Genomic DNA, 55,873 nt, shown 5'->3' with positions numbered 1-55,873 from the left:
ACGTCGTGACCGGCCTCCTGCAGGAGGACGCTCAGCACCGGCTTCGCGATCTCGCTGCGCAGGGCCAGGATGCGACGAGGCTCGGTCTCGAGAGCGATGAGCTGCTCGGCCATGCCCGCTGCCGAATTGTCGTCGTCCGGCACCATCGCGACCTCGTACCCGACCGCCTGCAGAGCGGCTGCGGTCGTCTCGCCGACGGCCGCGATCTTGGTGCGGCGCGGAACGACGGCGCGATGCGCGAACATCACATCGACGGTCGTCGCGCTCGTCACGGTCAGCCAGTCGTACTCCCCGTCGGCAAGCCGAGTGAGGGCCACGTCGAGGGCCGCCTGGTCGGTGGTGGCCGCGAAGTTGATCAGCGGCGCGACGACGGGCACCGCGCCGCGGGAACGCAGACTGGCGGCGACACCGTCGCCCCACGGGCCTCCGCGGGGTACGAGGATGCGCCAGCCGTCCAGCGGTCGGTCCTGCTTCGAATTGGTCATGATGAGGAATGCTCTCGGGAGACGAGGTCGGCCGCCCCTTGCTCGAGCAGCCGATGGGCGACAGACAACCCGAGCTCGCGCGCCGCGTGCATCGGGTCTGCACCACCGGCAGCATCCGCTCCATTGCCGCTGCCGTTCCGACGAATATACTCCCCGTTCAGAGCTTCGGTGACGTCCAGCCCGATCCGACGCCCGCCGTCGGTGGCGTAGACGACGGTCCTGACGCGGATCTCGTCGCCGTCGACGACCGCGTGCGCGGCCATCGGCGCCTGGCATCCGGCGTCGAGCCCCTCGAGAACGGCACGCTCGACCGTGACGGCCAGGCGGGTGTCGAGGTCGTCGAGTTCGGCGAGCGCGTCGAGCAGCTCCGTCGGCGCGTCGGCGCGGGTCTCCACGGCGAGCGAGCCCTGACCCGGCGCGGTCGGCCATTCCGACAGGCCCAGCTCCTCGCGGCGCAGCGGGGAGTCGGTGCCGAGGCGCGACAGGCCGGCTGCAGCCAGGATGACGGCATCCAGTTCTCCCGATGCCACGCGCTGCAGTCGCGAATCGACGTTGCCTCGGATGTCGACGACCTCAGCGTGCGGCGCCCGACGGTGCACCTGGGCGATTCGCCGAGGTGACCCCGTGCCGACCTTGCTGCCGGAACGGAGCTGGTGCAGAGGCGTGCCGCCCCGGGTGATCACGACGTCACGAGCGTCCTCGCGTGCCGGCGTGGCCGCGATGACGAGACCGTCGGGGATCGCCGTGGGAAGGTCCTTCAGCGAATGCACGAGGAAGTCGCACTCCCCCGCGAGCAGCGCCTCGCGCAGACGCGTGGCGAAGATGCCCTGTCCGCCGATCTCCGAGAGTGACGCGCGATTCGTGTCGCCCTCGCTGGTGATCGGCACGAGCTCGACGGGGCGCCCCGAGATCTTCTCGAGCGCGGCGGCGACATGGCCGGACTGCGCCTGGGCGAGCGCGCTGCGGCGAGTGCCCAGTCGGATCGGGGAGGCGGTCTGACTCTGAGTGTTCATCGCAGGCCTACTGCAGCACGTCCGCGATCTCGTCGAACCGGAGGCGTCGGCCCGTGTAGAACGGAACCTCCTCCTTCACGTAGAGCCGCGCGTCGGTGTAGCGCAGGTCGCGCATGAGATCGACCAGCTCGGTGACCTCGTCGGCCTCGAGCGGCAGGATCCACTCGTAGTCGCCCAGGGCGAAGGCAGCGACGGTGTTCGCGATGACCCCGGTGAACGCGGCGCCCTTGCGACCGTGGTCGGCGAGCATCTTGCGGCGCTCCTCTTCGGGAGCCAGGTACCACTCCGGGGTGCGGACGAACGGGTAGAGGCACAGCCAGTCCTTCGGCTCGACCCCGCGGAGGAACCCCGGGACGTGGGCACGGTTGAACTCGGCATCGCGGTGCACGCCCATCACGTTCCAGACGGGCAGCAGGGTGCGCAGCAGCTCGGTGCGTCGCAGGCGGCGGAGGGCCTTCTGGAGGTCTTCCGCCGTGTCGCCGTGCAGCCACACCAGCAGGTCTGCGTCGGCCTTCAGACCCGAGACATCGTAGAAACCGCGGACCGTGACACCGGAGTCCTCGATGTACGAGACGATCGTCTCGAGCTCCGTCGAGTCGGACTCGGTGACGGCCACATCGGGGTTTCGTCGCCAGACTGCCCAGAGGGTGAAGCCGGACGGGTTCTCTTCGCGCACATCGGACATGGATCCAGTCTGCCCCCTTTGTGAAGCACTCGCGAACGCGAGTCAGGATGCGAGGAAGCGGCCTGCCGTCAGCGCGAGAGGGCGCGGGCGATCGCCCAGACGGCTCCGCCGACGATCACCGCAGCGCCCACGGCTCCGGCGATCGCCGCTGCCGGGTTGCGGTCGGCGAAGACCCGCGCCCTCGCCGCGGCCCGCTTGGACGCCTTGTCGATGCGCCGAGGGAAGTTGCCCTTCACCTCGATCGCGGCCAGGGCGGCCTTCAGCTCGGCACGAGCGGACTGCACCGGGTCGACGATCCCTGCGGGCACCGCGGTCTTGGGCAGCGGCCTCGTGATCTCAGAGTTCGTCATAGCCGGCTTCCTTCACGAGTCGGATGTCCTCGCCCACCGCCTGAGCGGGATTCTTGCGAGCGAGCACCTTGCGGAACTTCAGGATGCCGAGCAGTGCGAACAGCAGCACGGCGAGGATCAGGATTCCCAGCACCGCCAGCGCGGAGAGCCACACCGGCCACCACGACGACAGCCCGGAGATCGCGAACACGAGGATCACCGGCACGGCCCAGAACAGGAAGAAGAGCGCCACGAGGAACCAGACCGAGCCGATGCCCGCGTCCTTCGCCGTCTTCGAGATCCAGGTCTTGGCCGCGTTGATCTCGGCTTTGACGAGGCTGCTGATGAGTTCGGGGAGATCGCCGATCAGGGACAGCAGGCTGTCCTCGGCACGATCGCGGTATCCGCGGGGCATGTCAGCTGCCAGACTTCGCGGCGGTGGAGCCCGGGGATGCCGGCTTCTTGGCCGCGGGCTTCTTCGCGTCGTCCTTCTTCGCGGCGTCCTTGACCTCTTCGACGGCGTCTTCGGTCGCATCGACGATGTCGTCCGCTGCCTTGCGCCCGGCGGCCACAGCGGAGTCGAGTCGCTGGCCCGCGGTCTTGTCGCTGCCGCTCGCCGACTTGACGACCTTCTGCACGCCGGTCCAGATCGCACCGGGCACGGCCGCAGCCTTGTCGCCGACGTAGCCCTTGACCTTGTCGACCTGCTCCTGCACGGGGTCCAGGTTCCAGACCTTCAGCCACTGGGCCTTGATCTGCTCGTAGCGCTCCTGCCCCGCGCGGGCTCCGAGCACGTATCCCACGCCGATTCCTACGACGAGTCCGATCTTCCCCTTCATGGGGTCTCCTCACGTTGTTCCGGTGTGAACGCCTGGGGCGAACCGACGACTCGGAGCCGCCTGCCAGGTGTCCAGCGTAGCCCCGTATGCCGATTTCGGCATCTGTCACGCAGAGGGTTGACAGCAGCGCGACTTTCGGCTTCTCGTCGTGCGTTCAGTCCCAGAGCAGCGCCCGACGAAGCCGGTCCGCTTCCTCCCGCGCGTCGGGGATCACCTGGGCGAGCCCCGTGCCGGCGAGCCACGCGCCGACAGCGGCGAGCCCGTGGACGCCGTGCACGGCCGATCTCGCCGCCTCCCGGCGTGCACCGGAACCGATGATCGATGCGGGTTGCGACTGCACATACCTGGCGCGGTGGGAGGCCACGAGGTCGTCCTCCGCGAGCGGCACTCCGAGAAGAGCGGATGCTTCACGCAGCGCCAGCCGCGCCGCGGCGTCGTCGTCGAGCGCGGCGGTGACCGCCGGTTCGCCCTGGGCGCCGAACGAGACCCGCACGACATGCCTGTCTCCGGCCGCCGCACGCACCCAGTCCCACTTCGCGCTCGAATGGGTGAGCGCCTTGGCGGTGTGGCTGCCGGGCACGGTCAGCACGCCGGTGCCCCGAGGAGCGCCCTGCAGTGCGGACGGCCGGAGCAGCAGCGTGACGATCTCGATCTCCGGCGCATCAGCCGGGTGCGTCTCGGCCAGGGCGGGCACGACCCCCTCGAGCAGCCGTCGTGCGGCGGTCTCCGAGGTCGCGACGACGAGGCCATCCGCGGTGAGCTCGACATCCTCCTGCTGCTCCTCGCCGAGTACCGCGTCCGTCTCGACGCGGGTGTCTCCGCGGGCCTTCACCGTCCACGTCTCCGCGGAGCGCGAGAGCTCGGTCACGCGCATGCCGGTGCGCACGACCCCGCCGAGCTTCTCGATGTCCGCCACCAGCGCCTCGATCAGCACCGTCATCCCGCCGTCGAGGCCCTCGACCGCGGCCCCGGGTGCCAGCGCGGGACCTGCGGCACCCACGGCTCCGCGGGCCTTCGCCGCTCTGGCCGCGCTCTCCTGCCGCATCGCCTGCACCGCGCCCGAGAGCGATCCGACCCGGGTGAGGGCGGCATTGAGGCCCGGGGCGGCGATGTCGACGTCGACGTCGTCGGGCGACGCCGAGTACACACCCGTCGTGACCGGCGCCACGAGGCGATCGCGCACTTTGGCGCCCATGCGCGACGACACCAGCCGGCCGAGGCTGTGACTGTGGCCGATCGTCAGCGGCGGGCGGACGCGATCGAGATACGCCCGCCACGCGCCGGACCATCCGATGATGCGGCGGACATCCTCCTGGAACGGGTTGCCGGGGATCCCCAGGATCCCGCCGACGGGCAGCGGCGCTGCGCCCACGCCGGGGATCCCCGCAAGCCAGGCACTGCCTGCGACCGGTGCGACGATGCGGTCGGCGAGGCCGAGCTCCTCGATCAGCGCGCGAACGCGGCCGCCCCTCGTCGCATAGCTCTCGGCGCCGGCATCGACCACGACGCCATCGAGCTCGGCTCGGCGGATCGCTCCCCCGACGACGTCCGCCTCCAGCAGTGTGACCCGCATGCCGACCTTGACGCACTCGCGCGCGGCGATCAGGCCGCCGATGCCACCGCCGATCACGACGATGTGCTGTTCCGCCGCCCTCGCGGCGAGGTCGGTGGGCTCCGCTCGGGGCGTCTCACTGTCGGCTGGCTTCGACGTCATGCGTCAATCCTTCCACCCGCCGCACGTCTCGCGTCCGGAGCACGGCCGGACAAACCCGTCACGCCCCGATGCGGTCGCCATCGCGGCGCTCAGATCGAGTGCACCAGCTCGACGATGCGGGTGAGCTGATCGGGGTCGGCCTCGGGCGGCACACCGTGCCCGAGGTTGACGATGTGGCCCCTGGCGGCGCGACCGCGCGCGACCACGTCACGCACGTGCGCCTCGAGCACCGGCCACGGAGCCGACAGCAGAGCCGGATCGATGTTGCCCTGCACCGAGACGTCGGGACCGAGGATCGCGGCGGCCTCGTCGAGCGGCATCCGCCAGTCGACGCCCACACCGTCTGCGATCCCGTCCAGGCGCATGTCGCCGAGGAAGGGCCCCGTGCCCACACCGAAATGGATGCTCGGCACGCCGATCGCGTCAAGAGCCACGCGCGAGTGCGGCGCGACGAACGTGCGATAGTCGGCGGTGCTCAGCGAACCGGCCCACGAGTCGAACAGCTGCACGACGGATGCTCCGGCATCCCGCTGGATCTCGAGGAACCGGCGCGAGACCTGCGCGAGCCAGCCGGCGAGGCGGTGCCACGACTCCGGGTCGGCGTGCATCATGGCGCGCGCCCGCAGGTGCTCCTTCGACGGCCCACCCTCGACGAGGTACGCGGCGAGGGTGAACGGAGCGCCCGCGAATCCGATCAGGGGGGTGTCGCCCAGTTCAGCGGTGACGATGCCGACAGCTTCGGCGATCGCGGTGCCGTCGAGCGAGAGCGGATCGATCGCCGTGATGCGGTCGACATCGGCGGCCGAGCGCACGGGGTTCGCGAACACGGGGCCGCGACCGGGCTCGATCTCGACGTCCACTCCGGCGAGACGCAGCGGGATGACGATGTCGCTGAAGAACACGGCGGCGTCCACACCGTGACGGCGCACGGGCTGCAGCGTGATCTCCGCCGCGAGATCGGGCGTGAGGCAGGCGTCCAGCATGCGGGTGCCGACACGCAGTTCGCGATACTCGGGGAGCGACCTGCCCGCCTGGCGCATGAACCACACGGGAGCGTGCTCGGGGCGGGGGCCGGTGAGGGCGCGCAGCAGCGGAGCGTCGGAGAGGGGCATGCCTCCATCTTCCCATCCGCCTCCGGGCCGACCTGCATGAAGCCTCAGGTAGAATCATCTTGTGCTGCTGGTTGTCACGGCGAGTCACAAGACCGCCTCCTTCGAATTGCTCGAACGCCTGAGCCGCACCCCCGATGACGTCGCCTCCACGGTCGTGGACATGGCGTCCTGCGTGCAGGGTGCGGTCGTTCTTGCTACCTGCAACCGCTTCGAGGCCTACGTCGAGATGGACGAGCCCGTCACGGCAGCGGGCGCGATCGGCGTCGAGGCGGTGCTCGAGGCCGTCGAAGCGTCGACCGGCATACGCGCCTCCGAACTCGACGGCGCCTACGAAGTGCACTCCGGTCGTCGCGTGGCCGAGCACCTCTTCTCCGTCGCATCCGGACTCGAGTCCGTCGTCTCCGGCGAAGGCGAGATCGCCGGTCAGGTGCGTCGCGCTCTGAAGTCCGCTCGCAAGGAGGGCACGACCTCTCCCGAGCTCGAGCGTCTCTTCCAGCGCGCAAGCCAGGCGCAGCGCAAGGTCAAGAACGTCACAGCCCTCGGCCGTGCGGGACGATCGCTCGTGCGTCTCGCCCTCGAACTCGCCGACAGCCGCATCGCCGACTGGTCGGCCGAGCGCGTGCTGCTCGTCGGAACCGGCGCCTACGCCGCCGTCACGCTTGCGACGTTGCGTGAACGGGGAGCCGTCAACATCTCGGTCTACTCACCCTCGGGTCGTGCAGAGAAGTTCGCCGCGAAGCACGGCATCCGTCCGGTCGCCGCAGAGGACTACGCCCGCATCGCCTCGCGGTCGAGCCTGCTGATCACCTGCACGACGGCGACCGCTCCCGTGCTGACGCCTGACCACCTGCAAGCGCCGACGGGCATCGCCCCCGAGGGCTGCCCCGTGGCCTCGCACAACCAGATGGTCGTCGACCTCGGCATGCCGCGCAACGTCGACCCCGCCGTCGCCGCGCTCGAGGGTGTCGCGCTGCTCGACCTCGAGACCATCAGCCTGCACGCACCGCTCGAAGAGCTGCAGGCGACCGATGCGGCCCGCACCGTCGTGCGTGAAGCCGCCGACACGTTCCACGTCGTCGGCAGCCGCCAGAGCGTCACGCCGTCGGTCGTCGCGTTGCGGTCGCACATGTTCTCCCTGCTCGAGTCCGAGATCGCCCGCGCGCGCGCCCGCGGCGACGAGGACGGCAGGGTCGAGCAGGCACTCCGTCACCTCACCGGCGTGCTCCTGCACGCACCGACCACGCGCGCTCACGAGCTCGCCGCGACCGGCCGCGCAGACGAGTTCGCTGCGGCCCTGTCGACGCTGTATGGCCTCGAGCCGATCGAGCCGGCGCAGTCCTCGGACGCCGAGGGCGCAGCGACCGCCTGAGCAACACTCTCACTGCACGGGAGTGTGCGGTGCGCACTTCTCCCCAGCGTTCGGCATCCATCCGGATCCTCAACCGGCGATGTTCCCGTGCTTCATATCGTCGAACCCATGACAGCGACGATCACTCGACGCAGACTGGGAGGATGCTCGTGGACCCGAACCTGATCGGCATCATCATCGCCCTCTTCGGCGTCACCGCCACCATGCTCGGCGGCGTCTCGCGGATGCTCGCACGGCAGGCCAGCGGGCTGGACATCCGGTTCGCTCGGATCGATGCGCGGTTCGACAAGGTCGATGAGCGGTTCGACGGGGTGGATCAGCGGTTCGCGAAGGTCGGAGGCGACATCGCCGACCTCCGCACCGAACTGACAGGCGACATCGCCGAACTCCGAGCCGAACTGAAGCAGGACGTCTATGAGGTCAAGACCGAGCTCAAGGCCGATATCGCCGATGTCCGCGTCTCGGTCGCACGCATAGAAGGCCCTCTTCCGAAGCTGCACCGCATCTGACTCCGCGGGTCGCCGCGGGGGTGTCAGACTGGAGGCATGGCCCTTCACATCACCGGCGACCCCGCCGCTGACGCCCTGCTCACCGACAACCCGCTCGCGCTGCTGGTCGGGATGCTGCTCGATCAGCAGGTGCCGATGGAGACGGCGTTCGCCGGTCCGCTGAAGATCGAGCAGCGCACCGGCGCGAACGACGCCGCCACGATCGCCGGGATGGACCCGGACGAGTTCCTCGAGGCCTTCAAGACCAGTCCGGCCGTGCACCGGTTCCCCGGGTCGATGGCCGCGCGCGTGCAGACCCTGTGTCAGGACATCGTCGACAACTGGGCGGGCGACGCCTCTGCCATCTGGACCGAGGGCGACCCCTCGGGCGCCGAAGTGCTGAAGCGACTCAAGGCGCTCCCCGGATTCGGCGAGCAGAAGGCCAAGATCTTCCTCGCCCTTCTGGGCAAGCAGTACGGGTTCACCGGCTCCGGCTGGCGCGAGGCCGCGGGCGACTACGGCGACGAGGGCTCGTACCGGAGCGTCGCCGACATCGTCTCGCCCGAGTCGCTGACCAAGGTGCGAGAGCACAAGAAGGCGATGAAGGCCGCGGCGAAAGCCGCGACATGAAGCCCACGGGTGACGACGTGCTCGGCCTCATCGCGCGGTGCCGCTCCGCGGTGCGCCGACGGGATGCCGAGAACCTGACCTCGCTCATGCAGCAGCTGACCGGGCGGACACCCCAGACCTGGGGCACGATCATCGGCTTCGGATCGTGCTCGTACCGCTATCCGACCGGCACGACGGGGGACTGCCCGATCCTGAGCTTCGCGCCGCGGGCGTCCGCCACGACCATCTACCTGCTGGACGGAGTGGAGGCCCACACCGCGGCACTCTCCCGACTGGGCGAGCACAGCACCGGCGTCGGCTGCGTCTACATCCCCGACCTCGACCGGATCGACCTGGATGTGCTCCGTGGCATCCTCACGCGCTCGCTGGCCTGGGCCGAGTCGGGCGGCGACGAGCGGATCCAGCTCGCCGTCACCGGCTGAGCGGGCGATCAGGCGGCGCCCACGACCGCCCTGCGCCCGCGCCTGCGCTTGTCCGCCACGGCGGGAATCGCGACCGCGAGCACGATGGCGAGGACGATCGCCCGCACGATCCACAGCCCGGGCTCCCACACCACCTCGTACGTCCCGGGGAGACCGAAGAACGCGGCGATGAGCTGCGCCTCCGCGCGGCGTCCGATCTCGCCGCTCGACACCGACAGGCCGCCCACCACGCTGACCACACCGAGAGACAGGAAGATCAGCGGCATGATCATGGCGGTGGGGGCCGCTTCGCCGCGCCTGATCATCGGCACCAGCCGGATCAGTCCTGCGATCGGGAACACGAAGAAGAACCACACGAGCGCGCCCAGCAGGACACCGACGCAGATGAAGATCGGAACCCACACGAGCATCCACGGAGACTCGTCGCCGATGAAGTAGTCGGGTTCACGCAGGATGGCGACGACGAATCCGAGCAGCGTGCCGAGCGGCAGCACGGCGAGCATCAGCCACAGCACCGGAGCGGGCACGTTCTTGCGCTCGCCCAGTCTGGTCATGATGATCTGGATGACGAGCGCAGAGGCGAGCGCCGGCACCCCGAACATCGCGATGATCGGCGCGGCTCCGTCGTTGTCCTCGAGGTCGAGCACCGCGAGCAGCATCCAGTTGACCGCGAGTGCCACCACGACGATCGCCGCGACGAGCCGGACGGCCGCGCGGCGATCCTCCTGAACCGTTCCCCCCGGAGCAGTCATCGCGTCAGGCGCCCTTGAGGCGCTCCGCGAGGTACTGGTGCAGCTCGTCGATCGAGACGCGCTCCTGCGCCATGGTGTCGCGGTCGCGCACGGTGACGGCACGGTCGTCGAGCGAATCGAAATCGATCGTGACGCAGAACGGCGTGCCGATCTCGTCCTGACGACGGTACCGACGGCCGATGGCGCCGGCGTCGTCGAAGTCGACGGCCCATGAGCTGCGCAGCGTATCGGCGACCTCGCGTGCCAGCGGCGACAGGCGCTCGTTGCGGCTCAGCGGCAGCACGGCGACCTTGACCGGAGCAAGGCGCGGATCGAGCTTGAGCACGGTGCGCACGTCGGTGCCGCCCTTGGCGTTCGGCACCTCCTCTTCGCGATATGCGTCGACGAGGAACGCCATCATGGCGCGAGTGAGTCCGAACGAGGGCTCGATCACGTACGGGGTGTAGCGGTCGCCGGTGGCCTGGTCGAAGTACGTCAGGCTCTGGCCCGAGGCTTCGCTGTGGCTCGACAGGTCGTAGTCGGTGCGGTTCGCGACGCCCATGAGCTCGCCCCACTCCTTGCCCGTGAAGCCGAAGCGGTACTCGACGTCGATCGTGCCGGCCGAGTAGTGAGCCCGGTCGTCTTCGGGAACGTCGAACTGCCGCATGTTCGCGGGGTCGATGCCGAGATCGATGAACCAGTTCCAGCACGCCTCGACCCAGTGCTCGAACCACTCCTGGGCATCCGCGGGCGGCGTGAAGAACTCGATCTCCATCTGCTCGAACTCACGGGTGCGGAAGATGAAGTTGCCGGGGGTGATCTCGTTGCGGAACGCCTTGCCGACCTGGCCGATGCCGAACGGCGGCTTCTTGCGGCTGGCGGTGAGCACGTTCGAGAAGTTCACGAAGATGCCCTGCGCCGTCTCGGGACGCAGGAAGTAGAGTCCCGACTCGTCGTCGACGACGCCGAGGTAGGTCTTCACCAGGCCGGAGAACGCCTTCGGCTCGGTGTACTGACCCTTCGTGCCGCAGTTCGGGCAGGGCACGTCCGCGAGGCCGTTCTCGGCCTTGCGTCCCTTGCGCGCCTCGAAGTCCTCGATGAGGTTGTCGGCACGGAAGCGCTTGTGGCAGCTCAGGCACTCGACCAGCGGGTCGGTGAAGGTGGCGACGTGACCGGACGCCTCCCACACGCGCTTGGGCAGGATGATGCTGGAGTCGAGCCCCACCATGTCGCCGCGACCGCGCACGAACGTCTGCCACCACTGCCGGCGGATGTTCTCCTTTAGCTCCGTGCCGAGGGGCCCGTAGTCCCACGCGGACCGCGAACCGCCGTAGATCTCACCCGCCTGGAAGACGAACCCGCGGTGGCGGGCAAGGGCGATGACCTTGTCTAGACGGGACTGTTCGGCCACGGTGGCTCCAATGGTCGGATGCGGGGAAAGCCCGTGATCACGGGCACATCAATCTTATCCGCGACCGCTTCGCGTCAGGACCCCAACGAGGTCGGGTGGGCGGCGCTCAGGCCGTGAACAGGTAGCCCTTCTCGACATCGAACCCCGCAAGCGTGAGGCCGCTGCCGAGCAGACCCTCCATCTGGGCACGCAGTCGCGTGCGCCACTCATGCGCCGCTTCGGGCTCCGCGATGCGCATGGTCTCGATGTCCGAGGGGATCTCCAGCGTCTCCACCACGGCATCGGATGCCGGCGACTTGGCGATGTCGGCGAGAGCCCACTCGACGTCGAGACGGTCGCTCTCGTCTCCGGCGTCCCCGCCGCCGAAGATGCCGTAGCGGTTGACGGAGTATCCGGTCGCACGTGCACCGAGAACGGTGAGGAAGAAGTGCGCGTTGCGGGCGACGAGCGGATCGAAGGTCCAGGTGATGCGACCGACATCGCGGGAGAACGCCCACTGGCGCTGGTGCTCCTTGAGCTCGCGACCCCAGCCGCGTCCGCGGTAGTCGGGCAGCAGGGCCGTGATGTGCGAGTGCATCGCCCGGCGACCGGGTGCGCCGAAGAACGCGATCGACGCGCCCACCATCCGCTCTTCGCCACCTTCGGCATCGAACAGGCCGACGACGTAGTTGCCTGACTGCTGCAGAGCGCGCAGCGTGCCGGCGTCGATCACGCGCTCGGGGCCCCGAATGGAGTCGAGCAGGCCCTGCGCGTCGATGATGAGTTCAACGGTGTCCAGATCACGGATGGTTCGCACGCCCCCAGTCTGCCCCTCCCGTCGCCGATTTCGGAATCGCCCGACCGGAATGCTCTGGGAACGGCCTGTCGACCGGGCGTACCGTGGAGGGATGGCAACCAGCGACACCACAGCCGAGAGGTCCGACACCCGGTTCTTCGGGCAGCCCTGGGCACTCGTCCACATCTTCGGCGTCGAGATGTGGGAGCGGTTCAGCTTCTACGGCATGCAGGGGATCCTGCTGATCTACCTGTACTTCTCGGTCTCCGAGGGCGGCCTCGGCCTCTCGCAGGCCGTGGCGGGCGGCATCGTCGGCGCCTACGGAGGGTCGGTCTACCTCTCGACCATCCTCGGTGCCTGGATCGCCGACCGGATGCTGGGATCGGAGCGCGTGCTCTTCATCAGCGCCATCGTCATCGTCGGCGGGCACGTCGCCCTCGCCCTGCTTCCCGGGTTCATCGGAGTCGGCGTCGGGCTCGTGCTCGTGGCCCTCGGCTCCGGCGGGCTCAAGGCCAACGCGACCTCTGTGGTCGGCACCCTGTACAGCCCGGAGGACACGCGCCGCGATGCCGGGTTCTCGCTGTTCTACCTCGGCATCAACCTCGGCGCGTTCCTCGGGCCGATCCTCACCGGCATCCTGCAGTCGACGCTGGGATTCCACTACGGATTCGGCCTCGCCGCGATCGGCATGACGCTGGGGCTCGTGCAGTACTCCTTCGGTCGCAAGGCTCTGCCGGACGAGGCTCGCCGAGTGCCGAACCCGCTGCCCCGGTCGCGCTACCCCCTCGTCGCGGTCATCGCTGTCGCTGCGGTCGCCCTCATCGCCGTGCTGGTGCTCGTCGGGGTGATCCAGGCCGACAATCTGGCGGACATCGTCATCATCGGAACGATCATCGCGACGGTCGCGTACTTCGCCGTGATCCTCAGCAGTCGGCGGATCGACGGCACCGAGCGCTCGCGGGTGTGGGGATTCCTGCCGCTCTTCATCACGAGCGTCGCGTTCTGGTCGCTGTACCAGCAGCAGTTCACCGTGCTCACGGTGTATTCGGACGAGCGTCTCGACCGCACCATCTTCGGATTCGAGATGCCCGTGTCGTGGGTCCAGTCGATCAACCCGGTGTTCATCATCATCCTGTCGGGCGTCTTCGCCGCCATCTGGACCCGTCTCGGCCCGCGCCAGCCTTCCACCCCGGTGAAGTTCGCGCTGGGGGCGATCATCATGGGAGCGGCATTCCTGCTCTTCCTGCCCTTCGCGGGCGGCGGGCCGAACTCCACTCCCCTGCTGGCGATCATCGGCATCCTCTTCGTGTTCACGGTCGCCGAGCTGCTCATCTCCCCCGTCGGGCTGTCGGTGACGACCAAGCTCGCGCCCCAGGTGTTCCACACGCAGATGGTCGCGCTGTTCTTCCTGTCGATCGCGCTCGGCACCGCGATCTCGGGCTGGCTCGTGCAGTTCTACGACCCGAAGAACGAGGTGCCGTACTTCTCGATCCTCGGGGCGATCGCGATCGTCGTCGGACTGGGTCTGCTGCTCGCGGTCAAGCCCGTGCTGCGGCTGATGAAGGGCGTGAGCTGACCTCTCGGAGTCACGGCGAGCGCGCCTCGGATGTCGGAGACGCCGATAGCCTGAAGCAATGGGAGAGACCGATGATCGCGCGCGCAGAAGGCTCTCCCGGACACCACCGAGGTGGGCGATCGTCGCGGTGCTCGCCTTCGCCGGGCTCTGCTCGTCGTTCATGTTCACGCTGGTCGTCCCGCTCCAGGCCGAGCTTCCCCGGCTGCTGAACGCGTCTCGCGAGGACACCACCTGGGTGGTCACGATCACTCTGCTCGTCGCCGCCGTCGCCACTCCGATCTCGGGCCGCCTCGGCGACATGTACGGCAAGCGACGCGTCGTGATCGTGCTGCTCGGCCTGCTCGTCCTCGGCTCCCTGATCGCGGCCCTGTCTGGTTCGATCGTCGGCGTCATCATCGGTCGGGCACTCCAGGGTGCGGTGACCGGCGTCGTGCCCCTCGGCATCGCGATCATGCGCGACGTCCTGCCTCCGGAGCGTCTGGGCACCGCCGTCGCGCTGATGAGCGCGACCATGGGCGTCGGCGGCGCGATCGGGATGCCGGTCGCCGCGTTGCTCGCCGTCAACGCCGACTGGCACTGGCTGTTCTGGCTCGCCGCGGCCCTCGGCGTGGTGGGTCTCGCACTCGTGCTGCTCGTGATCCCCGAGGACGTGCTGCGATTCCCCGGCCGCCTCGACGTGCTCGGCGCCATCGGACTCGCGATCGGACTCACCGGCATCCTGCTGTTCGTGTCGCGCGGAGCCGAGTGGGGCTGGACGGCACCGCTGACGCTCGCCTGCATCATCGGCGGAGTCGGCGTGCTGCTGATCTGGGGTTGGTATCAGCTGAGGACGACCGATCCTCTGCTCGATCTGCGGGTCGCCGCGCGCCCTGCCGTGCTCTTCACCAACATCGCCGCGATCGGGATGGGCTTCGCGCTGTTCGCCTCCAACGTGACGTTCCCGCAGCTTCTCGAGGGCTCCGCAGCCTCGGGGGCGGGCTTCGGACTCGACATGGTCTCGGCTTCGCTGATCATCATGCCCGCCGGCCTCGTGATGATGGTGATCTCACCGTTGTCGGGTTGGCTCGAGCGCACGGTCGGACCCCGCCCGCTGTTCACCGTCGGTGCGGGAGCCATCGTGCTCGCATACGTCTTCGTGCTCCTGTGGTCGAGTGAGGTCTGGCACATCCTGGTCGGGAACCTGCTGATCGGTGTCGGGATCGGTTTCACCTTCGCCGCGATGCCGATGATCATCATGCGATCGGTTCCGGCGAACGAGACGGGCGCCTCGAACGGGTTGAACGCGCTCTTCCGCTCGGTCGGCACCTCCAGCGCCTCCGCCGTGATGGGCGGGGTGCTCGCCGCGATGAGCATCGACGTCGGCGGCGTCTCGGTGCCGACGAGGGCGGCGTTCGACGTGTGCTTCTGGCTCGCGATCGCCGCCGGAATCGTCGCGCTCGTGCTTTCGCTGCTCATCCCTCGCCAGCGCGCGTCCGAACAGCACCCCTCGCTGCCCGGGTGATCGCGCACACCCGCCGGCACGCCCGGGGACCTGGTCAGAACACCCGCGGATCGGGATCCGTCGGCGACGGCATCCGCAGCCGATCGGGCGCCGGCCACGAGAGCACGTACTGCTGCGTGGGCGGTCGACTGACGTCACCGAGGTCGTCGACCTTCACGACGACGCGCCCCCGGCTCCTTTCGTCGTCGGGTGTGACCTCGACGATGCGCACGCGCACCGGCCCCTCGGTGTCGCCCTCGAGCATCCACGGGTCTGCGAGCCACGCGATTCCGTGCTCCTCCAGGACAGCCTCGGCATCGAGCCACTCCATCGGCCCGGACACCGCGCGCCCCAGCACGTCGACCGCGATCCACTCGTCGCCGGCCGGATGGATCCAGCCGAGCAGTTCTCCGTCTTCACGACGATGCGGAGTCCAGTCGGTGCGGGGCATGCACCGATGCTAACCGCGGGCGGCGCCGTGCCGCGCGATGCACGCGGTCAGTGCGTGTACTCCATGAGCTCGACCCCGAGCACACGGAAGGCATCGTGCGCGCGCAGGCGGTGGGTGATCGACAGGTCGTCGAAGCAGACGATCAGCGAGTAGGCGACGCCCGCGCGGGGTCCGGCGAGCACCCCTGCCTCGGCACGCACGCCGCGATCTCGGCCGGTCTTGCTGATGAACAGCAGGCCGTGGGCGTCATGGTCGTGCGCGAAGGGGTCCAGGCCGGTCGCGGATGCGACCAGGCTCAGGTCCTGATTGAGGCTGAGCCACTCCGAGACCTGAGCACTCACCGATGCTCCGACCACCTGCGAGTTCACGAGAGCCGAGAAGAGCCCGGCGAACTCGCGCGCGGAGCCCACCGCGACATGGGGGGCATCATCGGGGCCGCGCTCGTCACGGAATCGGTCGAGCACGGCCGTGCGGCGGAGCCCGAGAGTCTCGATGCGCTCACGCACGCGTTCGTGACCGACGCGCTGCAGCAGCGCGTTGACCGCGATCGGGTCGCCGGCCGTCGCTGCGAGCACCGCGAGGTCTTCGAGCGGAAGCGCGGGCGCATGCAGGTGCCGCCAGAGTCCCGAGGTGGACACGGGGTCGACCGCAGTGCGCTCGACGATCTCGAGCGGGTCGAGCGTGCCGGCCTCGAATGCGGCCGCCACCTCGATCAGCACGGGCACGACTCCGAGTCCGGCGACGGGCATGGTCACGTGGTCGTCGCCCGAGAGAACATGCGTGTGGTTGTCGAGATCGACGACGTGGACCGACACCTGGGCCCCGGCATCCGCCAGCTGTTCGAGTGCCCGCAAGGTCGAGGTGAACGACCGTCGCCCTGCGGCGGCACGTCGCGGCAAGCGTCGGCTGGTCCGCTGAGAGCGGCGCAGCGAGGCCAGTGACGGGCCGTCGGCAGGCTCGGAAGCACCCACGCGTGATCCTTAAGAGGGGGGTTGGATTGGCGGGATGCTGCGGTGTCCATCCGCCGCAGCACGGATATCGTAACCCCGCCAGGTGAGGATGCCCTACATACTCCGATATACGGTCATCAGAACGTCATACGGCAGACAGCAGGGCACCCCACCTGGCGAGATCGCCTATGCGGGAGCGCTCACCAGATGGTCACGCGCGAGTCCTGCGGCAGCCACAGCGCGTCGCTCTCAGCCACGTCGAACGCCTCGTAGAACGCGTCGATGTTGCGGACGATCTGGTTGCACCGGAACTCGTTCGGTGAGTGCGGGTCGATCGTGAGCAGGCGCAGCGTCTCGGCGTCGCGGCTCTTCTGCTGCCAGACCTGCGCCCACGACAGCAGCAGGCGCTGCACCCCGGTGTATCCGTCGATCACCGGCGCCTCGGCCCCGTCGAGAGCGATCTCGTACGCCTTGAGCGCGATGCCGAGGCCTCCCAGATCACCGATGTTCTCGCCGATCGTCAGCGCGCCGTTGACGTGGTGCTCGGCGTCGAGGCCCTCGGGGACGAGTGCGTCGTACTGCGCGATGAGTGCCGTGGTGCGCTGCTCGAACGCCGAGCGATCGGCATCCGTCCACCAGTCCTCGAGCTTGCCGTCGCCGTCGTAGCGGCTGCCCTGATCGTCGAATCCGTGACCGATCTCGTGGCCGATGACCGCGCCGATGCCGCCGTAGTTCGCCGCCGCGTCGCGCGAGGCGTCGAAGAACGGGTACTGCAGGATGGCCGCCGGGAACACGATCTCGTTCATCGAGGGGTTGTAGTAGGCGTTGACCATCTGCGGCGGCATGTGCCATTCATCACGGTCGATCGGCTTGCCGACCTTCGCGACGTTGCGATCGTGCTCGAAGATCGCTGCGCGGCGCACGTTGCCGAACAGGTCGGCGCGGTCGATCTCGAGGCTCGAATAGTCACGCCACACCGCGGGGTGCCCGATCTTGGGCGTGAAGGAGTCGAGCTTGGCGAGTGCGCGCTCTCGGGTCTCGGCCGTCATCCACTCGAGGTCGGTGATGCTCTGCCGGTAGGCCTCGATGAGGTTCGCCACGAGCTCGTCCATCGCGGCCTTCGCCGTCGGCGGGTAGTGACGCTCGACGTAGACCTTGCCGATCGCCTCGCTCAGTGCGCCCTCGGTCACCGAGACGCCGCGCTTCCAGCGCTCTCGGATGGAGGGGACACCGGTGAGCTCGGTGCCGTAGAACGAGAAGTTCTCCTGCACGATGTCGTCGGTCAGGTACGGGGCCGCCGCATGCACGACCTGGGCGCGCAGCCAGGCCTTCCACTCGTCGAGGCGCTCGACGGTCAGCAGCGACCCGAGCCCCTCGAGGAAGCTCGGCTGCGAGACCACGACCTCGGTGAACGCCTCGGGGTGGGCGGGTGCCACGGCGTCGCGCCACGGCTCGAGGTCGACCCCTGCGAGCTCCTGGATCTCGGCCCAGGTCTTGAGGTTGTAGGTGGCGACGGCGTCTCGGCTGCGCACGTTGTCCCAGTGGTGCCCGGCGAGCTCGGTCTCGAGCGCGATCGAGCGATCGGCGGTGCTCGCGGCATCCGACAGCCCCGCGAGCGTCAGCAGCCGCACGAGGTGTTCGCGGTACGCCGCCCGGGTCTCGGCGAAGGTGTCGAGCCGGAAGTAGCTCTCGTCCGGCAGCGAGAGGCCCGACTGCACGACCACAGGAAGGTAGCGCTCGGGGTTGCCGGGGTCGCCGTCGACGTAGAACCCGATCAGGTGCGCCCGGCCGTCGCGGTCGTAGGTTCCGACCGTGCGCAGGAACGCGGCGATGTCATCGATCGCATCGATCTCGGCGAGCGTTTCGGCGAGCGGGGTGACTCCCGCGGCCGCGATGCGCTCGGTGTCCATGAAGCTGGCGAACAGATCACCGATCTTGCGAGCGAGGGTGCCCGGCTCGGCATCCTGAGACTCCTCGATGATCGCCCTGACGTCTTTCTCGGCCTGCTCGGCGAGCAGGTGGAAGGATCCCCACCGCGCCTTGTCACCGGGGATCTCGGTGCGGGCGAGCCAGGCGCCGTTGACATGGCGGTACAGGTCGTCCTGCGGGCGGATGTCGGAGCTGAACTCGGAGGTCTCAAGGCCAGAGGGAAGCACGTCGGTCATGCCGACCAGCCTATGCGTCGCTCCGACATTCGGGCGGGATCGGTCATGCCCTGCGCCGGAGGCCGAACCGGCGCCGTCTGGGCTGCTCCGGCGCCTCGGCGGCACGCGCGGCCGAGCGCGCCGCGCGACGCTCAGCCCACGCGGCCACCTCGGCATCGATGTCGCGCGGACTCGTCACGACGGGTGGGCCGCCCTGCAGCTGACGTCGGGCCTCGATCACCCGACGGTTGAAGTCCTCGAGCACCGACCGCACGTCGGCCTCACGACCGAGCAGATCGAGCTGGTCGTCGAGCTCCCGGTCCTCGGTGCGCAACAGGATCGCCGGTGGGCCGAGACCTGTCAGGTTCTCCTGCTCGATCTTGCGACGGATCCACCAGTCGGGGTCGTGGTGCGTTCCGAGGCCCTCGATCGGCTTGCCGGCGCCGGGCAGATCGTCGAAGTCGCCCCGGCGGATCGCGACCTGGATCGCCGTCTCGATGAACGCGGCCCGGTCGGTGGCTGCCGCGATGCCCGGTTCCGCGCCGGACTCCGCGTCGCCCTCGCCCTCGATCCGGCTCCGCTGTCGCGCACGGTACCTCGCCGCAGCCTCCCGTGGATCCGTCATGACGCACCTCCGTCGCATCCGGGTCCCTCCAGGGTACGGCCGCTCACGATCCGAGGGGCCGGGGATGCGGGGCCGTCACCTGTCGGCGCCAGCCCATAGGCTCGGAGGATGACCGAGCGCACTCTCAACCGCGAGATCCTGCGCCTCGCCGTCCCCGCGCTCGGTGCGCTGATCGCGGAGCCGGCCTTCCTCATCGTCGACGCGGCTCTGGTCGGCCACCTGGGCACGACCCCGCTCGCGGGCCTCGGCATCGCCGGAGCCGTGCTGCAGACCATCGTCGGGCTCATGGTCTTCCTGGCCTACTCCACGACCCCGGCGGTCGCCCGACTGTTCGGCGCCGGCAGGCCGGGCGAGGCCGTCTCGGTCGGGATCAACGGCATGTGGCTCGCGCTCGCGATCGGAGCGGTGCTCGCCGCAGCCGGGGCAGTCGCCTCGCCATGGCTCGTGTCGCTGTTCGGCGCGAGCGACGCCGTGGCCGCCGATGCGAACGCCTATCTGCTCGTCTCGATGTGGGGGCTCCCGGCGATGCTCATCGTCTTCGCCGCGACCGGGCTGCTGCGCGGGATGCAGGACACGATGACGCCGCTGTGGATCGCCGGCCTCGGGTTCGGCGCGAACGCGCTGCTCAACATCGTGTTCATCTACGGACTCGGCTGGGGAATCGCCGGATCGGCCGCCGGCACCGTCGTCGCCCAGTGGGGCATGGTCGGGGCCTACGTGCTCGTGATCCGCCGCCTCGCCGCGAGGCACGAGGCGTCTCTGAGAGTCCGGCGCGAGGGCATGGGCAGCACGGCGCGCTCGGGCGGCTGGCTGTTCCTGCGCACGGTGAGCCTGCGCGTCGCCCTGCTGGCGACGGTCGCCGTCGCCACCGGCATCGGCACCGACGAGCTCGCCGGATGGCAGATCGTCTTCACGATCTTCTCGGCGGCGGCCTTCGCGCTCGATGCGCTGGCGATCGCCGCCCAGGCGCTGATCGGCAAAGAGCTGGGCGCGGGCGACGAGCAGCAGGTGCACCGGGTCCTCCGGCGCACGGTCGCCTGGGGAGCGTGGTTCGGCGTCGTGGTCGGAGCGCTCATCGCGGCCCTCTCCGGAGTCCTCGGGATCGTGTTCACCGGCGACGCCCGGATCGCGACCCTCGTGCAGCCCGCGCTGCTGATCCTCGCTCTCGCGCAGCCGATCGCCGGGGTGGTGTTCGTCCTCGACGGAGTGCTGATGGGGGCGAACGACGCGCGCTACCTCGCGATCGCCGGGGGCATCAATCTCGTGCCGTTCCTGCCTGCGCTCTGGATCATCGCCGCGAGCGGCGTCGATGCCTCAGCGGGCCTCGTGTGGCTCGCCATCGCGTTCTTCGGCGTCTACCTGCTCGCCCGGCTGGGCACTCTCGGCTGGCGCGTGCGCTCCGGCCGCTGGGTCACCGCCGGCGTCTGACACTGCACACTCGTCGCGAGCCCGGAGTTCTGCACGTATCCCGGAATCTCGCCACCTCTCGCGCTCCGGCCCTGGCATTGTCGTCACGAGCGAACGAGAATCGGAGCGTGCTGACCATGAACGAACCGCAGGTGTGGGTGCTGATCGGCGTCTTCGCCGCCTCGATGTTCGGCATGATCACTGTGGTGTCGACACTCTTCATCCACGTCGTCAAGGCCGAGATCGGAGGCCTTCGTACCGAGGTTCTCGGCGAGATCCGCGCTCTCGACCGCGACGTGACGGCGCTCTACCGCAACACGTTCGGCATCGACAGAGACTGACCTGTCAGGGGATCAGGCATTCTCGAGTTCGGCGATCACGATCTTCTTCATGTGCATGAGCGCCTGGATCTGCTCGGGCCTCTGCTGGAGCAGATCGAGCCCTGCGGGCACGACCTGCCAGCTCACCCCGAACCGGTCTTTGCACCAGCCGCACGCCTCAGACTCCGGCACGGCCGAGAGAGCCTGCCAGTAGTGATCGATCTCGGCCTGGTCCTCGCACCCGATCACGAACGAGATCGACTCGTTGAACGCGAACTCGGGGCCACCGTCGAGGCAGCCGAACGGCGTGCCGTTCAGGGTGAAGGTGCCGGTGAGCACCTTGCCGCTCATGCCCTCGAAGTGTCGATCGAGCGAGTCATCGGGATACAGCACCACCTGGTCGATCGACGAGTTGGGAAACACCGAGACGTAGTACTCCATCGCCTCCTGCGCCCGGCCGTCGAACCAGAGGAACGGGCGGATGCGACCGATCGCTGCCATGTCGACCTCCTCAGATCGGCACTCACGCTACGCCCGAGCAGGGCGCGTGTCGAGAGGATCCGTCGCCGTCAGCCGGCGTGCCTCCGGCACCATTCGTACATGATCACCGCGGCGGCCGCGCTCGCGTTGATCGACCGGGTCGAACCGTACTGCGTGATCTCGATGTGGGCGGATGCTGCGGCGAGCGCGGCGTCCGAGAGCCCCGGCCCTTCCTGACCGAACAGCAGCACGCAGCTCTGCGGCAGATCGGCGCGGTCGACCGGCACAGCACCCTCGACGTTGTCGACCGCGATGATCGGCACGCCTTCGGCGGCAGCCCAGGCGGCGAACGTCTCGACGTCGTCATGGTGCATGACGTGCTGATAGCGGTCGGTCACCATCGCGCCCCGCTTGTTCCAGCGGCGCCGGCCGATGATGTGCACGGTGTCGGCGAGGAAGGCGTTGGCGCTGCGCACGATGGAGCCGATGTTCATGTCGTGCTGCCAGTTCTCGATGGCCACGTGGAACGGATGCCGCTTGGTGTCGAGATCGGCGACGATCGCGTCCATACGCCAGTACCGGTAACGGTCGATGACGTTGCGCGTATCTCCCGCGGCCAGCAGCGCCGGATCGTACTGGTCTCCGGTGGGCCACTCCTCCTCGCCGCCGGGCCAGGGGCCGACACCGTATCCGGGCTGCGCCGAGGATCCGCCTCTGTCCGCTGCGTCGGCGGGCGCCTGCTCATCCATCCAGCCAGGCTATCCGGCGCATCCGCGGGAGGGATTTAGGTGCGCCGAAAAATCCGCTACGATTTCGGCATGCCTAAAAGTCTCGCAGCGGAGAAGGAGACCCTGCCCGCCCGCGCCACCGCCCCGCGCAGCCTCTGGCTTCTCGGGCCGGCGCTGGTCGCGGGCGTCGCCTACCTCGATCCGGGCAATGTCGCGAGCAACATGACCGCGGGTGCGCAGTACGGCTATCTGCTCGTCTGGGTCGTGGTGGCCGGAAACGTGATGGCCTGGCTGATCCAGTACCTGTCGGCGAAGCTCGGCGTCGTCACCGGCCAGAGCCTGCCCGAAGTTCTGGGCGCACGCCTCACGAAGCCCTGGGCGCGACGTGCGTACTGGCTGCAGGCCGAGCTGGTCGCGATGGCGACCGATCTGGCCGAGGTCATCGGCGGCGCGGTCGCGCTCTACCTGCTGTTCGACATCCCCCTGCTGCTCGGTGGGGTCATCACCGGAGCCGTGTCGATGGTTCTGCTGACGGTGCAGAACCGCCGCGGCGCGCGACCCTTCGAGTTCGTGATCATCGGCCTGATGGTGATCATCGCGGTGGGCTTCGTGGCCGGCCTCTTCATCGCCCCGCCGGATGCCGCGAGCATCGTCGGCGGTCTGGTGCCCCGGTTCGAGGGCACCGGATCGGTGCTCCTCGCCGCCTCGATCCTGGGCGCGACGATCATGCCGCACGCGATCTACGCGCACTCGTCGCTGACGCGAGATCGATTCGGCGCCGCCGCCGCGCACGCGCCGACGGAGGCTGCTCGAACCCAGACCTCGCGCATCCGCCGCCTGCTCACAGCGACCCGCTGGGACGTCTCGGTCGCGATGGTGATCGCGGGCACCGTGAACCTCGGCATCCTGCTCCTCGCCGCCGCGAACCTGTCGGGCGTCGAGGGCACCGATTCGCTCGAAGGCGCCCATGCCGCACTCGCGTCGGGACTGGGTCCCGTCGTCGCGACCTTCTTCGCGGTCGGCCTGCTCGCCTCCGGCCTCGCCTCGACATCCGTCGGCGCGTATGCGGGCGCCGAGATCATGCACGGGCTGCTGCACGTGCGCATCCCGCTGCTCGCCCGTCGACTCGTGACGCTGATCCCCGCACTGGTGATCCTCGGCATCGGCTTCGATCCCACGTTGGCTCTGGTGCTCAGCCAGGTCGTGCTCTCGTTCGGCATCCCGTTCGCGTTGATCCCGCTCGTGGCACTCACCGCGCAGCGTCGAACGCTCGGCGTCTGGGCGAATCGCGCCTGGACCACGGTGGCCGGCATCGTCGCCTCCGCTCTGCTCATCGTGCTCAACGGCGCCCTGCTCTGGCTGGTCATGACGGGCGCCTGATCGCCCGGTGCGCGCGTGGACGACAGCACGGAACCGCCCCGAGCCGGCACGGGAAGAGTCGGCTCGGGGCGGCGTCCTGTCACCGCGTCGCTCAGCGCGAGCGGAGGGTCTCCGTCCACTGCGATGTCGCCCCCTCGGCGATGCGCCAGCCGGGCTCTGGCACCGCGACGACGGTCACCTCGCCCGTGACCGTCACCTTGCCGTTGCGGGCCTCGACCTTCTCGCCGTTCACGTAATAGGCGATGCCCTTCACGTTCGTCGGCACCTTGACCTCGTCGCGCGATGTGCCCGGCTTGTCGGTGAAGGTCGGAGCCTTCGGCGTCGCGGGCGTCGTCATCACGGGCACCTGCGACCAGTCGATGTCGCTCGCCAGGTAGAACGACGTGTATGCCGGCTGGTTGTACGTCGTCTGCTGGCGCGCCGTCTCGACCCGGTACTGCACGTCGTGCATGAGAGTCGTGAGCTTGTGCACCGTCGGCTCGGTCGTCGTGTAGAAGCGCAGCGCGGTCGAGTCCGAGGTGCGGACGAGCAGCTCCTCGCGCCAGTCGCCCAGGACGTCGGCGACGAGCGAGGGGTTGCCCTTCGTGCCGTTGTTCGTCAGCGTGCCGGTCGCCGTGAGCAACGTGCCTCGAGTCCAGTCGTCGATGGTCGGCGTCTGATCGCCGCTGCCGTTCACGAGCTGCGTCGTGAGATCGCCGGCCCAGCGGATCGACATGTTGGTGCCGGGCGTGGCGGTGTCGAGGACCTCACCTGTCGCGCTGAGCAGCCCGCTGCCCTCGGTGCCGCCGGGCATGCTCGACCACACCTCGATGCCGGGGACATCCGGACGCACATCGCCGATCATCGCGCGGCCGGTGTCGCGGCCCGAGTAAGCGCCGAACAGCGTCTCTCCGGTCGCTGCATCGCGCAGCGCCGAGCCGTAGGGCGCCGAGGTCGCGCCCTCGTGCGCGGTCCAGATCTCGAGACCGGGGCGGCTCGGATCGATGTCGGTCACGTGCATCGCATCGCCGTGCCCCAGGCGCACCTCGGCGCCCGGATCGGCGCTGCCCTCGGGCAGCACGTCGAACGAGCTGTACAGCAGACTGCCGTCGTCGTCGATCGTCGCAGACCCGTAGACGAGCTCCTGCCTCCCGTCGGCGTCGACGTCGGCGAAGCTCAGCGAGTGGAACCCCTGCGTCGCGATCGAGCCGAACTCGGGGTCGGTGCCGTCGCGGCCGTGCGGCGAGTCGTTGAACGGGTTGGTCATCGGGGCATGGCCGCTGTCGACGTCCCACACCTCTCTCAGTCGCTTGCCGTCCCAGTCGAAGGCCGTGACGGTCGTGCGCGTGTAGTACCCGCGGGCGAAGACGGCCGACGGATGCTGCCCGTCGAGGTAGCCGACACCTGAGAGGAACCGGTCGACGCGGTTGCCCGGCTCGATGCGCGACATCGCGTAGTCGCCCCACAGCAGGCCGTCGTCTCCGCGCTCGGTCGGATACGGGATGGTCTGCAGCTCTTCGCCGGTCGCGCTGTCGAAGACCGTGAGGTACTCGGGTCCGTCGACGATGAATCCCTCGAACTCGCGCAGCAGGTTGCGCGCGCTGCGACTCGGAGCGTAGACGTCGATGAACGTCGTCGCCAGCTCCTGCGCGGCCTCGGGTGAGAGCGGGTACTCGTGCGTGACGGGCATGCCCCACGCCTCTTCCAGCGTCGCGGGCCACTGCCCCGAGACGACCTCCTCGCGATCGCTCCAGCCCAGGAAGATCTCGACGAGGTGCTGCTCGTAGTCCGCGGCGCTCAGACGGTAGTCGTCGTCGTTCGAGTACCCGGCCTTGCGGTCTGCCTTCGGCAGCGTGATGTACGACTCGCTCGCGACCGAGCCGTCGGCGGCGTACTGCACGGACTTCGTGCCGGGAGCGGTCTTCAGCATGGTCTCGGATCGCCCGTCGCCGTCGAAGTCATAGACCAGGAACTGCGTGTAGTGCGCTCCGGCGCGGATGTTCACCCCGAGATCGAGGCGATTCAGCAGAGTTCCGTCGAGCTCGTACGTGTCGAGGTAGACGGGGCCGGTGTAGCCGCGCTGGGAGACGTCCTTCGAGTTCGACGGGTCCCACTTCACGACGTACTCATACTGTCCGTCGCCGTCGACGTCGCCGACGGACACGTCGTTCGCCGAGTACGTGTACGCCTCACCCTTCGGCGTCACCCCGTCGGCGGGCTTCTGCAGGGGCAGGTCATGGTGACCGTCGGCCCACGCGGTCACGGATGCCGATGCGGATGCCGTCAGTTCTACGCCGTTGACGATCGGGATCACGGAGTACTCCGACGTCGCGGAGCCGTCGGCATCCGCGTAGTTCGTGCTGTCCGTGACCGTGGCGACCTTCGTGCCGTCGCGATAGACCGCGAAGTCGGGGCCGGCGAGGCCGGTCTGCGTCGCTCCGGTGGCCTCGGTCGCGAGCAGTCTCCAGCTGAGGAAGACGCCGTCGGCAGTCGAGACCGCGACGAGCCCGCGGTCGAGGGACTCGAGTTGCGGTGCCTGGGCGCCGGGGTCGTGTCGACCCGTGGCGGGGGCTGCGGGCGACGCCGCTCCCGCACTCTGCGCGCCTCCCGCGACGAGGCAGCCGGCGGCGGCCACCGCCACGAGGGCGCGGAATGATCGGTGTCGGATATTCATCGTCGAAATCCTTCTCTGGGCGTGCAGCCCGCTCGGATAGCGTTTTCCCGTGCCCCGTCGAAGCTACCCTTCGAGTTCCGCATCAGTCAAGGATTCCCGCCGGATTGACACGATTCAGAGCGGACGGACCGGTCCTCCCGACGGATAGGCTCGAAGGATGTCTGCCGAACCCGCGCGCCGCACCGTCCGCATCCTCACGTGGACAGGCATCGCGACCGGCGTGATCGGCGGGCTCCTCGTAACCTTCCCCTCCGTGCTCCCGTTCGGCGGGCCCTGGGTGCAGCTCGCACTGGGCATCGCGACGCTGGTGCTGGCCTTCCGCGCCCGCAAGATCGGCATCGCCGAGATCGCGGGTTTCGACGGGCGCCTCTCGCTCTTCGCCGCTCTGCTCGGCTTCCTCATCGTGTTCTTCGCAGGTCAGGTGGCCTTCGGCATCCTCGTCGACGTGGCGAACCCCTGATCGCGGTCTGTCCCCTGTTCTAGGCTGGACACGTGGCATCCCCGGCAGCAGACGACTACCTGAAGACCGTCTACGCGCACACCGAGTGGCAGGACGCCCCCATCACCCCGTCGGTGCTCGCGGCGAAGCTCGGCATCGCCCCGTCTTCGGTGACCGAGATGGTGAAGAAGCTCGCCGCCGCCGGCCTCGTCTCGCACGTGCCCTACGGGGCCGTCCGGCTGACGGATGCCGGCACTCGGCGCGCCCTGGCCATGGTGCGCCGCCACCGCCTGATCGAGACCTGGCTGGTGCAGGAGTTCGGCTACGGCTGGCACGAGGTGCACGATGAGGCCGAGGTGCTCGAGCACACGATCAGCGATCGCCTGCTCGAGGGCATCGATGCACGACTCGGCCGACCCCGGTTCGACCCGCACGGCGACGCGATCCCGGATGCCGCGGGCGTCGTCGAGCGCGAGCCCTTCGTGCTGCTCGCCGACGCGCCGGCGGGACACGTCGGGCGCGTGCTGCGTGTCGACGACCGCGACCCCGAACTGCTGCGCGCTCTCGAGGCATCCGGCGTCGTCGTCGCGGCGAGCATCACGACCACCGAGTCGGGCATCGAGCTCGACGGCATCGAGACGGACCTCCCCGAGGGCGCCGCGGACGTGGTCTGGCTCAGCGCCTGAGAACCTCGTCAGAACCTGACACCTGCCCGTAACCGCGGGCCAATAGGCTGAGCACATGGCACACCGCGACAACATCGAATGCTGGCTGACCGACATGGACGGCGTGCTCGTACATGAGAACGACGCCATCCCCGGAGCCTCCGAACTGCTCGCCGGGTGGGAGCAGAACGACATCCCGTACCTGGTGCTGACCAACAACTCGATCTTCACGGCGCGCGACCTGTCGGCCCGACTGCGCGCCAGCGGGCTCGTCGTGCCCGAGGAGCGGATCTGGACCTCGGCGCTGGCCACGGCGGATTTCCTCGCGCAGCAGCTGCCCGGCGGCTCGGCCTTCGTGATCGGCGAGGCCGGCATCCTCACCGCACTGCACGAGGCCGGTTTCATCATGACGGAGACGAACCCCGACTTCGTGGTCGTCGGCGAGACTCGCAATTACTCGTTCGAGGCGATCACCAAGGCGATCCGGCTCATCATCAAGGGCGCGCGCTTCATCGTGACGAACCCGGATGCGACGGGCCCCTCGGCCGACGGCGTCATGCCTGCGACGGGCGCGATCGCTGCTCTCATCACCAAGGCGACGGGCAAGGAGCCGTATGTCGTCGGCAAGCCGAACCCGATGATGTTCCGCTCGGCGCTCAACAAGATCGGCGCGCACTCGAAGAAGACCGGCATGATCGGCGACCGGATGGACACCGACATCATCGCCGGCATCGAGGCAGGCCTGCACACCGTGCTCGTGATGACAGGCATCAGTGACGAGGCCGAGGTCGAGAAGTACCCGTTCCGGCCCGACGAGATCGTCGACTCGGTCGCCGACCTGCTTCCGACGGTCACCGAGTCGATTCCGACGCTCGACGAGGACTGACGTGGGCGCGCTCGACGAGGGAGAGCGGGTCGTCGCAGCCGATGCGACCGCCTGGCGCGCCTGGCTCGAGGAGCATCACGAGCGCGCCGCGGGAGTCTGGCTGCTGAGCGTGCGCGGCAATCGAGCCGACGGCGTGGGATACGAGGACGCCGTGCGTCAGGCGCTCTGCTTCGGCTGGATCGACGGCCCGGTGCGCACCTTCGACGACCAGACGGTGGGCCAGTGGTTCTCGCCCCGGCGCCGCGGCAGCGGGTGGGCGGCGACGAACAAGGCGCGCCTGATCGACCTCGAAGCCGCCGGACAGCTCGCACCCGCCGGCATCCGCGTGCTCGATGCGGCGAAGGCCGACGGATCGTGGACCCTGCTCGACGGCCCCGAGGCGGGGATCGAGCCGGCCGAGCTGACAGAGGCCCTCGACGCGGTGCCGGCCGCCAGGCAGAACTGGGACGCCTTCCCGAAGTCGGTCAAGAAGTTCGGCCTGACGCACATCGCGATGGCGAAACGTGCCGAGACACGATCCGCTCGGATCGCCAAGATCGTGGCGGATGCTGCGGAGGGAAAGCGCCCATGAACCAGTCCGACCTGCTGTTCCTGGTGATCTTCGTGATCCTCCTCAGCACCTTGACCGTGTGGGTGGTGCAGTTCTTCCGCTCGCGACGTCGTGGAGGCGGCGAGGGCGACGGCCGCGCCGGCTGGTGGGAAGGCCCCTGGGACGACGACGACCGCTCGCGCTGAACGCGGTCGATCGTCGATCAACGCAGCGTCAGGCTGCGCACGCGATCCACGGGCTCCGGCATCCGCAGCGGACCCGCGCCCGGGGTGATCGTGCCGAGGATTCGCGCCTCACGCGCTCCGGTGCCACCCGGCGTCACCGCAGCGACGCCGTGCATCGTGCACCAGCCGATCAGCGCGAACAGGATGGCCTCCTTGCTGTCGACCGGCGCGCCGAGCTCGTCGGCGAGCACCACCTCGACGCCGGGGAGCGCGTCGCGCAGCCCCTGCATGATCAGCGGATTGTGGCATCCGCCGCCCGAGACGGCCAGGAACCGGATGCCGGCGGCGCGGATGTCCTGGGCGACCGTGCGCACCGTGAGCTCGGTCAGCGTGCGGACCAGGTCTGCCGGGGCGATGCCGGGACGCGTCCGGTCGACGTGCGCCCGGACGTAGTCGAGGTGGAAGTGCTCCTTGCCGGTGCTCTTCGGGGCGGGAAGTGCGTAGTACGGGTCGGCGAGCAGCTCGGCGAGCAGATCCTCATCGATGACGCCGGTGCGGGCGATGGCGGCATCCGCGTCGTAGCCCCGGTCGTTCAGACCCTCGGCGACGACCACCGCGTCGATCAGTGCATTTGCAGGGCCGATGTCGTAGGCCGACAGCCCGTCGGAACCGACCACCGTCACGTTCGCGATGCCGCCGAGGTTGACCGCCGCCGAGACTCCCGCGCGTCCGCGCAGCAGCAGCTCGTCGAGGAACGACACGAGCGGTGCTCCGTGCCCTCCTGCGGTGATGTCACGGATCCGCACGTCGGAGACGACCGGCGCGCCCACTCGCTCCGCGATCCATGCCGGTTGCCCGATCTGCAGAGTGCCGAGGGCGCGGCCCTCGTCGACCCAGTGGAAGACGGTCTGACCATGCGTGCACACGGCATCCACTCCCCCGACGGCATCGGATGCCGTGGCGGCGACCTCGGCGAAGGCCTGGCCTATCAGGGTGTCGAGCTCACAGACCTCCGCGAAGGTCGTGGGCGCAGGCGGCAGCGCGGCGACGAGTCGTGCCCGCAGTTCGGGGTCGTACGGGATGCTGTCCTCGTGCAGCACGGTGCCGCGCAGCGCACCGCCGTCCTCGTCGAAGTCCACGACAGTGACGTCGATGCCGTCGTGTGAGGTGCCCGAGAGCAGTCCGAGTACGCGCATGCGTGTTCCTTCCGTCGCTGAGCCGTAGCCTGCTACGAGCGTAGGCCGGTTTTGTTAGGGAGGCGAACGGAAGGGGCCGACCGCTCCTGCACCGACGAGCATCGGACGGAATCGTGCACACGCATCAGCGCTCTGCTCACCCTCGCTCTGCCCCGCATCCGTTACACACCTAGCATTCTGCGAAACCCCACCCTTCACCCGCAGAATGGGAGCATGTTCGTGTCCGCAGAGACCATCACCATCGTCATCAGCGCAGTCGGTCTACTGCTGACTCTGGGCGGCACAATGATCGCGGGCTTCGCCTGGTGCATTCGCAGATCCGACCGCGTCGAGGAGAGACTCGGCGCCCGCATCGACGGCGTCGAAGAGAGACTCAGCGCCCGCATCGACGGCGTTCGAGCCGACCTCATCGATGTCGACAAGTCGCTCGGGACACGGATCGACGCGGTCGCGGCCGACACGACCGAGCTCAAGATCGCGATGGCCCGACTCGAAGCGCCGCAGCGCCACCTGATCGTCGCGGCCCGCTGACACGGGCGCCGGTGCCGAGGATTCAGCGCAGGACGAGCGCCGCTGCGCCGATGAGAGGCCCTTCGTCGCCGAGCCCCGAGCGCACGACGCGCGTGCGGCGGGAGTACTCGTGCGCGGCGCTCGAGGTGAGGGCCTCCTGCACGAGATCGATGTAGTCGGCCGACACCCGGGAGAATCCGCCGCCGATCGCTACGACATCGAGATCCACGAGGGTCGCCGCATCCGCGAGCGCTTCTCCGACGGCCTTCGCCGATCGCTCGATCGCGGCGCGGGCGATGGCGTCACCCGCGGCGGCATCCCGAGCCAGGTCCTCGCCGGTGGCTCCGGTCCAGCCCTGCTGCTGAGCCCAGGCGGCACTCGCCGGCCCCGAGGCGATCTCCTCGAGCGTGAGCCCGCCCTCGCGGCGCACCTGTCCGAGGTGACCGGCGTTGCCCGTGGCGCCGGGGATGTACGCGCCGTTCACGACGAATCCTCCGCCCACGCCCGTCGAGACGACGATCGACAGTGAAGAACGGGCATCTTTCGTCGCACCGAGCCAGGACTCGGCGAGCGCGAGCGCACCACCGTCGTGACCGAAGAGCGTGGGCAGTGCACGGCCGAGGAGCCCGGATGCAGTCGCGCGAACCGCATCCGCGAGACCGTACCCGCGGGCTGCAGGCATGTTCACGGGAAGGATCTGACCGACGTTGCGGTCGATCGGCCCCGCACTGCCGATTCCGACGCCGACGAGCTCTGCGTCGTCGGGAAGACGGGAGAGCGCATGGGAGATCAGTGTCGCGATCGCGTCGTCGAGCGATGCGGGAGTGGCATCCCGGCCCGTCGCCCGGCGACTGCGGCTTCCCCGCACGAGCGCACCGTGCTCATCGACGAGCGCGGCCTCCATCTTGGTGCCGCCCACGTCGACGGCCAGCGCGTAGCGGGTCACTGGGGGTCGAGTCCGAGGTCGTCGAGGTCGAAGGCGGCGCGCCATTCGAGTCCCTCGGCTTCGATCGCGGCCTGCGCGCCCGTCTTGCGGTCGACGATCACGGCGACGGCGACGATCTCGGCGCCCTCCTTGCGCAGCGCCTCGACGGCCTTGAGCGCGGACTGCCCGGTGGTGGACGTGTCTTCGAGCACGACGACGCGTTTGCCCTTGACGTCTGCGCCCTCGATCTGGCGACCGCGGCCGTGGTCCTTCGGCTCCTTGCGCACGACGAACGCGTCGAGCGGCTCGTCTGTGGCGACCGAGGCGTGCAGCACCGAGTTCGCGATGGGGTCGGCACCCAGGGTCAGGCCGCCGACAGCGACGGCGTCGAGGTCGCCGATGAGGTCGAGCATGATGCGGCCGATCGCGGGAGCGGCGCGGTGATCGAGTGTGAGCTTGCGCATGTCGACGTAGTACGTCGCCTTCTTGCCGCTCGAGAGCGTGAAGTCTCCGTGGAACACGGCCTCGTCCTTGATCAGGTCGAGGAGGGTCTGGCGGTCTGCGTCGAGTGCGGTCACGGCATCCAGTGTAGGAGGTGGGCTCTAGGCTTGACGCATGCGCTTGGCCACCTGGAACGTCAACTCCATCCGCACCCGTGTCACCCGCACCGTCGAGTTCGCCGTCCGTGAGGACATCGACGTGCTGGCGATGCAGGAGATCAAGTGCAAACCCGAGCAGTTCCCCTACGGCCCGTTCGAAGAGGCGGGCTACCACGTCGAGGTCCACGGACTGAATCAGTGGAACGGCGTCGCGATCGCGAGCCGCCTGCCGATCACCGACGTGCGCACGTCTTTCGACGGCATGCCCGGCTTCGCCAAGGGACATGAGGGGCCGGATGCGCCGCTCGAAGCGCGTGCGCTCGGCGTGATGGTCGACGGCGTGCGCGTGTGGAGCCTGTATGTGCCGAACGGGCGCTCGCTCGGCGACCCGCACTACGCCTACAAGCTGCACTGGCTCGAGGAGTTGAAGAAGTCCACGGCGGCAGAGCTCGCGGCGAACCCCGACCTGCCCCTCGCATTGGTCGGCGACTTCAACATCATCCCGTTCGACAGCGACAACGGCGACCCCGACATCGTCGAGGGCGTCTCGACGCACGTCTCGCCGCAGGAGCGTCAGGCGTTCTTCGATCTCGCCGACGCCGGCCTGACCGACGTCGTGCGTCCGCTGCTGCCCGAGGGCTACACCTACTGGGACTATCAGCGCCTCAAGTTTCCGCGCAACGAGGGCATCCGCATCGACTTCATCCTGGGCTCGAAGACGCTGGCGGATGCCGTCACCGGCGCATCGATCCATCGCGAGGAGCGCAAGGGCGAGCAGCCCAGCGACCACGTCCCCGTGGTCGCCGAGTTCACCCTGGGTGGCGCCGATGAAGCCGACGACGATCTGCCGATGATCTTCTCCTGAGGCTGTGACCCTCCGGCTGATCGCGACCGATCTCGACGGGACCCTGCTCGACTCCTCGTCGTCGGTCACGCGGCGCACCCGCGCGGCTCTCGACGCGGCTCGCGCCCGGGGCATCCACGTCGTGCCGGTGACCGCCCGACAGCCCATCGGCCTGCGTGCGCTCGCGAGCGATGCGGGGTTCGACGGGTGGGCGCTGTGCAGCAACGGCGCCTACGCCACCCACCTCATCGACGGACGGATGCTGTTCGCTGAAGAGCTCCCCTCCGAGACGATCCGCACCCTGGCCGAGGCGCTGCGCGCCAGCATCCCCGGACTGCTGTTCGCCAGCGTGCGCGAGGGCGGCGAGACGTTCGTCGCACAGCACGGCTACGCCGAGATCGCCGATCTCGCTGACCACAAGCGCGATCCGCGCACGATGGGCGGCGTCGAGCTCGATCACGTGCTGGCAGCCCCGAGCCTGAAGCTGGTGATCCGGCATCCCGAGCTCACTCCGTCGGTGCTCTTCGACGCCCTGCGCGATCTCGGGCTCACCGGTTTCGAGGCGACGCTGTCAGGCGCGCCCTTCGTCGAAGTCATGGCCGAGGGCGTGACGAAGGCCACCGGCCTCGCCCGCCTCTGCGAGCACCTCGAGATCGACCGCCGCGACGTGATCGCCTTCGGCGACGCCCTCAACGACGTCGAGATGCTGCGCTGGGCGGGCCACGGCGTCGCGATGGCCGATGCGGCCGACGTCGTGCGGGATGCCGCCGACGAGACGACGACCTCGAACGACGACGACGGGGTGGCGAGGGTCATCGAGCGGATGCTCGGGATCGGCTGACGGCGGGCCGGCCGCTTCAGTCCTCGAAGGTTCCGACCTCGGGCACCCGTTCCGTGCGTCCGTAGCGCAGCAGCATCACACCCGCGTCATCGACGACCGGCGGCGCGAGGAGTCGCAGCACCGACGGCATGGCACCGCCGTCGAAGACCTTCTTGCCCGTGCCGAGAAGAATCGGATAGATCCACAGGTTCAGTTCGTCGAACAACCCCTCGGCGAGCAGCGAGTGCACGAACTCGATGCTGCCGATCACGTGCACCTCGTCGTGCTGCTCGCGCATCTCGGCGATCTCCGCGGCGAGATCCTCTCCGACACGCACGCTGCCCTGCCACGGCAGGTCGAGGTCGGCATCCCGTGTCGCCACGTACTTCGGTACGCGGTCGAAGAGCCGGCCGATCTCACCCGACGGTCCGTCGGTGTGATGCGGCCAGTACGACGCGAAGATCTCGTAGGTGCGGCGGCCCAGCAGCAGCGCGTCGAGCCGTTGCATCCCCTGGGAGACGGTCTCGCCCATGCCCGACGACGGGTATCCCGCCTGCCACCCGCTGTAGCGGAATCCGCCGGAGGTGTCCTCGTCCACACCGCCCGGTCCCTGCGCGACGCCGTCGAGGGTCATGAAGAGGTCGATCAGGATGCGTCCGGTCATCAGAGTGCTCCCTTGCACGAGTGGGCTGCGGTGGTCACATTATTCGCTCAATCGTCGCCATCGGCGAGGGGGTGCGACACATCCTCGCCCCAGCGACCGAGGGCTGCGATCGCCTCACGCAACGCGATGCCGCGCTCGGTGAGGGCGTAGGCGCGCGTGTTGTGCCGCAGGGGAAGCCGGGCCAGCACGCCCGCCTCCTCCAGCTCCCGCAGTCGCGTCGCGAGGATGTTCGTCGGCGCGCCGAGCTCACGCTGAAGATCGCCGTACCGCTGCGGACCGTCGAGCAGCTTCTCGACGATGAGCAGGGCCCACCGCGCACCGACGATGTCGAGGGCTGCCGCGAGATCGCTCACGCGTTCGAATCGGAGTCCGACTTCATCCAGAACGGCGAGTAGTGGTAGCCGTCGGGGTCGTCGAACTGGCGCTGGTACATGAACGGGTAGTCGTCGGTGTCACCGACCCTCCCTCCCGCCGCGGCGGCTCGCTCGACGAGCTCATCGACGGCCTCGCGGCTGCCGAGGTCGAACGAGACCGTGACCTTCGAGGGGGTGTCGGGGCCGCCGATCAGGTCGTCGGTGCCGCCGACGCTCGCATACATCTCTCGGCTGCCGAGCATGACGTACTGCTCGGGCGCGATCGCGAAGCACGACACGTTGTGATCGGACATCTCGGCGTTGAGGGTCCAGCCGAGGGCGGTGTAGAACGCAGTGGCCCGGTCGACGCTTTCGACGGGGCAGGTGATGAAGAGGCTCATGCGTTGATACTTGCAAAATACAAGTATGTCGTCAAGAGGGTCTTTCCTGGCGTCGCAGCCCCACCAGTGCGAGCACTCCGGCCCCGGCCGTGAGTGCGGCCACCGCCGCGAGACCGACCGCGGGGACGGATGCCGTCGCCACGGCGCCCGCGACGAGAGGTCCACCCGCATCCCCGAGCTCGCGCCCGAGTTCGGCGCTGCCCATCGTGCGACCCATGCGCTCGGGCGGGGTCGATGCGGCCAAGTGGGAGAATGCGATCGGCGTGGCGACCCCGACCCCGATGCCGACCAGCAGCGCGGTGGCGACGAGCGCCGCCGGAGCCTGTGTGACAGCGGCGAGCGCGATGCCGGCCGCGATCAGCGCCAGGCCGCCGACCGCTCCCGTGCGCACCGAGACGCGTCCGCGGTCGTGCGCCGCACCCACGACCGGCTGAGCGACGCTCGACGCGATCGCGAGCACCGTGACGATCGCCATGCTCCACACGGTGTCGAGCCCAGCCTGCCTTCCGAGCAGCGGAAGGAACCCGACGGCGACCGCCAGCGCACCGGTCGTGGCCGCCAGCACGAGGGTCGGGACAAGGAATCCGGGAGCGATCAGCTCTCGTCCGAGGTCGACGAGCGTGACCCGCTTCCGTGGCAGCACCGCGACGCGAGGCACGGCGACCGCGACCCACGCCGCGGCGACCAGCCCGAGCACGGCGAGCGCCCAGAAGAGCGCGGGCAGGCCTCCCCAGACCACGAGCACGGCACCGATCAGCGGGCCGAGGGCGTAGCCGAGACTCTTCCACGAGCCGTAGCGCCCGAAGTACTTTCCGCGGGTGGCGTCGTCGGTGAGTCGGGCGACAGCGGCCGACGACGATGGAGAGAAGGCGGATGCCGCGGCTCCCTGGCCGAATCGCCCGATGACGAGTCCGAGCATTCCGGGGACCACGGCGCCGACCACCGAGAACGCCGAGAACGCGAGGAGTCCGCCGATGATGACCGGGCGCACGCCCACCCGGTCGCTGAGGGCCCCGAACAGCGGCTTGAGAAGCACCTCGGCGAGGTCGTAGAGCGCGAGGGTGAGTCCGAAGGCGAGCAGCGTCCACCCGATGTCCTCGGTCTCCGCTCCCAGTGCCGCGGCGATGCCGTGCGCCCCGAAGGCGGTGGTGAATCCCGCGAGGTACAGCGGGGCGAGGCGGGGCCTCGCAGCAGGCGAGGACGGAGTCGAGGTCACGCTCGATTCTCGCAGGCTCGAGCGCCGACACGTCGCCGCAGCAGGATGATCCCCCGTGCGGGGGATGCCGCCGCATCCGCCCCGGCTCTACGGTGGGGAGATGTCTGCTCCGCCGTTCACCCGCATCCCCAGCGCCCGCGAGCAGCGCAGCGACCTCGTGCTGGCGGCGGTCATGTTCGTCGGCGCCGTCCTCAGCGCTGCCCTCTCGACCGTGGCCGACATCTACGGCGACACTCGGGCCGAACCCTGGACCGCTCTCGTCTACGCCGTTGCGGTCACCGCACCGCTGGCCGTCCGTCGGCGCTGGCCGGCACCGGTCGCGATCGCCGTGTCGCTGGCGTACTTCCTCGCGATCTCGTTCCAGGTGCCCGAGATCTACGTCGGCAACATCGCCATGTTCGTGTCCCTCTATACGGTCGGCGCCTGGATGAACAACCGGCGGGCCGCGATGTTCGTGCGCGTCGGCATCATCCTCGGCATGTTCGTCTGGCTGATCATCACGATGTACCGCGAAGCCATCGAAGAGGCGGCGAAGGCCGAGGTCGCCGCGGGACTCCTGTCTCCGTATCTCGCGTTCATGCTCATCCAGCTGCTGCTGAACGTGCTCTACTTCGGTGGTGCGTACTACTTCGGCGAGCGCTCGTGGCACGCGGCGCAGGAGCGCCAGGTGCTCGAAGAGCGCACCGCCGAGCTGGAACGGGAGCGCGAGGTGACGGCGGCGCAGGCCGTGGCCCTCGACCGCGTGCGCATCGCCCGCGAGCTGCACGACGTGGTCGCGCACCACGTGTCGGTGATGGGCGTGCAGGCGGGCGCCGCTCGCCTGGTGATCGACCACGACCCGGAGAAGTCGAAGAGCATCCTGGCCGGGATCGAAGGGTCGGCGCGCGATGCCATCCACGAGCTGCGTCAGCTGCTCGAGACCCTGCGCTCGCCCGGCAGCGAAGCGCCGGATGCCGAATCGACCGTGACCCTCGACGACATCCGCTCGCTCGTCGAGGCATCGGTCGAGGCCGGACTGCCGACCGACTACGCGGTCATCGGGGAGCCCGCCGCCGTGCCCTCCGTGGTCGCCGTGAACCTCTACCGGATCACGCAGGAGTCCCTGACGAACGCCCGCCGGCACGCCGGAGTCGGCGCCACCGCCGATGTGCGGGTGCGTTACGACGATGAGGGCGTCGAGGTCGAGATCGTCAACACCGGTCGCACGGTGACGGCGCTACGCCCCGGACTGGGACAGCTCGGCATGCGCGAGCGGGCCGCGGCATCGGGCGGCACTCTCGAGGTGGCTCCTCGCCCCTCGGGCGGGCTGCGCGTGCGGGCTCGCGTGCCTCTCTCCCACCCCGCCTCCCGGTCGGCCGCTTCCTCTGCGCCGACCGCCACCCGGACCGACCGTTCCAGCGAGCCCCTGACCGAGACGACCTCCCCCTCATGACCACTCCCGCTCCCGCGCCCGCTTCCGCGATCCGCGTGCTCCTCGTCGACGACCACGTCATGCTGCGTGCCGGATTCCGCACCATCCTCGACACGCAACCCGACATCACGGTGGTCGGAGAGGCGGCGACCGGTGCCGACGCCGTGGCCCAGGCATCCGCCCTTCGACCCGATGTCATCACGATGGACGTGCAGATGCCCGACATGGACGGCATCGAGGCCACCCGGCGCATCGTCGCCGATCCCGAGGTCGGCGCGGCCATCGCGATCGTGACGACGTTCGATCGCGACGACTACCTGTATCAGGCGCTGGATGCGGGGGCGAGCGGCTTCCTGCTCAAGAACGCCGGTGCGGAGGATCTCATCGCCGCGGTGCGGGCCCTCGCCGCGGGAGACGGGATGCTGTCGCCCGAGGTCACGCGGCGCGTGCTGACACGGTTCACGACGACGTCCGCGCCGGCATCCGCACCGGCATCCGTGGCCGCATCCCCGCCGGCATCCGCACCGCACACCCCGACCGCGCTCGTCGACCCGCTCACCGACCGCGAGGCCGAGGTGCTCGTGCTTCTCGCCGACGCCCGCAGCAACGCCGAGATCGCGAACGCCCTGTTCATCGGGGAGGCCACCGTGAAGACGCACGTCTCGCGCATCCTGCAGAAGCTCGGCGCGCGTGACCGGGTGCAGGCCGTCGTGCTCGCCCACCGCCTGGGACTCGCCTGACCCGGTCCCCGATACCCTCGGAGGATGCCGACAGCCGCGCCCCTCTCCCGACCGATCCTCGCGGGGGTGGTCACCGCGCTGGTGGGATTCACGAGCTCGTTCGCGGTCATGCTCACCGGTCTGAGTGCCGTCGGAGCGAGCGCCGCCCAGGCCGCGAGCGGGCTGCTCGCGGTCAGCCTCACGATGGGACTCGCCTGCATCGTGCTCGCCTGGCGGTATCGGATGCCGATCACCGTCGCCTGGTCGACTCCCGGCGCCGCTCTCCTCGCCGCCACCGGAGCGGTCGACGGAGGGTGGTCGGCGGCGGTCGGCGCATTCCTCGTCACCGCTGCGCTCATCCTGCTCACGGCGCTCTGGCCCGCTCTCGGCGCCCTGATCGCGCGCATCCCTCCGTCGATCGCTCAGGCGATGCTCGCCGGGGTGCTCCTGCCGCTGTGCCTCGCACCGATCACCGGACTCGTGGCGAATCCGTGGGGCGTGGTTCCCGTGGTGATCACGTGGCTGGTGTTCGCGCGCCTCGCACCTCGCTGGGCCGTGCCCCTCGCCTTCGTCGCGGCGGCGGTCGTGGTGGCCGTCTCGTTGGTGCAGGAGAACACGACGGTGGATGCCGGCCTCCTCGTGCCGCGGATCGAGCTGACCGCCCCGACGTTCACGGTCGGCGCTCTCGTCGGCGTGGCACTGCCGCTGTTCATCGTCACGATGGCGTCGCAGAACGTGCCCGGCATCGCCATCATGCGCAGCTTCGGCTACGAGGTGCCGTGGCGTCCCGCGATGCTCGTGACCGGTGTCGGCACCGCGCTCGGAGCGACCGCCGGCGGCCATGCGATCAACCTCGCGGCGATCAGCGCGGCGCTCGCAGCCGCACCCGACGCCGATCCCGATCCCCGGCGCCGCTGGATCGCCGGCGTCTCGACCGGCGTCTCCTACCTGGTGCTCGGCGGCTTCTCGGCAGCCTTCGCCGCGCTGGTGCTGCTCGCTCCCGAGGCTGTCATCCCCGCGGTGGCCGGGCTCGCACTGTTCGCCGCGTTCGGGTCAGCGGTGCAGCAGGCGATCGACGACCCCGGCGAGCGCATCCCCGCCATCGTCACCTTCCTGGTGGCGGCCTCGGGCATCGCGGCGCTCGGCGTCAGTGCCGCATTCTGGGCTCTCGTGGCCGGCCTCCTTGTGCGCACCGCGCTGCACGTCGGACGTCGCTGACGCGGATCCTCGGGGCGCGGCACGCGCTGGCGCCCCAGAGGATGCGCTCGGCTACCGTGGACGCGTGACAGTTCCCACGCCTGCCCCTGCCCCGTCGGCCGGTGCTCCCGCCGGGTTCTTCGACGCCCGCGCCCTGCTCGACCCCGTGAACCCCGCCGAGGTCGATGCGTTCGCGCGCGCGCAGCGCACCGCGCACCCGAGCTCGGCCGGGCGGATCGTCGCGTGGGTCGGCATCGGATTCGCGCTGCTCTGCGTCGTCCCGATCTTCGGCATCATGATCCTCGGCCTCGGCTATGCGGTCGGTCAGGAGGCCGGGGTCGCCGTCGCGGCGCTCGTCGGGCTCGTGCTGCTCGCCGGCATCGCCGTCGGCGTCGTCGCGCTCGTGCGCCGCAGCATCCGCCTGCGCAACGTCACTCGCTTCCGCCTCGCACGGTTCGCCCAGGCCAACGCGATGACCTACCTCGACCGCATCGACGAGCCGCCTCTGCCCGGCATGATCTTCTCGTCGGGGTCGAGTCGGATGTCGACCGACGTGCTGCGGGGCGTGGAGCCGCGATTCGTCGAGTTCGGCAACTACCAGTACACGACCAGCAACGGCAAGCAGTCGACCACCCATCGCTGGGGGTACGTCGCCGTCAAGCTCGACGTGCCGCTGCCGAACATCGTGCTCGACGCGCTCGGCAACAACACCCTCGCCAGCTCGCTTGCGGCCGCATTCAGGAGCGACCAGCGGCTGTCGCTCGAGGGCGACTTCGACCGGTACTTCTCGCTGTACTGCCCGAGTGGCTATGAGGTCGACGCCCTCTACCTGTTCACCCCCGATGTGATGGCGCGCTTCATCGATCACGCCGCGCAGCTCGACGTCGAGATCGTCGACGACTGGCTCTTCCTCTATGCACGGCGCGATGTCTCGACCCTCGATCCGGCCACCTGGGCGTGGCTCTTCGGCGCCGTCGGGGCGCTTCTCACCAAGCTCGATCAGTGGGCCCGCTGGCGCGACGAGCGGCTGCGGCTCACGCAGCATCCGGTGCAGGGTGCTGTGCAGCATCCGGTTCCGGCGCAGCAGCAGATGGCGCAGCACCCGGGGTCCGCCGCCCTGCCTTTCGCCGCGCCTGCGGGGCTCCTCACTCCCCCGCCGCCGGGTGTCGCGCTTCCCGGCCGTCGGCTGCGGCGACGCAGCCCCTGGCTCATCGTCGGGATCATCCTCGGCGTCATGTTCGTCGTGACCACAGCGCCGTTCGCGCTCGGCATCCTCTCGGTCCTGTTCCTGCAGTGACGCGGGGCACTCCCTCCCGCGGCGGATCGGCGCTGCCCGGATGAGGAGACATCTCCCCCCACAGATCCGTCATGCGGGGGATGCCGCGGCCCTGCACCGCGCCATAGCGTGAGGGCATGACCACAGGAAAGCTCGTACTCACCGGCATCACCAAGAGCTACGGCTCTCGGCGCGTGCTCGACGACGTCTCGTTCGAGGTGGCGCCGGGCCGCCTCACCGGGTTCGTCGGCGGCAACGGCGCCGGCAAGACCACGACCATGCGCATCATCCTCGGGCTGCTCGGCTCCGACGGGGGCACCGTCACGCTCGACGGTCGTCCGCTGTCGAGCACCGACCGGCGCCACTTCGGCTACATGCCCGAGGAGCGGGGCCTCTACCCCAAGATGAAGGTGCTCGAGCAGATCGTCTACCTCGCCCGACTGCACGGCTTCAGCAAGACGGATGCCGAGTCGCGCGCGACCGCACTGCTCACCGAGCTGGGACTCGGAGAGCGCCTGAACGACACGATCGAGTCCCTGTCGCTCGGCAACCAGCAGCGCGCGCAGATCGCCGCGGCCCTCGTGCACGACCCCGAGGTGCTGATCCTCGACGAGCCGTTCTCGGGTCTCGACCCCCTCGCGGTCGATGTGGTCGCGTCGGTGCTGCAGGCGAGCGCAGCCCAGGGCGCGTCGATCCTGTTCTCCTCCCATCAGCTCGATGTGGTCGAGCGGCTCTGCGACGATCTCGTGATCCTCGCCGGCGGCACGATCCGCGCCTCCGGCTCCCGCGATGGGCTGCGCGCTCAGCACGCCGGCGATCGCTACGAGCTCGTCTCGGCCGGAGACGCCGGCTGGCTGCGCGCCGAGCCCGGCGTGACCGTGATCGACTTCGAAGGCGGCTACGCCCTGTTCGACGCCGACGACGCCGACACCGCCCAGCGCGTGCTGCGCACCGCCGTCGACCGCGGCGATGTCGCCAGCTTCGCACCCAAGCATCCCTCCCTCGCCCAGATCTTCAAGGAGGTCATCCAGTGAGCACCTCGAACACCACCGGGCCTGCCGGCTCGCCGTCGCAGGCGTCGCTCATCTGGCTCGTCGCCGAGCGCGAGATCGGATCGAAGCTGCGCAGCAAGGCGTTCCTGATCTCCACCGGCGTGCTGCTGATCCTCGCCCTCGCCGGCATCGTGATCGGCGGCTTCGCGAGCAAGAACACCGACGCGATGCCCGTCGCGGTCACCTCTGAGACGGCATCCGTCGTGTCGGCCCTGCCCGCTGTCGAGATCACCGAGGTCGCCGACCAGGCGGCGGCTGAGGAGCTCGTCCGCTCGGAGAAGGTCGATGCCGCGGTGCTTCCCGGCGACGGCGCGACAGGAGTCACGATCGTCGCCCTGACAGACGCCCCCACGAGCCTCGTGTCGGGGCTGTCGCAGGCCCCGGACGTCGAGATCCTCGAACCCGCGACCACGAATCCGCTGCTGCGGTACTTCATCGCGATCGCCTTCGGCATCGTCTTCATGGGTGCGGCCGCGACCTTCGGCGGCACGATCGCCCAGAGCGTCGTCGAGGAGAAGCAGACCCGCGTCGTCGAGATCCTGCTGTCGACGATCTCGGCACGCACGCTGCTCGCGGGCAAGGTGATCGGCAACACTATCCTCGCGATGGGGCAGATCCTCGCCCTCGCGGCGGTCGCGACGATAGGACTCATCGCGACGGGTCAACGAGAGGTGCTGTCGACCCTCGGCGCTCCGATCATCTGGTTCGCGGTGTTCTTCCTGTTCGGGTTCATCCTGCTCGCCGCCCTGTTCGCCGCGGCCGCCTCGATGGTCTCGCGTCAGGAGGACATCGGGTCGACGACCACCCCGATCACGATGCTGATCATGGCGCCGTACATCCTCGTCATCTTCTTCAACGACAACCCGCTCGTGCTGACGATCATGTCGTACGTCCCGTTCTCGGCGCCGGTCGGCATGCCCATGCGACTGTTCGTGGGCGAGGCGCAGTGGTGGGAGCCGCTGCTGAGCCTCGTGATCCTGCTGGCGAGCTGTGTGGCCGCGATCATGATCGGCGCGAAGATCTACGAGAACTCGCTGCTGCGCATGGGGTCGCGCGTCAAGCTGGGCGAGGCTCTGCGCGGCTGAACGCCGTCAGCCCGGTCGCATCGACGAGGCCCCACCCTGCGTGTCAGCAGGGTGGGGCCTCGTCGTTCAGCGGGGGCGCTGGGGCTCAGATCAGTCCGTCCGACAGGGTGGTCGGATTGCCGAACCGGTGGTTGGTGATCGACACGGCCTGCTCGTGCAGGAACGGGAGCATCTCGACGCGACCCGCACCCGTGACCGCGTGCGACCAGACCGCGACGTCGGGCGTGCCGCCGAGGGCCTCGAACAGCGCGGATGCATCCCCGCCGACGAGGCGGACGCGCTGCCAGGTGTGCTCGGCCTTGGCCGCCGCCTTCGCATAGCGCTTCACCCAGGCGGCGTCGTTCTCGATCTTCGGGGTCACGCCCTGCGCGCGCAGGGTCTTCTCGACACGCGAGGGCAGAGCGGATGCCGACACCGTGAACGGACTGCCGCTGCGCAGCGCGGCGGCGATCACGCGGATGCCGTCGGCGAGCGACGCCGCCTCGGCGATGCGCACGTCGACCGAGACCGGACGGTACCGGAACACGTTGCGCTCGACGCCGAGACCGGACTTGTCGCTGACGGCGCCGAACTCGTCGACCCATGCGCGCTCGTCGGAGGCGGCGGCGCGGTGCAGCCACTCGATCTCGACGGCACTGAGGTCGGCTCCCGCGGCGGTGAGCACGGCATCGACGGCCGGGTCCACCGCAGCGCCGGGGGCAGCTGCGGGAAGCTCCGCCGGAGCCCAGTCACCGAGCCCGAACAGGTAGTTCGGGCCACCGGCCTTCGCGCCGGCGCCGACGGCCGAGCGCTTCCAGCCGCCGAACGGCTGACGCTGCACGATCGCGCCGGTGATACCGCGGTTGACATAGAGGTTGCCGGCCTCGACCCGGTCGAGCCACGTCGCGACCTCGTCGGAGTCGAGCGAGTGGATGCCGGCGGTGAGGCCGTAATCCACGGCGTTCTGCAACCGGATCGCCTCGTCGAGGTCCTTCGCGCGCATGATGCCGAGCACGGGTCCGAAGAACTCGGTCATGTGCGTGGTCGACCCCGGTGCGACGCCGATCTTGACGCCCGGCGTCCACTGCCGACCCTCGTCGTCGAGCTTCTTCGGCTCGACGAGCCAGCGCTCGCCCTTGTCGAGGGTCGTCAGGGCCGTGAGCAGCTTGCCGTTCGCCGGCTCGATGATCGGCCCCATCTGCGTCGCCGGGTCGTCGGGCAGACCGACGCGCATCGAGGTGACGGCGTCGACCAGCTGACGCTCGAAGCGCTGCGAGTCGGCGACCGAGCCCACGAGGATCGCGAGGGATGCGGCCGAGCACTTCTGCCCCGCGTGCCCGAAGGCGCTGCGGGCGACGTCGGCGGCGGCGAGGTCGAGGTCGGCCGACGGCGTGACGATGATCGCGTTCTTGCCACTCGTCTCCGCGAGCAGCGGCAGATCCGAGCGGAACGAGCGGAACAGCTGCGCCGTCTCGTAGGCACCGGTCAGGATGACCCGGTCGACCTCGGGGCTGGCCACGAGCCTGGTGCCGAGGTCGCGGTCGGCGAGGTCGACGAGTGCGAGCAGATCGCGCGGCACACCGGCGGCCCACAGTGCCTCGACCATCACAGCGCCGCATCGCTGCGTCAGCTTGGCGGGCTTGATGATCACACCGGAGCCCGAGGCGAGGCCCGCGAGCACTCCGCCGGCGGGGATCGCGACCGGGAAGTTCCACGGCGGGGTGACCACGGTCACCTTCGACGACACGAACTCCGCCCCCGAGATGGTCTCGAGGTCGAGAGCCCGTTCGGCGTAGTAGTGCGCGAAGTCGATCGCCTCCGAGACCTCGGGGTCGGCCTCCGCGATGGTCTTGCCCGCCTCGTGCGCCATGATCTCGATCAGCTGACCGCGACTCGCGGCGAGCTCGTCGCCCGCGCGGTGCAGCACGGCCGCGCGCTCGGCAGCCGGCAGCGCGGCCCAGCGGGTCGCGGCGGCGGATGCGGCGGCGAAGATGCCGTCGAGCTCATCGGTCGTCTCGACCTTGGCGAGCGCGATCGAGTCGAGACCGAGCGTCGACTCCACCGACCGCGCGAGGATCTCGCGACCCCAGGTGCGGTTCGCGGCGATCGCCGGGTCGCTGTCGGGCTGGTTCTCGAAGCCGGTGGTGACGGCATCGCCCGCGCCGGCTTCGGCCTCTGCGGCGCGGTCCTGCACTCGGTTCGACGAGGGCACGGAACGGTCGGCCTCGAGCCCGGCGAGCGAGCGCTCGAAGCGCTCGCGCTCACGGGTGAGCAGTGCGGGGTCGGATGCCAGCTCGAACACGGCCGACATGAAGTTCTCGGGGCTCGCGTTCTCTTCGAGGCGGCGCACGAGGTAGGCGATCGCCACGTCGAATTCGGCGGGGTTCACCACCGGCGTGTAGAGCAGAAGCTGCCCGACGTCCTTGCGCACGGCCTCGGCCTGACCGGTCGCCATGCCCAGCAGCATCTCGTATTCGACGGCATCCGTCACGCCGCGTGCCTTCGCCAGCAGCCAGGTGTAGGCGATGTCGAAGAGGTTGTGACCCGCGACGCCGATGCGCACGGCATCCAGCCGCTCGGGTGTCATCGACCAGTCGAGCACGCGCTTGTAGTTCGTGTCCGAGTCCTGCTTGGTGCCGTAGGTGGCCAGCGGCCAGCCGTGCACCGCCGAGTCGACGTGCTCCATGGCGAGGTTCGCGCCCTTGACGACGCGCACCTTGATCGGCGCTCCGCCCTTCGCGCGGCGGGCCGAGGCCCACTCCTGCAGGCGCTGCATCGCCCCGAGGGCATCGGGCAGGTAGGCCTGCAGCACGATGCCGGCCTCGAGGTTCTCGAGCCCGGGCTGGTCGAGGATGCTGGTGAACGCCGCGATGGTCAGGTCGAGGTCGCGGAACTCCTCCATGTCGAGGTTGATGAACTTGGTCTTGCCTGCGGCCTCCGAGGTCGCCGCGAGCTCGTACAGCGGGGTGAGCTTCTCGACGACATCGGCCACTGCTTCGTCGAACGACCACATCGACAGCTGGCTGACGACGCTCGACACCTTGATCGACACGTAGTCCACGTCCTTGCGGGCGAGGAAGTCGTAGGTGCCCTGCAGGCGGCGACCCGCCTCGCGCTCACCGAGTACGGCCTCGCCGAGGAGGTTGAGGTTCAGGCGGTTGCCGCTCTTGCGCAGCTTCGCGATCGCCGGGCCGAGCTTCGAGGGGGTCGCGTCGAGCACCAGGTGTCCGACCATCGCGCGCAGCACGCGGCGCGAGATCGGCACGACGACGCCCGGCAGCTTCGGGGCCCAGAAGCCGCCGGTCTTGATCGCCGCTCGGAGGTAGCCGGGCAGAAGCGAGGGAGTGATCTCGGAGAGGTCGGCGAGCGCCCGGCCGGCGACGCTGAGGTCTTCCGGACGCATCACGCCGTCGACGAAGCCGACGGTGAACGCGAGTCCGTTCGGGTCTTTGAGAACCTCGGAGAGACGCTGCGCGGCGGGCTCGACGGGGTGCGTCTCGCTCTCGGTGAGCCAGCGCTGCACGAGGGCGGCGACCTCGTCGGTGCGAGGGGTCATGTCGGGAGTGGTGGTGTCGGCGACGACAGTCATCAGGGTGTGCCTTCCAGGGGATCGCACACCCGGGTACGTGTGCGGCTCGATCATTGTCAGGCGCGCGAGTAGGCTACGTCTATCAACCGATTTGAGTGGTTTCTGTTCACTCGGAATGAACGATCGGATCGCCCCGAGAAGGACCGAGATGCTCGACGTCAACAGACTGCGGATGCTGGTCGAACTCTCTCGTCGGGGCACCCTCTCGGCGGTCGCCGACGCACTCTCGTACAGCAAGGCGTCGGTGTCTCAGCAGCTCAGCGCCCTCGAGCGCGATGTGGGTGTGCCGCTGCTGCGCCGTGTGGGCCGCGGCGTGCAGCTGACCCCGCAGGGCACCGTTCTCGTGACCGAGGCCATCGGCATCCTCGACCAGCTCGAGCACGCCGAGGTCGCCGTCGCCGAGTCCCTGACCGAGGTGACCGGCACGGTGCGCGTTGCTGTCTTCCAGACGGCCGCGCACGCCCTGCTCCCTCCGGCGCTGCTCGCGCTGCAGCAGCAGCATCCGTCGCTGCGCGTCGACGTCGCCGAATGCGATCCCGAGACGAGCCTCGACGGCGTCGCGAGCCGCGACTTCGATCTCATGCTCGCCGAGCAGTACCCCGGCCACACGCGCCCGATCAACGACGACCTGGATCGCGTGGTTCTCACGCACGACGCGATCGCCCTGGCCAGACAGCCGGGACGCACGGCAGAGACCGACGCGACGGAAGCGCTGTGGGCGACGAGGGATCAGCCCTGGGTGCTCGAGCCGGCCGGCACGGCGTCTCGCGCCTGGGCCGAGCAGCTGTGCCGGACCGCGGGGTTCGAGCCGGATGTGCATTTCGAGGTCGCCGACCTCACCACGCATGTGCGCCTGATCCGCGCCGGCCTCGCGGTCGGACTCCTTCCGGAGCTCGTCTGGGCGGGAGAACCGCCGACGGTCGCCCTGACCACCCTTCCCGGTGCACCGCGCCGCGAGATCTTCTCCTCGGCGCGACGCGTGTCTGCCGCGGCTCCGTCGATCCGCGCCGTGCGGCGAGCGCTGGCGTCCGCCGCATCGCAGACCCTGCCCGACCCGGACTGATCGACGCTCCCGGCGCGCCCGACGGCCGTCACGCGGAGTCATCGGGAATATGCGTTCACATGCATTCGTTGAGAAGCTCGTACCCGGACGAAGGAGTCCGATCGACTCCTCTCCGAAAGGCACTCCCGTGAGCATTCCCGTGATCGACCGCACCGCCCCCACCGAGCACCCCGTCCTCGACGTCCTCGCCGGGCGCTGGAGCCCCCGCGCGTACGACGCCGAGAACACGATCGACGACGCCAAGCTGAACGCCGCCCTCGAGGCCGCTCGCTGGTCGCCGTCCGCCTACAACCTGCAGCCCTGGCGCTTCATCGTCGCCCGTCGCGGCACCGCGCTGTTCGACCAGGTCGTCGACTCGCTCGTCGAGTTCAACCAGCTCTGGGCCTCGAAGGCGTCGGCGCTCGTCGTCGCGATCGCCGAGACCGAGTCCGAAGAGGGCAAGGCCATCAGCCACGCGGTGTACGACCTCGGCCAGGCAGTGGCGCACTTCTCGGTGCAGGCCCACCACGAGGGCCTTCTCGTCCACCAGATGAGCGGCTTCGACCCCGAGGTCATCCGCGAGTTCGCCGACCTGGCTCCCCGCTTCTCGGCCATCACTGTGATCGCCGTGGGCGAGTACGGCGATGCGTCCGGCCTTCCGGAGGGCCTGCAGCAGGGCGAGACCGCCCCGCGCGTGCGTCGCCCGATCGACGAGACGGTCATCCTCAGCGCCTGACCCTCCGTCGCCACCACAGCGCCACCCTCACGAAGGGCGCCATCCGATATACCGGGTGGCGCCCTTCGTGCGTCGACCGCCCCGACCTAGACTCGTCCGCATGGCGATTCAGCGAAGGATCAAATCGGTCGAGCAGTCGATGGCCGAGACGCACGACGAGAAACGCTCGCTGAAGCGCTCCCTCGGTGTCTGGGACCTGGCGGTCATGGGTGTCGCGGTGGCGGTGGGCGCCGGCATCTTCTCTGTCGGCGCCGAGGCGTCCGCGCGGCACGCCGGACCGGCCGTGATCATCTCGTTCATCATCGCGGCGGCCGTGTGCGGCCTCGCTATCCTCTGCTACGCCGAGTTCGCGTCATCCATCCCGGTCGCGGGCTCCGCGTACACGTTCACGTACTCGACCCTGGGTGAATTCCTCGCCTGGATCATCGGCTGGGACCTCATCCTCGAGATGCTGATGGCCTCGGCCGTGATCGCGAAATACTGGGGCGTCTACCTGGGCGATGCCGTGTCGCTGTTCGACCTCGAGATCCCGATGACCCTGCAGCTCGGCCCCCTCTCGTTCGACTGGGGCCCCGTCGTGATCGTCGCGATCTTCACGGTGCTGCTGGCGCTCGGAACCCAGCTGTCGAGCCGCGTGAACAGCGTCTTCACCGTCATCAAGGTCGCGATCGTGCTGTTCGTCATCGTGGTCGGCTTCTTCTTCATCAACGGCGCCAACTACACCCCGTTCGTGCCGCCGGCCCAGTCGGGCGCCGCGTCCGAGAGCGCGTGGACGCAGTCGCTCTTCTCGTTCCTGACGGGCTCCGATCCGACGATGTACGGCGTCTTCGGCATCCTCAGCGGCGCAGCGCTCGTGTTCTTCGCCTTCATCGGCTTCGACGTCGTCGCGACCAGCGCCGAGGAGACCAAGGACCCCAAGCGCACGGTGCCCCGCGGCATCATCCTCGGACTGATCATCGTCACGGTGCTGTACGTGATGGTCGCGATCGTGATCACCGGCATGGTGTCGTACACCGAGCTCGCGAAGCTCGACGAGCCGTCGCTCGCGAGCGCGTTCGAGCTCGTCGGCGCGACCTGGGCGGCGCAGGTCATCGCGATCGGCAGCCTGGTCGGCCTCACGACCGTCGTCATGGTGCTGCTGATGGGCCTGGCCCGTGTCGTGTTCGCGATGAGCCGCGACGGCCTGCTGCCCCGCTCGCTCAGCGTCACAGACGCCAAGCGCGGCACGCCCATCCGCATCCAGCTGATCGTCGGCGTGATCATCGCGATCATCGCCGGGTTCACGGACGTGCAGGTGCTCGGCGACATGATCAACATCGGCACCCTGTCCGCATTCGTGCTCGTCAGCATCGGTGTGCCGCTTCTGCGCAAGAGCCGCCCCGACCTCGAGCGTCCGTTCACGGTGCCGCTGTCGCCGTGGCTGCCGTGGATCTCGGCGCTCGCCTGCTTCTGGCTGATGCTCAACCTCAGCACCGAGACGTGGCTGCGCTTCGCGATCTGGCTCGCCCTCGGTCTGGTGATCTACTTCGCCTATTCGCGGCGCCACTCCCTCATCGGTCGCGAGCTCGAGAGCGACGCGCTGAAGGGCATCCGTCGGCCGACAACGGGCTGACGGATGCCCTGCGGGTCGCGCCTACTCGTCGAGCAGCTCGGCCTCGATCACGTCATCGTCGGGATCGGCGCCGAGGTCGCCCTCCGGCTCGGGTGACGTCGAGGTGAGCACCAGCCCCGTGCCGTCGACCGCGACATCGACCCTCACCAGGTCGCCGTCGTGCACGCCGCCGGAGAGCAGCGCGGTGGCCAGCTTGTTCTGCACCTCGGTCTGGATCAGGCGACGCAGCGGGCGGGCGCCGAACATCGGGTCGTAGCCGCGCTCCGCGAGCCAGGACCGGGCATCCGGGGTGACCGCCAGGGTGAGCCGCCGATCGCGCAGCCGGTCGTGCAGCTGATCGATCGACAGCTCGACGATCTGGGCGAGGTCGTCCTGGCTGAGCGCCGAGAACATCACGATGTCGTCGAGGCGGTTGAGGAACTCCGGCCGGAAGGCCTGGTGCACCAGCGCCATCACCTGCTCGCGCTTCTCATCGGGCGACAGCGTCGGATCGATGAGGATCGGCGAACCGAGGTTCGAGGTGAGGATCAGGATCACGTTCGAGAAGTCGACCGTGCGCCCCTGACCGTCGGTCAGGCGACCGTCGTCGAGAACCTGCAGGAGCACGTCGAAGACCTCAGGGTGCGCCTTCTCGACCTCGTCGAGCAGCACGACACTGTAGGGGCGCCGTCGCACGGCCTCCGTCAGCTGTCCGCCCTGCTCGTATCCGACATACCCGGGAGGGGCTCCGACCAGACGGGAGACCGAGTGCTTCTCGCCGTACTCCGACATGTCGATGCGCACCATGGCGCGCTCGTCGTCGAACAGGAAGTCGGCCAGGGCCTTCGCCAGCTCGGTCTTTCCGACACCGGTCGGACCGAGGAACAGGAACGATCCGGTGGGGCGGCCGGGGTCGCTGATGCCCGCGCGCGAGCGCCGGACGGCGTCGGAGACCGCCTTGACGGCATCCTTCTGCCCGATCAGACGCTTGCCGAGCTCGGATTCGAGGTGCAGCAGTCGCTCGCTCTCGCCCTGCAGCAGACGACCGACCGGGATGCCGGTCCACGCGGCGATCACGGCGGCGATGTCCTCGTCGGTGACCTGCTCGTTGACCATCCGCCCCTCGGTCGACACCGTGGCCTCGGCCTGCTCGGCCTCGGCGATGTCGCGTTCGAGGCGCTTGATCGTCTCGTATTCGAGCTTCGAGGCGCGGGTGTAGTCGGCCTCGCGCATCGCGAGGTCACGCTGCGTGACGGCATCGTCGAGCTGCTTCTTCAGATCGCCGACGCGGTTGAGGCCCTGGCGCTCGCGCGCCCACCGGGCTTCGAGCTCGGCGAGCTGCGCCTCCATGCCCACGAGCTGCTCGCGGAGGGCCGCGAGGCGCTCTTTCGACGCGGCATCCTTCTCGCGCTTGAGCGCGAGCTCTTCGAGCTTCATGCGATCGACCTGCCGCTTGAGCTGGTCGATCTCGACGGGAGACGAGTCGATCTCCATCTTGAGCCGGGACATGGACTCGTCGATCAGGTCGATCGCCTTGTCGGGCAGCTGCCTGGCCGGCAGATAGCGGTTCGACAGCGCAGCAGCCGCGACCAGCGCACTGTCGGCGATCGTCACCCCGTGGTGGGCCTCGTAGCGGCCCTTGAGCCCGCGGAGGATGGCGATCGTGTCCTCGACGGTCGGTTCGCCGACGTAGACCTGCTGGAAGCGACGCTCGAGCGCGGCATCCTTCTCGATGAACTCGCGGTACTCGTTGAGGGTCGTCGCGCCGATCAGCCGCAGCTCACCCCTCGCCAGCATCGGCTTGAGCATGTTCGATGCGGCGACCGAGCCCTCGCCACCGCCCGCGCCCATGAGCACGTGCAGCTCGTCGATGAAAGTGATGATCTGACCGTCGGACTCGGTGATCTCCTTGAGGACGCTCTTCAGCCGCTCTTCGAACTGCCCGCGGTACATCGCGCCGGCGACGAGGGCCGAGATGTCGAGCGACACGAGCTCCTTGTCTTTGAGCGACTCGGCGACGTCACCCGCGACGATGCGCTGCGCGAGACCCTCGACGACGGCGGTCTTGCCGACGCCGGGCTCGCCGATCAGCACCGGGTTGTTCTTGGTGCGGCGGGTGAGCACCTGGCTGACGCGCCGGATCTCACTGTCTCGACCGATCACGGGGTCGAGCTTGCCCTGGCGGGCGCGATCGGTGAGGTTGATCCCGAACTGCTCGAGGGCGGACTGCTGGTCGTCGTTCTGGGGACTGCTCTGCGGGCTGGGCATGTGTTCCTCCTGGGGAGACTCCTTCTGGTCGGCGCCCACAAAGTTGAGTGGACTTGACTCAAGTTTAGCGCATTCTGCGCGCGGCATCCAGGATCGCTCGGGCGACCTCGTTCTTCGACCCGGCAGCGGATGCCACGACCTCACCTCCCGCCCCGACGATCTCGACCGCGTTGTCGCGCTTCTCGAAGCCGTGATCGGCGTTCGCGAGGTTCACCGCGAGCAGGTCGACGCCCTTGCGTTCGCGCTTGCGGCGAGCGCGCTCGCGACGCTCCTCCGCGTCTTCCGACGTCTCGGCCGCGAAGGCGATGATCGTCTGCCCACCGGGAGCGTGGCCCTCGGCGCGGGCAGCCGCGAGCGCGGCGACCACGTCTTCGTTCTCGACCAGGTCGACGTGGGTCAGCACGCCCTGCTCTTTCGTGAACTTCTGGTGCGCGACCGTCGCCGGTCGATAATCGGCGACGGCGGCGGCCATGATGACGATGTCGGCAGCCAGGGCGGCATCCTTCATCGCGTCGGAGAGCTCCGCCGCGGTCCCGACCGGGACGACCCGGATGGACGGATGCCGGGCGTCGGCCAGCACATCGTCCGAGATGTTCGCGGCGACCACCGTCACGTCGGCGCCACGGGCCGCGGCGTCCACCGCGAGCGCGATGCCCTGCCGACCGCTCGATCGGTTGCCGAGGAAGCGCACGGGATCGATCGGCTCCCGGGTGCCGCCCGCCGAGACGACCACGCCGAGCCCGTCGAGGTCACGCGGTGCGAGAAGACCGAGGGCCGCCTCGAAGATGACCTCGGGTTCCGACATGCGACCCGGCCCGCTGTCACCTCCGGCCAGCTCGCCGTCAGACGGACCGACCAGATGCACCCCGCGGGATCTCAGGGTTGCGATGTTCGCCTGCGTGGCGGCGTTGCGCCACATCTCGGCGTGCATGGCGGGCGCGAGCAGCACCGGCGCTTCCGTGGCGAGCAGCGTGGTGCCGAGCAGGTCGTCGGCGATGCCCGCGGTGATCTTCGCGATCGAGTTCGCCGTCGCAGGGGCGACGACCACGAGATCGGCGTTCTGACCGAGCGCGACATGACGCACACGCGCCACGTCGTCATGCACGCTCGTCGTGACCGGATGCCGACTCAGCGCCTCCCAGGTGGGGGTGCCGACGAATCGCAGAGCGTCCTCGGTCGGCACGACGGTCACCTCGTGTCCCGCCTTGGTCAGCAGACGCACCAGGTGCACTGTCTTGTATGCGGCGATGCCACCCGTAACCCCGACGACGATGTTCACGGTTCGATTCTGCCCCAGCATCCGACGCCGCGGGCCTGGGACTGCAAGGCGCTTCTAGACTGGAGCCCGTGTGCACCGTGGTGATCGATGTGGCCGGAACCGAGACCGCGCGGCTGCTCGCGGTGCGCGACGAAGACCCGCAGCGGGAGTGGGATGCCCTGGGCGAATGGTGGCCGGACGCCTACCCCGGTGTCGCCGGCATCCGCGATCGGCGTGCGGGCGGCGCCTGGCTCGCGGTGAATGCCGCCGAGAGACGGCTCGCGGTGCTGCTGAACCGCGCCGACGTCGTCGACCTCGCGACAGACGCCGCCGTGTCTCGCGGTTCACTCGCCCTCGAGTCGGTCGTGGGACGCTCTCCCGTCGCTCCGCTGCCCATGCACGGCTTCAACCTGCTCGAGGTGCGGCCGGAGGGAGCGCGAGTGCTGAGCTGGGACGGCGCCGAGCTGCGCGAGACGGCGCTCGGCGACGGCATCCACATGATCGCGCACGACGACCTCGACGATCTCGACACTCCGCGGATCGCTGCGTGGCTGACGGAGTTCCGCGCACTGGGTCCCGCCGCCGACAGCCCTGACTGGACCGGCGAGTGGACATCGCTTCTCGCCTCGACGGCGCGGCTCGACCCCGAAGACGATCGGGCGATCATCCGCGACAACCGCCCGCACGGCTACCCGACCCAGTCGCTGCTGTACTGCACGGCGTCGGTCACCGCCGACGGGGTCGACGTCGAGTATCGCGCGCTTCCCAGCCCCGGCCACTGGGAGCACTGAGCGCGGCGCGGGCAGAACGCCCACCGTGCGGCGTGACGCCGCGCGGTCACGCCGCCGAGGTCTCCGAGTCGTCGGCGCACGAGAACCGCGCGCGGTAGGCCGTCGGGGTCGTGCCGAGCACTCTCGAGAAGTTCTGCCGCAGCACTGCCGCCGAGCCGAATCCGCACTCGTCGGCGATCTGCTCGAGTGACAGATCGCTGCGCTCGAGCATCCGCTGGGCGTGCAGCACGCGCTGCCGTGCGAGCCAGGCCGCCGGAGTCGCCCCGTACTCCGCCTTGAACCGTCGAGCGAACGTGCGGGGAGACATGAGCGCGCGAGCTGCGAGCTGATCGACGCCGAGATCGTCTCGCAGATGAGCGACGGCCCAATCCGCGACGGCGGCGAGCGAGTCGCTCTGCGCGACGGGGATCGGCCGGTCGATGAACTGCGCCTGGCCCCCGTCGCGCTGAGGCGGGACGACCATGCGGCGGGCGATGCGATTGGTGAGCTCGGCGCCCAGCTCGATGCGCAGCAGATGCAGACAGGCGTCGATGCCCGCCGCTGTGCCGGCGCTCGTGATGATGCGGCCGTCCTGCACGAAGAGCACGTCGGGGTCGATATCGATCTCGGGGTACATCTCGGCCATCACGTCGGAGTACATCCAGTGCGTGGTCGCGCGACGACCGTCGAGCACGCCGGCTGCGCCCAGGATGAACGATCCGCTGCAGATCGTGAGCACCCAGGCACCACGCGCCACCGCGTCTCGGGCGACCTCGACGAGCAGCGGGTCGATCTGCGTCCAGTACTCCCGCGGAACCGGGCACAGGATGACGAGATCGGCCTCGTACGCGAACGACAGGTCGTGCTCGACGTTGATCGAGAACCCGAGCTTCGACCTCACGACGCCGGGATGCGGTGCGATGACCCGGAAGTCGAAGTTCGGGACCCCGTCGTTCGACCGATCCAGTCCGAACGCCTCGCAGGCCAGACCGAACTCGAACGGCGCGAATCCGTCTTGAACGATGCAGGCGACGGTCTTCATCATGGCTCTCTCCCGGTTTGGCAGTATTCCTACGCGCAGAGTCTATTCTGCCACTCGTGGCAGATCAACAGTGAACGTAGCGTTTCTGCCATGTTCCTCATCATCGCACTCATCGCTCTCGTCGTGTGGGCCCTCGTGTCCACCGTCATCGAACTGCGCCGCGACGGATACCGACGCGTTCCCACCGACTGGTCCCGCGTGGCCGATCGAGACGCCCTCGACATGGCGGAGACCGGCCGCGTCTACCGCTGACCCGACCGTCTCACCGCTGACACCGAGCGGGGTCTCCCCGGCACCGACGTGCGCGGCTACGCTCGTGTGCATGAGCGAGCCCCAGCAGCCTCCCGCGCAGCCCCACGGAACTCCCCCGAACTACGCGGGTTCGCACTATCCGGCGCAGCCGGGGCCGGCGCAGCCCGGGGAGGCGCA

General features: G+C 69.2%; 58 protein-coding genes (2 of these 58 running past the window's edge). 28 read left to right on the top strand and 30 right to left on the bottom strand.

Annotated features, from left to right (window positions below; all coding sequences use genetic code 11):
- From AB0N61_RS14005 to hemE, 8 genes are all read right to left on the bottom strand, one after another.
- Positions 1–485 carry the 5' portion of a uroporphyrinogen-III synthase gene (locus tag AB0N61_RS14005; RefSeq protein ID WP_167948329.1) on the bottom strand. 307 nt of this gene lie to the left of the window's left edge, so only the first 485 of its 792 coding nucleotides appear in the window; the start codon lies at positions 483–485; its stop codon lies beyond the left edge, outside the window.
- A complete protein-coding gene (gene hemC, locus AB0N61_RS14000; protein ID WP_363364961.1) occupies positions 482–1,498 on the bottom strand; it encodes a hydroxymethylbilane synthase in 1,017 nt (338 codons plus the stop codon). Before hemC ends, AB0N61_RS14005 begins: the two co-directional genes overlap by 4 nt.
- A gap of 7 nt (positions 1,499–1,505) precedes the next feature.
- A complete protein-coding gene (gene hemQ / locus AB0N61_RS13995) occupies positions 1,506–2,183 on the bottom strand; it encodes a hydrogen peroxide-dependent heme synthase (RefSeq protein ID WP_167948327.1) in 678 nt (225 codons plus the stop codon).
- Positions 2,184–2,251: 68 nt separating this feature from the next.
- Positions 2,252–2,533, bottom strand: a complete 282-nt coding sequence (locus AB0N61_RS13990) for a hypothetical protein (RefSeq protein WP_167948326.1) — start codon at positions 2,531–2,533, stop codon at positions 2,252–2,254.
- Positions 2,520–2,927 (bottom strand): phage holin family protein, encoded by a 408-nt coding sequence (locus AB0N61_RS13985; RefSeq protein WP_363364960.1) that lies wholly within the window; start codon positions 2,925–2,927, stop codon positions 2,520–2,522. The genes AB0N61_RS13990 and AB0N61_RS13985 overlap by 14 nt, the downstream gene beginning before the upstream one ends.
- Before the next feature lies 1 nt (position 2,928).
- Entirely contained in the window at positions 2,929–3,351 is a 423-nt protein-coding gene (locus AB0N61_RS13980; protein ID WP_167948324.1) for a hypothetical protein, read from the bottom strand.
- 154 nt (positions 3,352–3,505) lie between these two features.
- Complete coding sequence (locus AB0N61_RS13975; protein ID WP_363364959.1) at positions 3,506–5,065, bottom strand: FAD-dependent oxidoreductase; 1,560 nt, start codon at positions 5,063–5,065, stop codon at positions 3,506–3,508.
- 89 nt (positions 5,066–5,154) lie between these two features.
- A complete protein-coding gene (gene hemE, locus AB0N61_RS13970) occupies positions 5,155–6,177 on the bottom strand; it encodes a uroporphyrinogen decarboxylase (protein WP_363364958.1) in 1,023 nt (340 codons plus the stop codon).
- Between the two features lie 61 nt (positions 6,178–6,238).
- On the opposite strand from hemE, the gene AB0N61_RS13965 reads away from it, so the two are divergent.
- The 4 genes from AB0N61_RS13965 (at position 6,239) to AB0N61_RS13950 (ending at position 9,086) form a co-directional block, all read left to right on the top strand.
- Positions 6,239–7,546, top strand: a complete 1,308-nt coding sequence (locus tag AB0N61_RS13965) for a glutamyl-tRNA reductase (RefSeq protein ID WP_363364957.1) — start codon at positions 6,239–6,241, stop codon at positions 7,544–7,546.
- A 143-nt stretch (positions 7,547–7,689) separates the two neighbouring features.
- On the top strand, positions 7,690–8,055 hold the full coding sequence (locus tag AB0N61_RS13960) for a hypothetical protein (protein ID WP_363364956.1): 366 nt from the start codon (positions 7,690–7,692) through the stop codon (positions 8,053–8,055).
- A 36-nt stretch (positions 8,056–8,091) separates the two neighbouring features.
- Positions 8,092–8,664, top strand: coding sequence for an HhH-GPD-type base excision DNA repair protein (locus tag AB0N61_RS13955; protein ID WP_363364954.1), 573 nt, complete (start codon positions 8,092–8,094; stop codon positions 8,662–8,664).
- On the top strand, positions 8,661–9,086 hold the full coding sequence (locus AB0N61_RS13950; protein ID WP_363364952.1) for a DUF1801 domain-containing protein: 426 nt from the start codon (positions 8,661–8,663) through the stop codon (positions 9,084–9,086). The genes AB0N61_RS13955 and AB0N61_RS13950 overlap by 4 nt, the downstream gene beginning before the upstream one ends.
- An 8-nt stretch (positions 9,087–9,094) precedes the next feature.
- Here the strand turns inward: AB0N61_RS13950 and AB0N61_RS13945 are convergent, their stop codons facing one another.
- From AB0N61_RS13945 to AB0N61_RS13935, 3 genes are all read right to left on the bottom strand, one after another.
- Complete coding sequence (locus AB0N61_RS13945; RefSeq protein WP_363364950.1) at positions 9,095–9,838, bottom strand: hypothetical protein; 744 nt, start codon at positions 9,836–9,838, stop codon at positions 9,095–9,097.
- A 4-nt stretch (positions 9,839–9,842) separates the two neighbouring features.
- On the bottom strand, positions 9,843–11,228 hold the full coding sequence (locus tag AB0N61_RS13940) for a glycine--tRNA ligase (protein ID WP_363364949.1): 1,386 nt from the start codon (positions 11,226–11,228) through the stop codon (positions 9,843–9,845).
- 106 nt (positions 11,229–11,334) lie between these two features.
- A complete protein-coding gene (locus tag AB0N61_RS13935) occupies positions 11,335–12,024 on the bottom strand; it encodes a GNAT family N-acetyltransferase (RefSeq protein ID WP_363364947.1) in 690 nt (229 codons plus the stop codon).
- Positions 12,025–12,115: 91 nt separating this feature from the next.
- Here AB0N61_RS13935 and AB0N61_RS13930 point away from each other — a divergent pair, with 91 nt between their 5' ends.
- Positions 12,116–13,579, top strand: coding sequence for a peptide MFS transporter (locus AB0N61_RS13930; RefSeq protein WP_363364945.1), 1,464 nt, complete (start codon positions 12,116–12,118; stop codon positions 13,577–13,579).
- A gap of 58 nt (positions 13,580–13,637) precedes the next feature.
- A complete protein-coding gene (locus AB0N61_RS13925; RefSeq protein ID WP_363364943.1) occupies positions 13,638–15,080 on the top strand; it encodes an MFS transporter in 1,443 nt (480 codons plus the stop codon).
- A 34-nt stretch (positions 15,081–15,114) separates the two neighbouring features.
- Here AB0N61_RS13925 and AB0N61_RS13920 read toward each other — a convergent pair whose 3' ends face one another.
- The 4 genes from AB0N61_RS13920 to AB0N61_RS13905 form a co-directional block, all read right to left on the bottom strand.
- Complete coding sequence (locus AB0N61_RS13920) at positions 15,115–15,510, bottom strand: hypothetical protein (protein ID WP_363364941.1); 396 nt, start codon at positions 15,508–15,510, stop codon at positions 15,115–15,117.
- A gap of 47 nt (positions 15,511–15,557) precedes the next feature.
- On the bottom strand, positions 15,558–16,481 hold the full coding sequence (locus AB0N61_RS13915; protein WP_363364939.1) for a serine hydrolase: 924 nt from the start codon (positions 16,479–16,481) through the stop codon (positions 15,558–15,560).
- Between the two features lie 179 nt (positions 16,482–16,660).
- Positions 16,661–18,625 carry a M13-type metalloendopeptidase gene (locus AB0N61_RS13910; RefSeq protein ID WP_363364938.1) on the bottom strand — a complete coding sequence of 655 codons (1,965 nt, stop codon included), beginning with the start codon at positions 18,623–18,625 and terminating at the stop codon, positions 16,661–16,663.
- A 43-nt stretch (positions 18,626–18,668) separates the two neighbouring features.
- Entirely contained in the window at positions 18,669–19,229 is a 561-nt protein-coding gene (locus AB0N61_RS13905) for a DUF1992 domain-containing protein (RefSeq protein ID WP_363364936.1), read from the bottom strand.
- Positions 19,230–19,337: 108 nt separating this feature from the next.
- Here AB0N61_RS13905 and AB0N61_RS13900 point away from each other — a divergent pair, with 108 nt between their 5' ends.
- Both AB0N61_RS13900 and AB0N61_RS13895 read left to right on the top strand, forming a co-directional pair.
- Positions 19,338–20,657 (top strand): MATE family efflux transporter, encoded by a 1,320-nt coding sequence (locus AB0N61_RS13900; protein ID WP_363364934.1) that lies wholly within the window; start codon positions 19,338–19,340, stop codon positions 20,655–20,657.
- 116 nt (positions 20,658–20,773) lie between these two features.
- Positions 20,774–20,977 (top strand): hypothetical protein, encoded by a 204-nt coding sequence (locus AB0N61_RS13895; protein WP_082488386.1) that lies wholly within the window; start codon positions 20,774–20,776, stop codon positions 20,975–20,977.
- A gap of 12 nt (positions 20,978–20,989) precedes the next feature.
- Here the strand turns inward: AB0N61_RS13895 and AB0N61_RS13890 are convergent, their stop codons facing one another.
- Both AB0N61_RS13890 and AB0N61_RS13885 read right to left on the bottom strand, forming a co-directional pair.
- Complete coding sequence (locus AB0N61_RS13890) at positions 20,990–21,457, bottom strand: VOC family protein (protein WP_185274915.1); 468 nt, start codon at positions 21,455–21,457, stop codon at positions 20,990–20,992.
- Positions 21,458–21,525: 68 nt separating this feature from the next.
- Entirely contained in the window at positions 21,526–22,185 is a 660-nt protein-coding gene (locus AB0N61_RS13885) for a TrmH family RNA methyltransferase (protein ID WP_363364931.1), read from the bottom strand.
- Between the two features lie 69 nt (positions 22,186–22,254).
- Here AB0N61_RS13885 and AB0N61_RS13880 point away from each other — a divergent pair, with 69 nt between their 5' ends.
- Positions 22,255–23,544 carry an Nramp family divalent metal transporter gene (locus AB0N61_RS13880; RefSeq protein ID WP_363364930.1) on the top strand — a complete coding sequence of 430 codons (1,290 nt, stop codon included), beginning with the start codon at positions 22,255–22,257 and terminating at the stop codon, positions 23,542–23,544.
- Between the two features lie 91 nt (positions 23,545–23,635).
- On the opposite strand, the gene AB0N61_RS13875 is transcribed toward AB0N61_RS13880, so the two are convergent.
- Positions 23,636–26,197: a rhamnogalacturonan lyase gene (locus AB0N61_RS13875; RefSeq protein ID WP_363364929.1), complete on the bottom strand. Its 2,562-nt coding sequence runs from the start codon at positions 26,195–26,197 to the stop codon at positions 23,636–23,638.
- 157 nt (positions 26,198–26,354) lie between these two features.
- Between AB0N61_RS13875 and AB0N61_RS13870 the strand changes: the two genes are divergently transcribed.
- Genes AB0N61_RS13870 through AB0N61_RS13850 form a run of 5 tightly spaced genes read left to right on the top strand, consistent with a single transcriptional unit; the run spans position 26,355 to position 28,922 of the window.
- Complete coding sequence (locus AB0N61_RS13870) at positions 26,355–26,657, top strand: hypothetical protein (protein ID WP_363364927.1); 303 nt, start codon at positions 26,355–26,357, stop codon at positions 26,655–26,657.
- A gap of 32 nt (positions 26,658–26,689) precedes the next feature.
- Positions 26,690–27,322 carry a metal-dependent transcriptional regulator gene (locus AB0N61_RS13865; protein ID WP_363364924.1) on the top strand — a complete coding sequence of 211 codons (633 nt, stop codon included), beginning with the start codon at positions 26,690–26,692 and terminating at the stop codon, positions 27,320–27,322.
- A 55-nt stretch (positions 27,323–27,377) separates the two neighbouring features.
- Positions 27,378–28,187: an HAD-IIA family hydrolase gene (locus AB0N61_RS13860; protein WP_053098019.1), complete on the top strand. Its 810-nt coding sequence runs from the start codon at positions 27,378–27,380 to the stop codon at positions 28,185–28,187.
- 1 nt (position 28,188) lies between these two features.
- Positions 28,189–28,758 carry a YdeI/OmpD-associated family protein gene (locus AB0N61_RS13855; protein WP_363364922.1) on the top strand — a complete coding sequence of 190 codons (570 nt, stop codon included), beginning with the start codon at positions 28,189–28,191 and terminating at the stop codon, positions 28,756–28,758.
- Entirely contained in the window at positions 28,755–28,922 is a 168-nt protein-coding gene (locus tag AB0N61_RS13850; protein WP_363364920.1) for a hypothetical protein, read from the top strand. Before AB0N61_RS13855 ends, AB0N61_RS13850 begins: the two co-directional genes overlap by 4 nt.
- A gap of 17 nt (positions 28,923–28,939) precedes the next feature.
- On the opposite strand, the gene AB0N61_RS13845 is transcribed toward AB0N61_RS13850, so the two are convergent.
- A complete protein-coding gene (locus AB0N61_RS13845) occupies positions 28,940–30,097 on the bottom strand; it encodes an anhydro-N-acetylmuramic acid kinase (RefSeq protein ID WP_363364918.1) in 1,158 nt (385 codons plus the stop codon).
- Positions 30,098–30,310: 213 nt separating this feature from the next.
- Here AB0N61_RS13845 and AB0N61_RS13840 point away from each other — a divergent pair, with 213 nt between their 5' ends.
- On the top strand, positions 30,311–30,628 hold the full coding sequence (locus AB0N61_RS13840) for a hypothetical protein (RefSeq protein WP_363364916.1): 318 nt from the start codon (positions 30,311–30,313) through the stop codon (positions 30,626–30,628).
- A gap of 22 nt (positions 30,629–30,650) precedes the next feature.
- Here the strand turns inward: AB0N61_RS13840 and AB0N61_RS13835 are convergent, their stop codons facing one another.
- Both AB0N61_RS13835 and pyrE read right to left on the bottom strand, forming a co-directional pair.
- Positions 30,651–31,553, bottom strand: coding sequence for an ROK family protein (locus AB0N61_RS13835; RefSeq protein ID WP_363364914.1), 903 nt, complete (start codon positions 31,551–31,553; stop codon positions 30,651–30,653).
- Positions 31,550–32,110 (bottom strand): orotate phosphoribosyltransferase, encoded by a 561-nt coding sequence (gene pyrE, locus AB0N61_RS13830; protein ID WP_363364912.1) that lies wholly within the window; start codon positions 32,108–32,110, stop codon positions 31,550–31,552. Before pyrE ends, AB0N61_RS13835 begins: the two co-directional genes overlap by 4 nt.
- 37 nt (positions 32,111–32,147) lie before the next feature.
- Here pyrE and AB0N61_RS13825 point away from each other — a divergent pair, with 37 nt between their 5' ends.
- Both AB0N61_RS13825 and AB0N61_RS13820 read left to right on the top strand, forming a co-directional pair.
- Positions 32,148–32,996: an exodeoxyribonuclease III gene (locus AB0N61_RS13825; RefSeq protein ID WP_363364911.1), complete on the top strand. Its 849-nt coding sequence runs from the start codon at positions 32,148–32,150 to the stop codon at positions 32,994–32,996.
- A gap of 4 nt (positions 32,997–33,000) precedes the next feature.
- Positions 33,001–33,816: an HAD family hydrolase gene (locus tag AB0N61_RS13820; protein ID WP_363364909.1), complete on the top strand. Its 816-nt coding sequence runs from the start codon at positions 33,001–33,003 to the stop codon at positions 33,814–33,816.
- A gap of 16 nt (positions 33,817–33,832) precedes the next feature.
- Here AB0N61_RS13820 and AB0N61_RS13815 read toward each other — a convergent pair whose 3' ends face one another.
- From AB0N61_RS13815 to AB0N61_RS13800, 4 genes are read right to left on the bottom strand one after another with little or no spacing between them, the layout of a single operon-like run.
- Positions 33,833–34,459 carry a dihydrofolate reductase family protein gene (locus tag AB0N61_RS13815; RefSeq protein ID WP_363364907.1) on the bottom strand — a complete coding sequence of 209 codons (627 nt, stop codon included), beginning with the start codon at positions 34,457–34,459 and terminating at the stop codon, positions 33,833–33,835.
- Between the two features lie 47 nt (positions 34,460–34,506).
- A complete protein-coding gene (locus AB0N61_RS13810; protein ID WP_363364905.1) occupies positions 34,507–34,812 on the bottom strand; it encodes a helix-turn-helix domain-containing protein in 306 nt (101 codons plus the stop codon).
- Positions 34,809–35,213, bottom strand: a complete 405-nt coding sequence (locus AB0N61_RS13805; RefSeq protein WP_363364903.1) for a VOC family protein — start codon at positions 35,211–35,213, stop codon at positions 34,809–34,811. Before AB0N61_RS13805 ends, AB0N61_RS13810 begins: the two co-directional genes overlap by 4 nt.
- A gap of 31 nt (positions 35,214–35,244) precedes the next feature.
- Positions 35,245–36,429, bottom strand: coding sequence for an MFS transporter (locus tag AB0N61_RS13800; protein ID WP_363364901.1), 1,185 nt, complete (start codon positions 36,427–36,429; stop codon positions 35,245–35,247).
- Between the two features lie 100 nt (positions 36,430–36,529).
- Here AB0N61_RS13800 and AB0N61_RS13795 point away from each other — a divergent pair, with 100 nt between their 5' ends.
- From AB0N61_RS13795 to AB0N61_RS13770, 6 genes are all read left to right on the top strand, one after another.
- Positions 36,530–37,861, top strand: a complete 1,332-nt coding sequence (locus AB0N61_RS13795; RefSeq protein ID WP_363364900.1) for a sensor histidine kinase — start codon at positions 36,530–36,532, stop codon at positions 37,859–37,861.
- Positions 37,858–38,580: a response regulator transcription factor gene (locus tag AB0N61_RS13790; RefSeq protein WP_363364898.1), complete on the top strand. Its 723-nt coding sequence runs from the start codon at positions 37,858–37,860 to the stop codon at positions 38,578–38,580. The genes AB0N61_RS13795 and AB0N61_RS13790 overlap by 4 nt, the downstream gene beginning before the upstream one ends.
- Before the next feature lie 24 nt (positions 38,581–38,604).
- A complete protein-coding gene (locus AB0N61_RS13785) occupies positions 38,605–39,777 on the top strand; it encodes a benzoate/H(+) symporter BenE family transporter (protein ID WP_363364896.1) in 1,173 nt (390 codons plus the stop codon).
- A gap of 64 nt (positions 39,778–39,841) precedes the next feature.
- Positions 39,842–41,053, top strand: a complete 1,212-nt coding sequence (locus AB0N61_RS13780; RefSeq protein ID WP_363364894.1) for a hypothetical protein — start codon at positions 39,842–39,844, stop codon at positions 41,051–41,053.
- Between the two features lie 116 nt (positions 41,054–41,169).
- Positions 41,170–42,066 (top strand): ATP-binding cassette domain-containing protein, encoded by an 897-nt coding sequence (locus AB0N61_RS13775; RefSeq protein ID WP_363364892.1) that lies wholly within the window; start codon positions 41,170–41,172, stop codon positions 42,064–42,066.
- Entirely contained in the window at positions 42,063–43,169 is a 1,107-nt protein-coding gene (locus tag AB0N61_RS13770; protein WP_363364890.1) for an ABC transporter permease, read from the top strand. Before AB0N61_RS13775 ends, AB0N61_RS13770 begins: the two co-directional genes overlap by 4 nt.
- Before the next feature lie 85 nt (positions 43,170–43,254).
- Here AB0N61_RS13770 and AB0N61_RS13765 read toward each other — a convergent pair whose 3' ends face one another.
- Positions 43,255–46,737 carry a bifunctional proline dehydrogenase/L-glutamate gamma-semialdehyde dehydrogenase gene (locus AB0N61_RS13765; RefSeq protein ID WP_363364889.1) on the bottom strand — a complete coding sequence of 1,161 codons (3,483 nt, stop codon included), beginning with the start codon at positions 46,735–46,737 and terminating at the stop codon, positions 43,255–43,257.
- Positions 46,738–46,885: 148 nt separating this feature from the next.
- Here AB0N61_RS13765 and AB0N61_RS13760 point away from each other — a divergent pair, with 148 nt between their 5' ends.
- The 3 genes from AB0N61_RS13760 to AB0N61_RS13750 all read left to right on the top strand — a co-directional run bounded on the left by AB0N61_RS13760 (position 46,886) and on the right by AB0N61_RS13750 (position 50,127).
- Positions 46,886–47,800, top strand: coding sequence for a LysR family transcriptional regulator (locus AB0N61_RS13760; RefSeq protein ID WP_363364887.1), 915 nt, complete (start codon positions 46,886–46,888; stop codon positions 47,798–47,800).
- A gap of 127 nt (positions 47,801–47,927) precedes the next feature.
- On the top strand, positions 47,928–48,515 hold the full coding sequence (locus AB0N61_RS13755) for a nitroreductase family protein (RefSeq protein ID WP_363364885.1): 588 nt from the start codon (positions 47,928–47,930) through the stop codon (positions 48,513–48,515).
- Positions 48,516–48,615: 100 nt separating this feature from the next.
- Positions 48,616–50,127, top strand: coding sequence for an amino acid permease (locus tag AB0N61_RS13750; RefSeq protein ID WP_363364883.1), 1,512 nt, complete (start codon positions 48,616–48,618; stop codon positions 50,125–50,127).
- Positions 50,128–50,148: 21 nt separating this feature from the next.
- Here AB0N61_RS13750 and AB0N61_RS13745 read toward each other — a convergent pair whose 3' ends face one another.
- Entirely contained in the window at positions 50,149–52,374 is a 2,226-nt protein-coding gene (locus AB0N61_RS13745) for an AAA family ATPase (protein WP_363364881.1), read from the bottom strand.
- Positions 52,375–52,438: 64 nt separating this feature from the next.
- Entirely contained in the window at positions 52,439–53,653 is a 1,215-nt protein-coding gene (coaBC, locus tag AB0N61_RS13740) for a bifunctional phosphopantothenoylcysteine decarboxylase/phosphopantothenate--cysteine ligase CoaBC (RefSeq protein WP_363364879.1), read from the bottom strand.
- A 68-nt stretch (positions 53,654–53,721) separates the two neighbouring features.
- Between coaBC and AB0N61_RS13735 the strand changes: the two genes are divergently transcribed.
- Positions 53,722–54,423 (top strand): NRDE family protein, encoded by a 702-nt coding sequence (locus AB0N61_RS13735; protein WP_363364877.1) that lies wholly within the window; start codon positions 53,722–53,724, stop codon positions 54,421–54,423.
- Between the two features lie 46 nt (positions 54,424–54,469).
- Here AB0N61_RS13735 and AB0N61_RS13730 read toward each other — a convergent pair whose 3' ends face one another.
- Positions 54,470–55,444 carry a helix-turn-helix domain-containing protein gene (locus AB0N61_RS13730; protein WP_363364990.1) on the bottom strand — a complete coding sequence of 325 codons (975 nt, stop codon included), beginning with the start codon at positions 55,442–55,444 and terminating at the stop codon, positions 54,470–54,472.
- 90 nt (positions 55,445–55,534) lie between these two features.
- Here AB0N61_RS13730 and AB0N61_RS13725 point away from each other — a divergent pair, with 90 nt between their 5' ends.
- Positions 55,535–55,696, top strand: a complete 162-nt coding sequence (locus tag AB0N61_RS13725; RefSeq protein ID WP_363364875.1) for a hypothetical protein — start codon at positions 55,535–55,537, stop codon at positions 55,694–55,696.
- Between the two features lie 10 nt (positions 55,697–55,706).
- On the opposite strand, the gene AB0N61_RS13720 is transcribed toward AB0N61_RS13725, so the two are convergent.
- Positions 55,707–55,873 carry the 3' portion of a pentapeptide repeat-containing protein gene (locus tag AB0N61_RS13720; protein WP_363364873.1) on the bottom strand. The gene runs 106 nt beyond the window's last position, so 167 of the gene's 273 nt are visible here — the last part of the coding sequence; its start codon lies beyond the right edge, outside the window — the gene reads right to left on this strand; the stop codon is at positions 55,707–55,709.

The organism is Microbacterium sp. NPDC089320 (genome assembly GCF_040684875.1).
In the GTDB taxonomy this organism is placed as follows: domain Bacteria; phylum Actinomycetota; class Actinomycetes; order Actinomycetales; family Microbacteriaceae; genus Microbacterium.
This window is presented reverse-complemented; position numbering and strand designations above follow the sequence as displayed.

Bases quoted from the DNA above. Each gene is read 5' to 3' on its own strand.
- hemC (WP_363364961.1), bottom strand. From the start codon at position 1,498: ATGAACACTCAGAGTCAGACCGCCTCCCCGATCCGACTGGGCACTCGC.
- hemQ (WP_167948327.1), bottom strand. From the start codon at position 2,183: ATGTCCGATGTGCGCGAAGAGAACCCGTCCGGCTTCACCCTCTGGGCA.
- AB0N61_RS13990 (WP_167948326.1), bottom strand. From the start codon at position 2,533: ATGACGAACTCTGAGATCACGAGGCCGCTGCCCAAGACCGCGGTGCCC.
- AB0N61_RS13985 (WP_363364960.1), bottom strand. From the start codon at position 2,927: ATGCCCCGCGGATACCGCGATCGTGCCGAGGACAGCCTGCTGTCCCTG.
- AB0N61_RS13980 (WP_167948324.1), bottom strand. From the start codon at position 3,351: ATGAAGGGGAAGATCGGACTCGTCGTAGGAATCGGCGTGGGATACGTG.
- AB0N61_RS13975 (WP_363364959.1), bottom strand. From the start codon at position 5,065: ATGACGTCGAAGCCAGCCGACAGTGAGACGCCCCGAGCGGAGCCCACC.
- hemE (WP_363364958.1), bottom strand. From the start codon at position 6,177: ATGCCCCTCTCCGACGCTCCGCTGCTGCGCGCCCTCACCGGCCCCCGC.
- AB0N61_RS13960 (WP_363364956.1), top strand. From the start codon at position 7,690: ATGCTCGTGGACCCGAACCTGATCGGCATCATCATCGCCCTCTTCGGC.
- AB0N61_RS13955 (WP_363364954.1), top strand. From the start codon at position 8,092: ATGGCCCTTCACATCACCGGCGACCCCGCCGCTGACGCCCTGCTCACC.
- AB0N61_RS13950 (WP_363364952.1), top strand. From the start codon at position 8,661: ATGAAGCCCACGGGTGACGACGTGCTCGGCCTCATCGCGCGGTGCCGC.
- AB0N61_RS13945 (WP_363364950.1), bottom strand. From the start codon at position 9,838: ATGACTGCTCCGGGGGGAACGGTTCAGGAGGATCGCCGCGCGGCCGTC.
- AB0N61_RS13930 (WP_363364945.1), top strand. From the start codon at position 12,116: ATGGCAACCAGCGACACCACAGCCGAGAGGTCCGACACCCGGTTCTTC.
- AB0N61_RS13925 (WP_363364943.1), top strand. From the start codon at position 13,638: ATGGGAGAGACCGATGATCGCGCGCGCAGAAGGCTCTCCCGGACACCA.
- AB0N61_RS13920 (WP_363364941.1), bottom strand. From the start codon at position 15,510: ATGCCCCGCACCGACTGGACTCCGCATCGTCGTGAAGACGGAGAACTG.
- AB0N61_RS13910 (WP_363364938.1), bottom strand. From the start codon at position 18,625: ATGACCGACGTGCTTCCCTCTGGCCTTGAGACCTCCGAGTTCAGCTCC.
- AB0N61_RS13905 (WP_363364936.1), bottom strand. From the start codon at position 19,229: ATGACGGATCCACGGGAGGCTGCGGCGAGGTACCGTGCGCGACAGCGG.
- AB0N61_RS13900 (WP_363364934.1), top strand. From the start codon at position 19,338: ATGACCGAGCGCACTCTCAACCGCGAGATCCTGCGCCTCGCCGTCCCC.
- AB0N61_RS13895 (WP_082488386.1), top strand. From the start codon at position 20,774: ATGAACGAACCGCAGGTGTGGGTGCTGATCGGCGTCTTCGCCGCCTCG.
- AB0N61_RS13890 (WP_185274915.1), bottom strand. From the start codon at position 21,457: ATGGCAGCGATCGGTCGCATCCGCCCGTTCCTCTGGTTCGACGGCCGG.
- AB0N61_RS13885 (WP_363364931.1), bottom strand. From the start codon at position 22,185: ATGGATGAGCAGGCGCCCGCCGACGCAGCGGACAGAGGCGGATCCTCG.
- AB0N61_RS13880 (WP_363364930.1), top strand. From the start codon at position 22,255: ATGCCTAAAAGTCTCGCAGCGGAGAAGGAGACCCTGCCCGCCCGCGCC.
- AB0N61_RS13875 (WP_363364929.1), bottom strand. From the start codon at position 26,197: ATGAATATCCGACACCGATCATTCCGCGCCCTCGTGGCGGTGGCCGCC.
- AB0N61_RS13870 (WP_363364927.1), top strand. From the start codon at position 26,355: ATGTCTGCCGAACCCGCGCGCCGCACCGTCCGCATCCTCACGTGGACA.
- AB0N61_RS13860 (WP_053098019.1), top strand. From the start codon at position 27,378: ATGGCACACCGCGACAACATCGAATGCTGGCTGACCGACATGGACGGC.
- AB0N61_RS13850 (WP_363364920.1), top strand. From the start codon at position 28,755: ATGAACCAGTCCGACCTGCTGTTCCTGGTGATCTTCGTGATCCTCCTC.
- AB0N61_RS13845 (WP_363364918.1), bottom strand. From the start codon at position 30,097: ATGCGCGTACTCGGACTGCTCTCGGGCACCTCACACGACGGCATCGAC.
- AB0N61_RS13840 (WP_363364916.1), top strand. From the start codon at position 30,311: ATGTTCGTGTCCGCAGAGACCATCACCATCGTCATCAGCGCAGTCGGT.
- AB0N61_RS13825 (WP_363364911.1), top strand. From the start codon at position 32,148: ATGCGCTTGGCCACCTGGAACGTCAACTCCATCCGCACCCGTGTCACC.
- AB0N61_RS13815 (WP_363364907.1), bottom strand. From the start codon at position 34,459: ATGACCGGACGCATCCTGATCGACCTCTTCATGACCCTCGACGGCGTC.
- AB0N61_RS13805 (WP_363364903.1), bottom strand. From the start codon at position 35,213: ATGAGCCTCTTCATCACCTGCCCCGTCGAAAGCGTCGACCGGGCCACT.
- AB0N61_RS13795 (WP_363364900.1), top strand. From the start codon at position 36,530: ATGTCTGCTCCGCCGTTCACCCGCATCCCCAGCGCCCGCGAGCAGCGC.
- AB0N61_RS13790 (WP_363364898.1), top strand. From the start codon at position 37,858: ATGACCACTCCCGCTCCCGCGCCCGCTTCCGCGATCCGCGTGCTCCTC.
- AB0N61_RS13785 (WP_363364896.1), top strand. From the start codon at position 38,605: ATGCCGACAGCCGCGCCCCTCTCCCGACCGATCCTCGCGGGGGTGGTC.
- AB0N61_RS13775 (WP_363364892.1), top strand. From the start codon at position 41,170: ATGACCACAGGAAAGCTCGTACTCACCGGCATCACCAAGAGCTACGGC.
- AB0N61_RS13765 (WP_363364889.1), bottom strand. From the start codon at position 46,737: ATGACTGTCGTCGCCGACACCACCACTCCCGACATGACCCCTCGCACC.
- AB0N61_RS13760 (WP_363364887.1), top strand. From the start codon at position 46,886: ATGCTCGACGTCAACAGACTGCGGATGCTGGTCGAACTCTCTCGTCGG.
- AB0N61_RS13750 (WP_363364883.1), top strand. From the start codon at position 48,616: ATGGCGATTCAGCGAAGGATCAAATCGGTCGAGCAGTCGATGGCCGAG.
- AB0N61_RS13745 (WP_363364881.1), bottom strand. From the start codon at position 52,374: ATGCCCAGCCCGCAGAGCAGTCCCCAGAACGACGACCAGCAGTCCGCC.
- AB0N61_RS13730 (WP_363364990.1), bottom strand. From the start codon at position 55,444: ATGAAGACCGTCGCCTGCATCGTTCAAGACGGATTCGCGCCGTTCGAG.
- AB0N61_RS13725 (WP_363364875.1), top strand. From the start codon at position 55,535: ATGTTCCTCATCATCGCACTCATCGCTCTCGTCGTGTGGGCCCTCGTG.